At 45.6% G+C, this 57,671-nt stretch carries 47 protein-coding genes (2 of these 47 cut by a window edge); 18 read left to right on the plus strand and 29 right to left on the minus strand.

The features are described from left to right. On the minus strand, nucleotides 1-460 hold the 5' portion of the coding sequence (gene phhA / locus MSG38_RS09105) for a phenylalanine 4-monooxygenase (RefSeq protein ID WP_248401662.1). Its footprint begins 335 nt before the window's first position; 460 of the gene's 795 nt are visible here — the first part of the coding sequence; its start codon is at nucleotides 458-460; the stop codon falls past the left edge of the window. A gap of 199 nt (nucleotides 461-659) precedes the next feature. Here phhA and MSG38_RS09110 point away from each other — a divergent pair, with 199 nt between their 5' ends. Further along, a complete protein-coding gene (locus MSG38_RS09110; RefSeq protein ID WP_248401663.1) occupies nucleotides 660-2,711 on the plus strand; it encodes an acetoacetate--CoA ligase in 2,052 nt (683 codons plus the stop codon). Between the two features lie 523 nt (nucleotides 2,712-3,234). Then, nucleotides 3,235-4,164, plus strand: coding sequence for a carbamate kinase (locus MSG38_RS09115; RefSeq protein ID WP_012601290.1), 930 nt, complete (start codon nucleotides 3,235-3,237; stop codon nucleotides 4,162-4,164). Nucleotides 4,165-4,398: 234 nt separating this feature from the next. On the opposite strand, the gene maiA is transcribed toward MSG38_RS09115, so the two are convergent. The 4 genes from maiA to hppD are packed head-to-tail and all read right to left on the minus strand — an operon-like array spanning nucleotide 4,399 to nucleotide 8,368. Continuing rightward, nucleotides 4,399-5,103 (minus strand): maleylacetoacetate isomerase, encoded by a 705-nt coding sequence (maiA, locus tag MSG38_RS09120; RefSeq protein WP_102457778.1) that lies wholly within the window; start codon nucleotides 5,101-5,103, stop codon nucleotides 4,399-4,401. A 21-nt stretch (nucleotides 5,104-5,124) separates the two neighbouring features. Then, complete coding sequence (locus MSG38_RS09125) at nucleotides 5,125-6,162, minus strand: fumarylacetoacetate hydrolase family protein (protein ID WP_248401664.1); 1,038 nt, start codon at nucleotides 6,160-6,162, stop codon at nucleotides 5,125-5,127. A gap of 9 nt (nucleotides 6,163-6,171) precedes the next feature. Continuing rightward, nucleotides 6,172-7,302: a homogentisate 1,2-dioxygenase gene (locus MSG38_RS09130; protein ID WP_248401665.1), complete on the minus strand. Its 1,131-nt coding sequence runs from the start codon at nucleotides 7,300-7,302 to the stop codon at nucleotides 6,172-6,174. Continuing rightward, nucleotides 7,295-8,368, minus strand: coding sequence for a 4-hydroxyphenylpyruvate dioxygenase (hppD, locus tag MSG38_RS09135; RefSeq protein WP_017067769.1), 1,074 nt, complete (start codon nucleotides 8,366-8,368; stop codon nucleotides 7,295-7,297). Before hppD ends, MSG38_RS09130 begins: the two co-directional genes overlap by 8 nt. 103 nt (nucleotides 8,369-8,471) lie before the next feature. On the opposite strand from hppD, the gene MSG38_RS09140 reads away from it, so the two are divergent. After that, a complete protein-coding gene (locus MSG38_RS09140; protein ID WP_248401666.1) occupies nucleotides 8,472-8,654 on the plus strand; it encodes a hypothetical protein in 183 nt (60 codons plus the stop codon). Between the two features lie 94 nt (nucleotides 8,655-8,748). On the opposite strand, the gene MSG38_RS09145 is transcribed toward MSG38_RS09140, so the two are convergent. From MSG38_RS09145 to MSG38_RS09170, 6 genes are all read right to left on the minus strand, one after another. Continuing rightward, nucleotides 8,749-9,408, minus strand: coding sequence for an HAD family hydrolase (locus MSG38_RS09145; protein WP_248401667.1), 660 nt, complete (start codon nucleotides 9,406-9,408; stop codon nucleotides 8,749-8,751). Nucleotide 9,409: 1 nt separating this feature from the next. Beyond that, nucleotides 9,410-10,429 carry an ABC transporter ATP-binding protein gene (locus MSG38_RS09150; RefSeq protein WP_122081402.1) on the minus strand — a complete coding sequence of 340 codons (1,020 nt, stop codon included), beginning with the start codon at nucleotides 10,427-10,429 and terminating at the stop codon, nucleotides 9,410-9,412. Further along, nucleotides 10,429-11,214 carry an ABC transporter permease gene (locus tag MSG38_RS09155; protein WP_004732591.1) on the minus strand — a complete coding sequence of 262 codons (786 nt, stop codon included), beginning with the start codon at nucleotides 11,212-11,214 and terminating at the stop codon, nucleotides 10,429-10,431. The genes MSG38_RS09150 and MSG38_RS09155 overlap by 1 nt, the downstream gene beginning before the upstream one ends. Next, nucleotides 11,214-12,107: an ABC transporter permease subunit gene (locus MSG38_RS09160; protein WP_017061233.1), complete on the minus strand. Its 894-nt coding sequence runs from the start codon at nucleotides 12,105-12,107 to the stop codon at nucleotides 11,214-11,216. Before MSG38_RS09160 ends, MSG38_RS09155 begins: the two co-directional genes overlap by 1 nt. Continuing rightward, complete coding sequence (locus MSG38_RS09165) at nucleotides 12,104-12,982, minus strand: alkaline phosphatase family protein (RefSeq protein ID WP_102489499.1); 879 nt, start codon at nucleotides 12,980-12,982, stop codon at nucleotides 12,104-12,106. The genes MSG38_RS09160 and MSG38_RS09165 overlap by 4 nt, the downstream gene beginning before the upstream one ends. 61 nt (nucleotides 12,983-13,043) lie before the next feature. Continuing rightward, nucleotides 13,044-14,126, minus strand: coding sequence for an ABC transporter substrate-binding protein (locus MSG38_RS09170; RefSeq protein ID WP_248401668.1), 1,083 nt, complete (start codon nucleotides 14,124-14,126; stop codon nucleotides 13,044-13,046). A gap of 211 nt (nucleotides 14,127-14,337) precedes the next feature. Here MSG38_RS09170 and MSG38_RS09175 point away from each other — a divergent pair, with 211 nt between their 5' ends. Next, nucleotides 14,338-15,066 (plus strand): UTRA domain-containing protein, encoded by a 729-nt coding sequence (locus tag MSG38_RS09175; RefSeq protein ID WP_050620242.1) that lies wholly within the window; start codon nucleotides 14,338-14,340, stop codon nucleotides 15,064-15,066. A 136-nt stretch (nucleotides 15,067-15,202) separates the two neighbouring features. Here MSG38_RS09175 and MSG38_RS09180 read toward each other — a convergent pair whose 3' ends face one another. The 4 genes from MSG38_RS09180 to MSG38_RS09195 form a co-directional block, all read right to left on the minus strand. Next, nucleotides 15,203-16,057, minus strand: a complete 855-nt coding sequence (locus MSG38_RS09180) for an amino acid ABC transporter ATP-binding protein (protein ID WP_282450362.1) — start codon at nucleotides 16,055-16,057, stop codon at nucleotides 15,203-15,205. Next, complete coding sequence (locus MSG38_RS09185; protein ID WP_050653103.1) at nucleotides 16,050-16,715, minus strand: ABC transporter permease subunit; 666 nt, start codon at nucleotides 16,713-16,715, stop codon at nucleotides 16,050-16,052. The genes MSG38_RS09180 and MSG38_RS09185 overlap by 8 nt, the downstream gene beginning before the upstream one ends. A gap of 134 nt (nucleotides 16,716-16,849) precedes the next feature. After that, nucleotides 16,850-17,491 carry an amino acid ABC transporter permease gene (locus MSG38_RS09190; RefSeq protein WP_248401669.1) on the minus strand — a complete coding sequence of 214 codons (642 nt, stop codon included), beginning with the start codon at nucleotides 17,489-17,491 and terminating at the stop codon, nucleotides 16,850-16,852. 131 nt (nucleotides 17,492-17,622) lie between these two features. Beyond that, entirely contained in the window at nucleotides 17,623-18,489 is an 867-nt protein-coding gene (locus MSG38_RS09195) for a transporter substrate-binding domain-containing protein (protein WP_248401670.1), read from the minus strand. A 239-nt stretch (nucleotides 18,490-18,728) separates the two neighbouring features. Between MSG38_RS09195 and MSG38_RS09200 the strand changes: the two genes are divergently transcribed. Further along, nucleotides 18,729-20,243 carry a PLP-dependent aminotransferase family protein gene (locus tag MSG38_RS09200; protein ID WP_248401671.1) on the plus strand — a complete coding sequence of 505 codons (1,515 nt, stop codon included), beginning with the start codon at nucleotides 18,729-18,731 and terminating at the stop codon, nucleotides 20,241-20,243. Between the two features lie 167 nt (nucleotides 20,244-20,410). Here the strand turns inward: MSG38_RS09200 and MSG38_RS09205 are convergent, their stop codons facing one another. Continuing rightward, the gene (locus tag MSG38_RS09205) at nucleotides 20,411-21,727 is read right to left on the minus strand and encodes an aspartate aminotransferase family protein (RefSeq protein ID WP_248401732.1); all 1,317 of its coding nucleotides are present in this window, start codon (nucleotides 21,725-21,727) and stop codon (nucleotides 20,411-20,413) included. Nucleotides 21,728-22,089: 362 nt separating this feature from the next. Between MSG38_RS09205 and MSG38_RS09210 the strand changes: the two genes are divergently transcribed. After that, nucleotides 22,090-22,785: a sulfite exporter TauE/SafE family protein gene (locus MSG38_RS09210; RefSeq protein WP_050712455.1), complete on the plus strand. Its 696-nt coding sequence runs from the start codon at nucleotides 22,090-22,092 to the stop codon at nucleotides 22,783-22,785. 12 nt (nucleotides 22,786-22,797) lie between these two features. Further along, nucleotides 22,798-23,550 (plus strand): SDR family NAD(P)-dependent oxidoreductase, encoded by a 753-nt coding sequence (locus tag MSG38_RS09215; protein WP_248401672.1) that lies wholly within the window; start codon nucleotides 22,798-22,800, stop codon nucleotides 23,548-23,550. A gap of 146 nt (nucleotides 23,551-23,696) precedes the next feature. Here MSG38_RS09215 and MSG38_RS09220 read toward each other — a convergent pair whose 3' ends face one another. Further along, nucleotides 23,697-26,129 (minus strand): response regulator, encoded by a 2,433-nt coding sequence (locus MSG38_RS09220; protein WP_248401673.1) that lies wholly within the window; start codon nucleotides 26,127-26,129, stop codon nucleotides 23,697-23,699. An 88-nt stretch (nucleotides 26,130-26,217) separates the two neighbouring features. On the opposite strand from MSG38_RS09220, the gene MSG38_RS09225 reads away from it, so the two are divergent. Next, nucleotides 26,218-26,976: a transporter substrate-binding domain-containing protein gene (locus tag MSG38_RS09225; RefSeq protein WP_050632634.1), complete on the plus strand. Its 759-nt coding sequence runs from the start codon at nucleotides 26,218-26,220 to the stop codon at nucleotides 26,974-26,976. Between the two features lie 175 nt (nucleotides 26,977-27,151). Here the strand turns inward: MSG38_RS09225 and MSG38_RS09230 are convergent, their stop codons facing one another. Continuing rightward, nucleotides 27,152-27,712, minus strand: a complete 561-nt coding sequence (locus MSG38_RS09230; protein ID WP_048610177.1) for an NADAR family protein — start codon at nucleotides 27,710-27,712, stop codon at nucleotides 27,152-27,154. Nucleotides 27,713-27,901: 189 nt separating this feature from the next. After that, nucleotides 27,902-28,096: a hypothetical protein gene (locus MSG38_RS09235; protein ID WP_017061218.1), complete on the minus strand. Its 195-nt coding sequence runs from the start codon at nucleotides 28,094-28,096 to the stop codon at nucleotides 27,902-27,904. A gap of 362 nt (nucleotides 28,097-28,458) precedes the next feature. On the opposite strand from MSG38_RS09235, the gene MSG38_RS09240 reads away from it, so the two are divergent. Genes MSG38_RS09240 through MSG38_RS09250 form a run of 3 tightly spaced genes read left to right on the plus strand, consistent with a single transcriptional unit; the run spans nucleotide 28,459 to nucleotide 30,740 of the window. After that, the gene (locus MSG38_RS09240; protein ID WP_048610179.1) at nucleotides 28,459-29,283 is read left to right on the plus strand and encodes an ABC transporter ATP-binding protein; all 825 of its coding nucleotides are present in this window, start codon (nucleotides 28,459-28,461) and stop codon (nucleotides 29,281-29,283) included. Between the two features lie 9 nt (nucleotides 29,284-29,292). Next, nucleotides 29,293-30,225, plus strand: a complete 933-nt coding sequence (locus MSG38_RS09245) for an ATP-binding cassette domain-containing protein (RefSeq protein ID WP_248401674.1) — start codon at nucleotides 29,293-29,295, stop codon at nucleotides 30,223-30,225. Next, entirely contained in the window at nucleotides 30,222-30,740 is a 519-nt protein-coding gene (locus MSG38_RS09250) for a transcriptional regulator (RefSeq protein WP_248401675.1), read from the plus strand. Before MSG38_RS09245 ends, MSG38_RS09250 begins: the two co-directional genes overlap by 4 nt. A gap of 380 nt (nucleotides 30,741-31,120) precedes the next feature. Here the strand turns inward: MSG38_RS09250 and MSG38_RS09255 are convergent, their stop codons facing one another. After that, nucleotides 31,121-33,100: a replication initiator protein RctB domain-containing protein gene (locus tag MSG38_RS09255; RefSeq protein WP_248401676.1), complete on the minus strand. Its 1,980-nt coding sequence runs from the start codon at nucleotides 33,098-33,100 to the stop codon at nucleotides 31,121-31,123. Between the two features lie 1,261 nt (nucleotides 33,101-34,361). Between MSG38_RS09255 and MSG38_RS09260 the strand changes: the two genes are divergently transcribed. The 4 genes from MSG38_RS09260 to MSG38_RS09275 all read left to right on the plus strand — a co-directional run bounded on the left by MSG38_RS09260 (nucleotide 34,362) and on the right by MSG38_RS09275 (nucleotide 40,837). Beyond that, nucleotides 34,362-35,579, plus strand: a complete 1,218-nt coding sequence (locus tag MSG38_RS09260; protein ID WP_017061213.1) for a ParA family protein — start codon at nucleotides 34,362-34,364, stop codon at nucleotides 35,577-35,579. Nucleotides 35,580-35,584: 5 nt separating this feature from the next. Next, entirely contained in the window at nucleotides 35,585-36,559 is a 975-nt protein-coding gene (locus MSG38_RS09265; RefSeq protein ID WP_017065141.1) for a ParB/RepB/Spo0J family partition protein, read from the plus strand. A gap of 93 nt (nucleotides 36,560-36,652) precedes the next feature. After that, complete coding sequence (locus MSG38_RS09270; RefSeq protein ID WP_248401677.1) at nucleotides 36,653-38,746, plus strand: GNAT family N-acetyltransferase; 2,094 nt, start codon at nucleotides 36,653-36,655, stop codon at nucleotides 38,744-38,746. 420 nt (nucleotides 38,747-39,166) lie between these two features. Continuing rightward, nucleotides 39,167-40,837: a FapA family protein gene (locus MSG38_RS09275; RefSeq protein ID WP_248401678.1), complete on the plus strand. Its 1,671-nt coding sequence runs from the start codon at nucleotides 39,167-39,169 to the stop codon at nucleotides 40,835-40,837. 122 nt (nucleotides 40,838-40,959) lie between these two features. Here MSG38_RS09275 and MSG38_RS09280 read toward each other — a convergent pair whose 3' ends face one another. From MSG38_RS09280 to MSG38_RS09305, 6 genes are all read right to left on the minus strand, one after another. Continuing rightward, nucleotides 40,960-43,074: a type I secretion system permease/ATPase gene (locus MSG38_RS09280; RefSeq protein ID WP_017061209.1), complete on the minus strand. Its 2,115-nt coding sequence runs from the start codon at nucleotides 43,072-43,074 to the stop codon at nucleotides 40,960-40,962. Between the two features lie 18 nt (nucleotides 43,075-43,092). Continuing rightward, nucleotides 43,093-45,003 (minus strand): LapD/MoxY N-terminal periplasmic domain-containing protein, encoded by a 1,911-nt coding sequence (locus MSG38_RS09285; RefSeq protein WP_248401679.1) that lies wholly within the window; start codon nucleotides 45,001-45,003, stop codon nucleotides 43,093-43,095. Nucleotides 45,004-45,008: 5 nt separating this feature from the next. Continuing rightward, on the minus strand, nucleotides 45,009-45,677 hold the full coding sequence (locus MSG38_RS09290) for a transglutaminase-like cysteine peptidase (RefSeq protein ID WP_019823329.1): 669 nt from the start codon (nucleotides 45,675-45,677) through the stop codon (nucleotides 45,009-45,011). Nucleotides 45,678-45,736: 59 nt separating this feature from the next. After that, complete coding sequence (locus tag MSG38_RS09295; protein ID WP_048610191.1) at nucleotides 45,737-47,128, minus strand: HlyD family type I secretion periplasmic adaptor subunit; 1,392 nt, start codon at nucleotides 47,126-47,128, stop codon at nucleotides 45,737-45,739. Nucleotides 47,129-47,240: 112 nt separating this feature from the next. Continuing rightward, nucleotides 47,241-48,527: a response regulator gene (locus MSG38_RS09300; RefSeq protein ID WP_248401733.1), complete on the minus strand. Its 1,287-nt coding sequence runs from the start codon at nucleotides 48,525-48,527 to the stop codon at nucleotides 47,241-47,243. Nucleotides 48,528-48,595: 68 nt separating this feature from the next. Next, a complete protein-coding gene (locus MSG38_RS09305; RefSeq protein WP_248401680.1) occupies nucleotides 48,596-50,518 on the minus strand; it encodes an ATP-binding protein in 1,923 nt (640 codons plus the stop codon). 167 nt (nucleotides 50,519-50,685) lie between these two features. Here MSG38_RS09305 and pdxH point away from each other — a divergent pair, with 167 nt between their 5' ends. Further along, a complete protein-coding gene (gene pdxH / locus MSG38_RS09310) occupies nucleotides 50,686-51,321 on the plus strand; it encodes a pyridoxamine 5'-phosphate oxidase (protein WP_017061203.1) in 636 nt (211 codons plus the stop codon). 102 nt (nucleotides 51,322-51,423) lie between these two features. On the opposite strand, the gene MSG38_RS09315 is transcribed toward pdxH, so the two are convergent. The 3 genes from MSG38_RS09315 to MSG38_RS09325 all read right to left on the minus strand — a co-directional run bounded on the left by MSG38_RS09315 (nucleotide 51,424) and on the right by MSG38_RS09325 (nucleotide 55,747). Next, entirely contained in the window at nucleotides 51,424-52,206 is a 783-nt protein-coding gene (locus MSG38_RS09315; RefSeq protein ID WP_032547136.1) for a helix-turn-helix transcriptional regulator, read from the minus strand. Nucleotides 52,207-52,570: 364 nt separating this feature from the next. Then, nucleotides 52,571-54,400 carry a formylglycine-generating enzyme family protein gene (locus MSG38_RS09320; protein ID WP_048610152.1) on the minus strand — a complete coding sequence of 610 codons (1,830 nt, stop codon included), beginning with the start codon at nucleotides 54,398-54,400 and terminating at the stop codon, nucleotides 52,571-52,573. 243 nt (nucleotides 54,401-54,643) lie between these two features. Continuing rightward, nucleotides 54,644-55,747 (minus strand): PEGA domain-containing protein, encoded by a 1,104-nt coding sequence (locus tag MSG38_RS09325; protein ID WP_048610150.1) that lies wholly within the window; start codon nucleotides 55,745-55,747, stop codon nucleotides 54,644-54,646. A gap of 483 nt (nucleotides 55,748-56,230) precedes the next feature. On the opposite strand from MSG38_RS09325, the gene MSG38_RS09330 reads away from it, so the two are divergent. Both MSG38_RS09330 and putA read left to right on the plus strand, forming a co-directional pair. Further along, nucleotides 56,231-57,055: an AraC family transcriptional regulator gene (locus MSG38_RS09330; RefSeq protein WP_019823315.1), complete on the plus strand. Its 825-nt coding sequence runs from the start codon at nucleotides 56,231-56,233 to the stop codon at nucleotides 57,053-57,055. Between the two features lie 181 nt (nucleotides 57,056-57,236). After that, nucleotides 57,237-57,671, plus strand: the start of a protein-coding gene (gene putA / locus MSG38_RS09335) for a bifunctional proline dehydrogenase/L-glutamate gamma-semialdehyde dehydrogenase PutA (RefSeq protein WP_248401681.1). 2,703 nt of this gene lie beyond the right edge of the window; 435 of the gene's 3,138 nt are visible here — the first part of the coding sequence; its start codon is at nucleotides 57,237-57,239; the stop codon falls past the right edge of the window.

Here is a 57,671-nt window from a genome sequence, read left to right on the forward strand (position 1 = left end):
ACGCGCGCTGTTTAGGTGTGGCTGCTTGGCCTAGTTTTCCGTAGTGCTCGGTGAATGTCGCAAAATCGGCATTGGTGAGCATGGCACAATGGCCGAAAATTTCATGAAAGAAATCAGGTTCTTGTAAGTAATCGAACTCATCTCGCGTTCTCAGAAATGTCGCCACTGGGAATTTCTTATTGGCGAGCAAATCAAAGAAACGGTCGAAATCGATCAACGCAGGCACAGGCTGTACCTGCCAACCTGTTGTTTCCATTAGCACTTTGTTTATCTCTGGAAGCTGGGGAACTCTGTCTAATGGCAAATCGAGCAGGGTCAAACCGTGCAAATAGGCATCGCATGCGCGGTCGTTAATGACGTCTAGTTGCCTTTTCACTAAGTCGTGCCAAATGGCGTCTTCTTCGAGGCTCCACTCAACCCATCCCTCTTGGCTCACGGGCTTAGAATGATATTGAGTCATTACACACCTCCTTTCGAATGTCTCCCTTTAAGCCTATCTCCACTCCTTATATCCGCCAATTTGCGCGATTTTTCGAAACAAGCGATCGTGTAACATTTTATTTACACAGTTCCGTCGCACCCTTATTTTGCTGATCTTTTGACTTTGTAAAACCTAAATACCAGACTGAAAACGTTAACTTTTTGTTAAAGGTAAAGGAATGCACGAAAACAATAAGCCAGTTTGGCAGCCCAGCGAACAGCGCATCGCACACGCCAACGTAACCCAATTCATTGATAGCCTTGATCAGCAGGGCGTACTCGGGCGGGAATTACAAAACTATGCGGATCTCCATCAATGTTCTGTGGAACATCCAGAGTCGTTTTGGCAGAACGTATGGCAGTTTTGTGGAATGGTCGGCTCGCAAGACTGTATTAACAGGGTAGAAAGCGAGCACATAAAAACTCAAGGTGAGAGTCGCTGGCAGCAGCCGAAATCGAATCGCGATGCGGTGTGGTTTCCGAATGCACAAGTGAATTACGCCGAAAACTTGCTGCATTCATCAAAAACGTTGCCAAACGAGCTTGCGATTTGGTTTGAGAATGAGCGTGGCGAACAGCAAAGCTACACATGGCAAACCTTGGTTGAGGAAGCATCTAGCGTTCAACAATGGCTTATTGATATTGGTGTTCAACAAGGAGATGTGGTTGCTGCTTATACGCCCTATCTTCCTCAAACCGTGATTGCGATGTTGGCAACCACTAGCTTGGGGGCGATTTGGACATCGACTTCGCCTGATTTTGGTGTCGAGAGCGTGATTGAGCGCTTTGGCCAAGTGAAACCTAAGGTGCTTTTCACCTGTGACGGTTACACCTTCAATGGCAAGACGTTCGATATGACGGATAAAAACCGTGAAATCATCGAGCACTTAAACGAATTAAAACAGGTGTGTGAGATCGGTTATTTGAAACCGAACAATGATTTAGATAAGAGCGATTTAGAAAGGAACGATTTAAAGAAGAACAAAATTGAACATGATGTGTCGATCCAAAGCTGGCAAAGCATCATTAATCACTATCAGCCAAAACCTCTTCAATTTACTCGTGTCGGCTTCAATGAACCGTTGTTCGTGCTCTATTCCTCCGGTACTACCGGAAAGCCAAAGTGTATTGTCCATTCTGTTGGTGGCACTACCATCAATCACCTAAAAGAGCATCAGCTTCATTGCGATATTAAACCAAGAGATCGCGTGTTCTACTACACCACTTGTGGTTGGATGATGTGGAACTGGCATGTATCTGCACTCGCCAGTGGGGCTTGTTTGGTGATCTTTGATGGCAGCCCAGTGTATCCGCAACCTAACGTTCTGTGGGATTTAGCGCAGCGAGCTGATATATCGACATTTGGCACTTCAGCCAAGTATCTAGAAGCGATTGAGAAGGCAGAGCTCTCGCCTATCGACAGTCACAACCTTCCTAAATTAAGAACACTGTGCTCGACAGGTTCTGTACTCTACCCAGAGCAGTTCGATTACGTCTACAAACACATCAAGCAAGACCTGCATTTAGCGTCCATTTCTGGCGGCACGGATATTTGTGGCTGCTTTGTTTTAGGCAACCCTATCTCGCCAGTGTATCGCGGTGAATGCCAACAGGCCGGGCTCGGCGTCGACATCAAAGTGTTCAATTCGTCTGGTCACAAAGTCAATCACGAACGTGGCGAACTGGTGTGTACAAACTCCCTACCCAACTTCCCTGTTGGCTTCTGGAATGACACCGGAGAGCGCTACCACAGTACTTATTGGGACAAGTTCGATAATGTGTGGCATCACGGTGATGAAGTCGCACAAAGCGTGCATGACGGCTATCTGTTCTACGGTCGAGGCGACACCACACTCAACCCCGGTGGCGTGCGAATTGGTACTGCCGAAATCTACCAACAAGTGAACACCATTGACGGCATCATCGACTCGATAGCAGTCGGTAAAGACATCGACCGCAACGAGCAGATATGGCTGTTTGTTCAGTTACAACAAGGTGTGGCTCTAGATGATAAGTTACTGACAGCCATCAAGAGTAAACTTAAATCCTCTTGTTCACCGAGGCATGTACCAAGCCAGATATTTGCGATCAGCGACGTGCCAAAAACACGCTCTGGCAAACTGGTGGAGCTGGCAGTGAAACAGGTGATCAATGGCAAGAGTGTAGAAAACCTTGGTGCCATTGCTAACGCCGAGGTTTTAGAAGAGATAAAGCGCGCCGTTTCGCTTTAGCGATTAGGCCTAGAACGTAGCAAGCTATCTCCACTTTTCACTTGGCTGTCAGATAACATCTGGAGTAAAGGCAGCCGATTGAAAACCGAATCGAAGCCACTATTAAAGCTCATGAACCCTCTCATCAGTTTGGCCCCGTACCTTTTCTAAAGATCTAAATGCGATCTGAACGTCATATTTAGAACAAAATTTGAAAATTAATCATTTTATAGCCAGAGATAATATTCACTAAAGACGAATCATTTATACGAAAAAAGAGTCCACCACTGGATTGTATCCAAGCTTATGGATATTTAATCGAATTGCAATAACTCCCATTTCCACAGCTCCATTTCTAGTGAAATAATAATTTGATAGCTATCACATTTAGGACGGTTATTTTCCCATACTATCTCGAAATGTTAATTACTTAATAGTAATTAAAAACCTAGTCATTGTTATTAATAAGCTTGAATTTAATTAGAAACAAGCGGTTAATCCCTACGTAAAATAAAATCATTATTAAATGATCGGAGACATTATCATGCGCATAGTATTAGCTTTAGGCGGTAACGCTCTTTTAGCAAGAGGCCAAGCATTAACGGCTGAGAACCAACGTGAAAATATAATCAAATCAGCGGCGAGTATTGCTGCAATCGCACGCGAGCATGAGATTGTTATCGTTCATGGTAATGGCCCACAAGTAGGCTTGTTGATGGAACAAAACGCGGCTTATAGCGAATATTCGCCAGAGACGACCCCATACCCAATGGATGTACTCGGCTCTCAAACCTGTGGCATGGTGGGCTACATGTTACAACAAGAGCTAAGAAACATTGACCCTGAATTAGACGTAGCGACGCTAGTCACGCAAACTGAAGTATGCAAAAAAGACCCTGCGTTTGCTAACCCGACTAAATTTGTTGGCCCTGTATATACAGAGCAACGAGCCAAAGAGTTAATGGCTCAAAGCACAATGCAATTTAAAGCTGATGGCGAGTACTACCGTCGCGTTGTGCCTTCTCCTATGCCAAAAAGCATTGTTGAAATTCAGCAAATTGAAACTCTTCTAGATACAGAAAACCTTGTTATCGCTTGTGGCGGCGGCGGTGTTCCCGTGAGTATTGAACAGGGTAAGAGTACTGGCGTAGAGTGCGTGATTGACAAAGATCTTACGGCTGAATTACTGGCTGAAAAAATCCATGCTGACCTATTTATTATCTTAACCGATGGTTCAATTTTCCGTAACTATGGTAAAGAAGACCAAGCAGAAATGAAGCAAGCAACGCCTGCTGGTTTAGCAGAGTTTTCATTCCCTGCTGGTTCTATGGGGCCAAAAATTGATGCCGTTTGTAAATTCGTTGAAGCTGGCTTGGGTAATGCGGCGATTGGTTCATTATTTGATTTAGATAAAATAATTACCAATGAAGCTGGCACTCTGATAACGAAAGGCGAAGGTATTGTTTATTACTAATATTATCGAGTGATAAACAATACTAATATAAATTATATTACAAGCCTCTTATTTAATTATAATGAGGCTTATTTTATTAGGAGCGTTTAATGCTAGATGAGATAAATATTCATAATTTTGGAAATTAAACCCGAAAAGAATGAATACATAATGTCTTTAAATATACCAAAGCGTAATTATAACGAGACTTCATCCAAATAACATTTCCAGTTCATAAAAAACAATTTAATACGTTCACATCGGTGCATTCGCATCCGCTTGGTTCTCTGGCATCGCATCAATAAAATCGGGTAACTGGTTACACGCTTCGACAATCGAATTAATTAGCGGATAAGGTGACATATCAACGCCAAAGCGCAGCGCGTTATACACCTGCGGCACCAAGCAGATATCGACAATGCATGGTGAATCCGTGAGGCTATACATCGAGTCGCCATGTGCTTTTCGGTGTTTGGCCAGCTTCTCTTCTAACGCTGAAAACCCTTGGCTCATCCAGTAACGAAGCCAATCCATTTTCGCCTCTTGCTCGCACGACAATTCTCGCTCCAAATACTGCAACACGCGTAGGTTATTGAGAGGATGGATTTCCATGGCAATATCCTGAGCCATTGCCAACGCTTGATAACGCAGCGGCACTTGCTCTGGAATCAGCGAGGTGTCTGGGCTGCTCTCACACATGTAGTGTTCATCGAGATATTGAAGAATAACCAACGACTGATTGAGTTGAACTTCACCATCCACCAGCACAGGCACTAGTTCACTGGCATTGAGATCGCGATATTGTGGGTCATGTTGCTCGCCGCCATTACGCACCAAATGCACCGATTTAGACTCATAATTGAGCTGTTTTAGGTTCAATCCAATACGCACACGATAGGCTGCAGACGAGCGCCAGTAACCGTAAAGTATAATGTTCTTGTTCACGATGCTCTCGCTCATACAGAAATCCTATTATGTGGATTATAGCGCTCGATACTGGCTCACTTTTTGGTCTATCGCGCCAAAAATAGAATGACCTGCAGCATCAAACATCTCAAGCTTGATCGAGTCGCCAAACGACATGAATTGAGTCGAAGGCTTACCATCACGGATGGTCTCAATCATACGAACTTCAGCTATGCATGAATAACCCACGCCGCCCTCGGCAATTGAGGTGCCGTGGTCAGTGCCTTGCTTATTCGATACCGTGCCTGAACCTATGATCGCGCCTGCCGATAATGGTCGAGTTTTCGCTGCATGCACAACTAGTTCGGCAAAATTGAAAGTCATATCGACGCCCGCATTCGGACAACCAAAAGGTTGGTCGTTGTAGGTCGATATCAACGGTAAATGCACCTTGCTGCCTTTCCATTGTTCACCTAGCTCATCAGGTGTAACGGCAACCGGAGAGAACGCCGAAGACGGTTTAGACTGGAAGAAACCAAAACCCTTAGCGAGTTCAGCCGGAATCAAACCACGCAGCGACACATCATTCACCAACATCAGCAAGCGAATCGAATCGTGCGCTTGTTTAGCACTGGCACCCATAGGCACATCACCGGTCACAATCGCGACCTCACCTTCGAAATCGATGCCCCACTCGTCGCTGGCAAATTCGATGTTGTCACGAGGACCGATAAACGCGTCTGAGCCGCCTTGATACATGAGTGGATCGACCCAGAAGCTTTCTGGCATTTCAGCACCACGCGCTTTACGCACCAGTTCAACGTGGTTTACATACGCGCTGCCATCAGCCCATTGATATGCGCGTGGTAGAGGTGATTCACAGTACTGAGGTGCAAACACTTCACTGCCAGTCACATGCCCGTTGTTTAACGAGGTGTATAACTCTTCTAACTGAGAAGCCACGCTGTCCCAGTTATCCAATGCTACCTGCATGGTTGGCGCCAGATGCATCGCATGGAAGATTTCGGTGGCAGCCACACACTGTTTGAGATCTTTACTCACGACCATCAATAGACCATCGCGAGTGCCATTTTTCTTGGTTGCTAATTTCATCCTTGTCCCTTATTTCTCTTGCCAACTGTAGACATATTCTTTGTTTTCAACGCTATCGAGTTCATCAGAGAACTGCAGCGCATGGCGAGTATCGATCATCACCGCCACTTCATCGGTAAACTTCTTCTTGTGTGCCTGACCCGCCTTGAAGGCTTTAGGGTGAGGTCCATGAGTGAAGCCTGCTGGATGGAAGGTCACCATGCCCGCTTCAATATTGTCTCGACTGAAAAAGTCACCAGCGTGATAGAACAGCACTTCGTCGTAGTCATCATTGTTGTGGTAGAACGGCACTTTCAATGCACCTGGGTCGCTCTCAATCGGGCGTGGTACAAAGGTGCACACTACAAAGCCTGCGCCAACAAACGTCGTATGCGCAGAAGGTGGCAAGTGGTAGCGATGTGACATCAGCGGTCTGATATCTCGCCAATTCACTTTCACCACCGCTAAGTCGCCATGCCAACCAATCGCATCCAATGGATTGAACGGATAGGTGATCACGCTGACTTTGTCGTGGCGCTTCACCTGAACCTGAGTCTGGTTTTCTGAATACTGAGCGCGGAATTGATCATTGATTGAAGGGATGTCTAGCACAGCAGGATCAAACACCGCGTGATTGCCTACCATGCCTTTCTCTGGCAAGGAGTAAGCCGCGTCTGTGTTCTCTATCATCAAGATGAACATCGGCTCACTTGGCTCTATGCGCCAATTGGTCGAGCGCGGGATCATCACGTAATCCCCTTCACTCACCGCTAGATGACCATAGTCACAATAGAGATCAGCACTGCCTTGGTGAATGAACAGCAGCTCATCACCGTCAGAGTTACGCACCAAGAAATCCATCTTATCATCCATGCGCCATACACGGATTTTACAGTCCGCGTTATGCAAAAGATGGGGCACAGCCCAAGGGGTTATCTGGCTAGCTTTCTCCACCAGCGTAAAATCAAAAGCGCGAGGACGCAGATCGCCCTCCCACTCCGACCAACCAGTTGGGGCATGTTGATGATGAAAGTGAGCCGCAGGGCCGAAGAAACCACTCCGGCCCGCCTCTCGCTCATAAATTGCCTCTTCGGGAAAATCGGCGTGCGCTTGTTTAGAACACACACCCTCCCGATGAGGAAACGAGATCCATTTATGCATCGTCTAATACTCCTCGACGAATCTGGTCCTCTTCAATCGATTCAAACAGCGCCTTGAAGTTGCCTTCACCAAAGCCTTCGTTGCCTTTACGCTGAATGATTTCAAAGAACACAGGACCAATTACCGTCTGTGTGAAAATTTGCAGCAAGATGCCGTCTTTGGTCGGCGCGCCATCAATCAGAACGCGTAGGTCGCGCAGCAGATCGGTGTCTTCACCGTGGCCCTTCACACGCTCGTCGACTTTCTCGTAATAGGTATCTGGAGTTGGCATAAAGTCCATGCCGCGATCACGCAGGGTTTTCACCGTTTTGTAGATGTCATCCGTTGCGAGCGCGATGTGTTGGATACCTTCACCGTTGTATTCGCGAATGAACTCTTCGATTTGTGATTTGTCGTCTGAAGACTCATTGATAGGGATGCGGATCTTGCCACATGGTGAGGTCATAGCGCGGCTCACAAGGCCAGTCAGTTTACCTTCAATATCGAAGTAGCGAATCTCGCGGAAGTTACCGATGCGCTCATAAAACCCAGACCATACATCCATATTGCCTTGTTTCACGTTGTGCGTGAGGTGGTCGATTTCATACAAGCCCACATTGGCTTCAGCCATGCGCTGTTCCGCATCGTCATAGAATCGGAAATCGACGTCATAGATGCTCTGCTTGCCATAACGATCCACAAAATAGAGCAGGCTTTCACCGATGCCGTAAATGGCAGGAATGCTAAGTTCCATCGGCCCTATTTCTGTCTTGTACTCTTCACCGCCACCCTTGAATGCTTGCTCCATTGCCGCCGTTGCTTCATTGACACGAAACGCCATGCCACATACCGATGGCCCATGCACTTTAGCGAACGCTTCCGCTTGGCTGTGAGGCTGTTCATTGACGATAAAGTTGATGTCACCTTGTCGATACAGCCAAGCTTCTTTTGAACGGTGCTTGGCGATCTCAGCAAAACCAAGTGACACAAACAGCGCTTTAAGTTGCTCAATTCCCTTGTGGTCAACGGCCGTGTATTCAACAAACTCGAATCCATCCGTGCCAAGCGGGTTGTATGTATCCACCATGAACTTTCTCCTTGTACCTATTGGTTTTGTATTACGTTTTTTGTGAAATGGTTGTGTATTTTTTGTCCTTAATTAAATTTGGCCCACAAGCCGAGATAATGGAATGGGTGGAGGAAAATGGGCAATTACGATGAAACTCTGTCAATTTGTAAAATATTTGTTACACACAAACCATCAAGACAAGAAAGTGAGTGTTATCAAGGGATTGAAAGATGGTGGTTTGATTTACAGCAGAGTAATAGATGTTATTGAATTGTTACATATGTACTTTTGTCAGCTAAGGTGATAAATCGAATATTAGACTGATGATGCAAAAAAGCCGCTGTAGTCAGCGGCTTGATGAGTTCTAGAAAGAACCTAATTCGAATATAAGGTTCGCGTTAATCCCAGTCGAGGATCGACCAGTTCGGTTGATCAGCTAACGCTTTTAAACGCGGGCATGGATTCACCAAGTAAGTAAAATCAGCGTGTTCACACAAAGGTAAGTCGTTGATTGAATCGGTATAAAAGTGGATGTCTGAGTAGTTGGTTTCTTGATTGTCTAACCACTCTTTTAAACGCGTCACTTTGCCTTCACGATAGCTTGGTACGCCTGATATTTGAGAAGTAAAACGGCCTTGGTTTTCAATCAAATCAATACCGAGTGCATTCTCGATACCAATCTTACGACCCACCGCTTCCACTAAGAAAGTCACGCTGGCAGAGATGATCAACATGTCGATATCATCATTCTCAAGCAGCTCAATCAAGGGTTTCGACTGCTTGAACTGTCTAGGCAAAATATGCTGTTCGACACACTCTTCAACCAATGCTGTAACTTGCTCTGTTGGCATATCGGCTAAAGGCTGCATGGAAAACGTGAGGTAATCTTCCATATTCAGTTTACCTTCCGAATACAGGCCCATTAAGCGCTTATCTTCTTCAATAAAGTTGGGCGCAGTGGCAATGCCCTTTTCAACCAAGAACTCATTCCAAAGCATTGCTGCATCGGCATTGATCAGCGTTTCGTCCATATCAAATACATACAAAGGTTTGAACATCTTAGGCTCTCACAGGTTGAATTTCGTTAAGGTTAAACAGGAGTTCAAGTTGGCTGCCGTTTGCCAACAGTCGTTCAGAAGAACGGTTAAGTAAGTCGACGGTTAATTCACATTCATCGACGTCCACTTGATAGCGAATCACGTTACCCAAAAGCTGGTGGTTACGAATGGTGCCCGTTTTCGGCGCGGAGATATGCTCGCCATACTGTCGGCCTTGCTCTTTAACGTAGATAGATTCAGGACGAATCGCCACCTTCCACTCGGTTTCAATGTTGAAAAGTTGCTTGGCCTTGTTCGCTTGCACCAGATTGTAGTGCCCCATGAACCCAGCAACAAACTCATTGGCAGGTTGAGTGTAGATCTCTTCGGGTGTGCCTGCTTGGACGATCTCACCTTTATTCATCAAGAAGATGCGGTCAGACATGATCATCGCTTCTTCTTGATCATGAGTCACGAAGATCGTGGTCAGGTTCATCTCTTTCTGAATATCTCGGATCTGTTGGCGTAGGTGCTTTCGGATCTTCGCATCCAGCGCCGAAAGCGGTTCATCGAGCAATAGAATACGCGGCTTGACCACCAAGGCTCTTGCCAAAGCGACACGTTGACGCTGACCGCCCGATAACTGATGCGGGTAAAACTTCTCTTTGCCTGTTAAGTCCACCAGCCCAATCACTTTCGCGACTTCGCGCTTAATCTCATCAGCAGCAAGCTTTTTCATCTTAAGGCCAAACGCAATGTTGCCTTCAACCGTCATGTTCGGGAACAACGCATAAGATTGAAACACCATACCGATGCCACGCTCTTGCGGCACTTGGTGAGTAATCTCCTCACCATTCACCCAGATTTCGCCACCATCGACCGGATTCAAACCAGCCAAGCTACGTAGCAAGGTCGATTTACCACAACCACTTGGGCCAAGCAGCGTGATGAATTCCCCCTTCTCGATTGAGAATTCAATGTCTTCAAATACTGTATTGTCACCAAAGCGCTTGGTGAGGTTTTTCGCATTTACATAGCTCATTATTTGGTACCTTGGCTGAAACGACTTGCCAACCAAGTCAGTAAGAAAATAAACAGGAAGTACGTCATCACAAGGGCTGACGTGAAGTGACCACTGGTTTGACGCATGTTGTATAGGTAAATTTGCAGCGTCTCGTAACGTGTACCCACCAAGATGTTGGCGAACACGAACTCGCCCAATAGGAACGAGAACGACAAGAACAGCGATGCCATTAAGCCTTTCTTAAGGTTTGGCAGAATAATCAATAAGAACGCCTTGGTGGTGCTTGCGCCGAGCAGATGAGCTGCGTCCATCAAGTCATGCAGGTTAATAGCTTCAAAGCTGTTGGCAATCGCGCGATACATGAATGGCAGCGCGATGGTGAAGTAGGTACCAATCAGAATCCACGGCGTACCTATCAGTGAGATTTCGCTATCGGCATACAGCTGAAGTAAGCCCACCGACGACACCACTGGCGGCACTGCGAACGGTAATAAGATCAGGATATTCATCACCTTGTCGAGTTTCGGGAAATAGTAAAACACCACGAAAATCGCAGGCAGAACCAACACCACACTCAATGACAGCGCCGCCACACAGATAAACAGTGAACGGCCAAAGGCTTGTAAGAAGCGAGGATCCGTCAACAGGTTGATGTACCAATCCAAAGTAAAACCGTCAGGCAAGATCGTCGCGCCCCAACGCGAAGAGATCGAGTAGATGAAGGTCGCCAAGATCGGGATCATCATGATGCCAACGATCGAATAGACCACGGTTTTATGAAAGCGTGTATTTACGGTGTTCATTACTTTCTCTTCCCTGCGTAGCTTTTGCTGATCAGCCATTGGTTAATCACGGTGATGAACGCCAGCATCGCCATCAGAATCACGGAAATTGCCGCTGCTAGGTTTGGTTCGAGGAACAAATCGCCTGATACCAAGCTCGCGATCCGAATCGTAATCACGTTGTAGTTACCCGATGTCAACGCATACACGCTCGCATACGCGCCAATCGCATTAGCAATCAAGATGATGAAGGTGCCGAACAAGGCAGGAGATAACACAGGCAGCGCGATTTTGGTCCAATACTGCCAAGTTTTCGCGCCAAGCAATGCCGAAGCTGCTTGCCAGTCGTCACTCAAGGCATCGAACGCTGGATACAGCAATAAAACCGCCAATGGGATCTGGAAGTAGATGTAAATCGCAAGCAAGCCCCACTTGCCATACAGGTCGAAATCACCCAGCAATCCATACTGTTTGAGCAATAAGGTGATAGCACCGTTGGTGCCCAAGATGATGATGAAGGCGAATGACAGAGGCACACCTGAGAAGTTGCTGCTCATGTTGGTAAACGCAATCACCGCATCGCGGATTTTAGAATCAACGCGGCGCAGTGAAGAAACGAGCAGAGTCGCAATCGCTAAGCCAACAATACTCGACCAAATCGACAGCCATAAACTGTTGCCAAAAGCCTGCATCATGAAGGCAGAATCGAATATCTCAGAGTAGTTTTCGAGAGAGAGCTCATCATCGTAGAAGAAGCTGTTGATCAGCACCCAAACCATAGGTGCCAGTTGGAACAGATAGAAAAACAGTGCGAAAGGCGCAAGCCACAAGGCGGGCTTGAAGCGTTGAAACAAAGATTTGGTTTTGGGTTGAAGCGCAGAGCCATCGCTCTGCGTGATTACAGAACTGCTCATAAGGCCAACAATTCCTGAGTGTAAGATTTATCGTGTTCAAGGTTGAGTAGCTGACACACGCTGCCGCAGATGTCGGTCTGTTTCACTGAACATTCTTGGTGTGTGAACTTATCGCCAATCACAAAGAATGGCACTTCGCGCTCTTCAGGCAGAATGCCACCGTGAGACAAGTCATTGTTCATGCCGTGGTCACTGGTGATGATCACTTGATAACCATCGTCTACCCATTTCTCAAGGTAGTTCGACAGGTAGATATCCGCGCCACGAGCACTGTTGCGGTATTGGCGAGAGTCCAGCCCGTGCTTGTGCCCCATGTCGTCAATGTTCATTGGGTGAATCAGCAAAAAATCCGGTTGATGAGTGACCCGCAGGTGCTCTGCATCCAAGAACAAGGCTTCATCTGGGTAGTGGTCCCAGTGGTAGAAACAACCGTGTTGAATGTTCATGGTTTCATCGTTGGTGAAACGGTCACGCACAGCATCAAATGGCGCTCGGTTATAAAGCTCACTCACCCAATGATATGCCGCTGCAGCCGTCACTTTACCCTGCGATTTCGCCAAGCTAAAGATCGACTCATGATTCGATAAACGCACGATTTGGTTGTTAACGATGCCACTCTCGACAGGGCGAACACCGGTCAGGATGCACTCATACAGTGGACGTGACATAGACGGCAGCTCGCACTGCACAGGGTAAAGCGTGGCGCGCAGCTTATTTTTTTGCGTGCTCTGCGAAGTGCTCTGTTCATTGTGCGAATCGCCCTGTTTTGTCTGCATATCACTTAGTTCTAGAAGACCGTTCAGGTAGCCCATGCAATCACGGGCTACCTGATAGTTCAGTCCATCTAGAACAACAAGGATAACCTTATTGCTCATGGTCTATTCTCTATTGCTTGTTTCTATAAGCCACCCGTTACAGGTGGCGTGTTAAGCGGGGTTATTGCTGGTGAATCAATACGCTTTCTTGCCATTGACGTGGTAGACGACGTGCTGATTTTTCCCATGCTGAGAAGTCAGATACTGGGTGCACGTTGCTGTATTCATCGTTCGAGATCAGCTTGTCTTGTACTGATTGAGGTAGCGAAACGCTGCTACGGATTGGGCGCGCGTAACCTTCTGCTAGGTTGATTTGTCCTTGGTCGCTGAAGATATATTCACGAGCCAACTTCGCCGCGTTCGGGTTTTTCGCGTATTTGTTGATGATGGTGGTGTAACCAGAGATCACTGAACCATCTTGTGGAATGCTTACCGTAAAGCGCTCACGGTCGATCTTGTCGCGGTAATTCAGTGCGTTGAAATCCCACATGATTGCCACTTCCACTTCGCCTTTTTCAAGGTTAGCGATACTTGGATCTGTGTAAGACAGGCGGCCTTGCTTCGCTAGTTCACCAAAGAATTTAATCGCTGGTTTTAGGTTCGACTCGTCACCACCGTTAGCAAATGCAGCCGCTAGAATTGCGTTGTTTGCTTGTGCGGCAACGCCTACATCACCAACAGTAACTTTGTAGTCGCCTTCTAGTAGATCGCTCCAAGATTTTGGGGCATCTTCAACAAGGTTATTGTTTGAAATGAACGAGATAGTACCTGTGTAAGCCAGAGCCCAGTGACCATCTTTGTCTTTCGCCCAATCTGGAATGTCATCCCAAGTCGTTGGCTTGTATGGCTGCGTTACGTCTTTCTGCACAGCGACACGTGCAAAGGCGAAACCAACATCACCGATATCTGCAGTTGCGTTTCTTTTCTCTGCTTCAAATTTCGAGATCTCTTGAGCCGAGCTCATGTCTGTATCCTGATGCTTCAAACCGTAGTTTGCTTTCAGGTCAGCCCATGTGCCTTTCCAGTTTGCCCAACTGTCTGGCATACCCACACTGTAAACCGCACCCTCTTTTTGAGCGGCTTCAATCAGTGACTCAAGATCAGCATCCTTCGCCATCGCTGGCATTGAAAGTGTTGCCGTTATTAACGTTGCGCCAATCAGTTTAGATGGCGATACAGTTGAACGGCTAAGCAAAGTTTTCATTGTCTCTATCCCTCTGGACTAGGTCAGTAAGTTCGTTTTGTATGCTATCGCCGGAGTGTGACGCTTTCGCGCAAGTTATTTGACAGTTAGGATGCATTTCCGTGGCAGTTATATTTCACTCATATGACAGCAAGCCTTTGTTTACTGTCACATTCCTGTTAACTCCGTGGTTTACCTTATTGAGCACACGAACTTATGGACTAGATCAGTAATGAGAACATTGGCTACAGGGCAATCAGGGACACAGCTAGGCAGAATTAAGGCGAGCATTAGAGAACAGCTTCAATCAGGCATCTTCACCGAGGGGCAAAAGCTGCCATCCGAAAGAGAGCTCAGCGAGCTGTTTTCAACCACACGAATTACGCTCAAAGATGCGTTGGTATCATTAGAAACCGAGGGCCTGATATACCGAGAAGAGCGCCGAGGTTGGTATGTGTCACCCGAACGTGTTCGCTATAACCCATTGTCACGTTCTCACTTTCATCAAATGATTCGTGAACAACACCGCATAGCAGAAACCAGACTGCTCAGCACCCGCACAGAGATGGCGGCAGGCGATTACGCCAAAGCATTAGAGATAGAGCAGATAACGCCAATACACGTGATTGAGCGCTTGCGTTTTATTGATGGCAGAGCTGTGCTGTTTGTTGAAAATGTACTGAAAGCGCCCTTGTTTGATGGTGTCTTGTCGGAAAACCTCACCATGTCACTAACAGGCATCTACCGAGAAAAATACGGCTACGAGACCCAACGCTCGCGCTTTGATGTGATTCCCACTTCTGCACCTGCCCATGTCGCCAAGGCGTTGAATTTGGCAGAGGGGCAGCCTGTTTTGAAGATCTGCCGAGTGAACTACAAACAAGATGGCGAGTTGATGGACTGCGAATTGGAGTACTGGCGACCAGACTCTGTGGTCATTCATATTGATAGTATTGGTTAGCGCCACATGGCCATTTGTATAGTTTTAGGTTTAAGTTTGGGCTTAGGAAGAAAAAACCAGCACAGACAAAAACTCCGACGGATTTAGTCGGAGTTTTTTAACGATCGAACCTTGATTCATGAGCAAGCTATCTAACTCATGAATCAAGCTTGAGGAACTGTCTAACCCTTGGTGAGTCTGGGTTAGTGAAAAACTTCTCTGGGTTGGATTTCTCAATCAAGATGCCTTTTTCAAGAAATACCACCTGATCCGACACCTGACGCGCGAATTCCATTTCATGTGTCACAACTACCATGGTGTAGCCCTCTTGCGACAATTTCTTCATCACCAATAACACCTCTTCGACCAATTCAGGATCGAGTGCAGACGTTGGCTCATCAAACAGCAATACATCCGGCTCCATCGCGAGAGCTCTGGCAATAGCGACACGTTGCTTTTGCCCACCCGATAACATACTCGGGTAATTCTCTAGTTTGTGCGACATCCCAACCTTATCGAGTTGCTTACGAGCCATCTCTTCGGCGTCTGATTTCGCTATCTTCTTAACGTGAACGAGCGCTTCCATGACGTTTTGCAACACGGTGAGATGTGGCCACAAGTTGAAGCTTTGGAAAACCATACCAAGGCGCTCTCTAAGTTTCGCCAGCTCTTTATATTTGAGTGGTGTACCCGTTTCAGAGTTGATACCAATGCGTTCATCACCCATGAAGATCGTGCCGCGTTCTGGCTGCTCTAGCCAATTCATACAACGTAATAACGTCGATTTCCCCGAACCTGACGAACCGAGAATACTCACCACATCGCCTTTGTTGATGTTGAGGTTGATATCTCGCAGTACTTCGATGCCATCAAACTGTTTCGACAGATTTTCAACCTTGATGATCGTCTCTCGTTCTTCCAATAGTGGCTCGCACTCAATCACTTCCAAACTCACGCTCGAAGAAGGGTTAATCGGTGCTTCCGTTTCAATAATCTCTGATTGTTTAAGCATGGCTAAGCCCTCTAAGTTCAACTTTGGTTTGGATTCGTTTGGTGATGGTTTCAAGTGCAATACTCACAGCCCAGTAGAGCGCGATAGCAATGATGAACGCATTCAATGGGATGAAGTACGTGGATTGAATACTGTTGGCTGCCGCGGTAATTTCTGCGACGGTGATGATGCTAAGAAACGCAGTGTCTTTTAAGCAGATGATGAGTTGGTTCGTGATCAGCGGAACCGACTTAAACAACACGTTAGGGGTGATGACTCGGGTAAAGGTTTTTAATTTAGAGAAGCCATAAGCGTGCGCCGCTTCGATGTAACCTGGCTCTAACCCCTTACGAACACCTCGGAAAATCTCACAAAAATAGGTTCCGTGATAGAGACTTAGCGCGATGATTCCCGCTGTAATCGCATCGAGTCGAATACCAACCTGCGGCAGCCCGTAATAGAGCAGGTACGCTAAGATAAGAAACGGCAAGGTGCGCATCATGCCTATCAAACTATTGATGGTGTACTTCACACCAAGTTTTGAGTTTTCGAGGCAATACAACAAACTGATGCCAATGATGAAACTCAAGATTGAAGACGAAACAAAAAGATAAAATGTGGTCACAAACCCTGAAGCAAACAGCTCTTTTTGTTGCCAGATAATATTCCATTCTTCCATATTTACTCCTTAAACTTACCCGCTCAATAACGCATCACAAGCAGGTAAATGGTGTTTCTGACCAAGTAGCCATGACGGCTAAACTGTGGCTGTTGTTGATAGCTGTGACTGAGATAGATTACTGCTAGCCACACTTACTGCTGCAGATAAGTGGCTCGGTTTTCAGCCACCGCTTGCAACTTCACCAACACGCCAATAATCAACATGTATATGGCACCGGCACATAGAATCGGCCCAAGTGGTTCATAGGTAACCGCAGAGATTCGATTGGTGACACGAGTTAGGTCGACGATACCGATCACCGCAATCGCTGGGCTTCCTTTGATTAAGAACGACATCTCATTGACTAGCGCAGGTAGGCTCATGATCACCATTTGTGGGAACATGATGCGGCGGAAGTAAGTGATGCGTCTCATACCAATGGCTTCAGCCGCTTCCATTTGTCCTTTTGAAAAGTTAAGAAACGCGTTGCGCCAAATCTCTGCATTGAATGCCGATGTATTGAGTGTGAGCGCTAAAATGGCAGAAACGTGTTTATCTAAATTGATGCCAAATGACGGAAAAGAAAGGAAAATAAACAGAGCCAACGTCACCAAAGGCGTTGCTCGTGCCCAACTGACATAGATGCCCAACATTTGATCCACAAACGGGATTTTCATCATTCTAACCAAGGCAATTATTAAGCCGATGACGACACCTAATACAATCGATACTGCCGATATCCATGCCGTTGCCCACGCGCCCTGTAGCAACTGTTCCCAAGCGTAATAATCCATAAACGACCTCTTTGATCAGCGACTTCTTTCGATAGATTGTGCGCCAATGACTCATGGGTTAAACCGCTTTAAACCCAATGGCATGGACACAAACAGTCGCTAACTGTTTGTGTCGGCGCATGCTTATTCATCTATTGAACGGCTGTTAGCTTGCGATACTGCTCAACCGAAGTAATGGCTTCTGAAGGGAGTTGGTCGAACGATTCACCGAACCACTTCTTCTGCAGCTCTGCCATTTTTCCTGTTTGCTCAAGGTGTAGGAAGAATTCCGTTAGGTAAGCCAAAAGCTCAGGATTATCTTTAGGAACTGGCCAGCTCACGAAACCTGGGCCAGAGACTGCTTCGCCTTTTTTGAATACCTTTGACTTGGACTTCACTACCTCGTTAACCGAAACCACACTGTTGATCACATAGTCGATACGGCCAATTGCCAAGTCGGAATACGCTTCTGGATAAGATTGATACTGAACGACTTTGCCCAAAGATTTGCCTTGTGCTTCTAGCATCTCTTCTAGCTCAGGAAGTCGCTCTAGCAAGGCACTGCCCGCTTGTAGACCCACCGTTTTACCATCTAAATCTGCGACAGTATTGATGTCGTCATCACCCGCTCGGGTTAAGAAGTAGTGCTGTGCTGAAGCAATCGGTGGAGTAAAGTCAAAGGCCTTTAAACGGGTGTCGGTAATGATAGCTCCGGTTAACGCCACATCGTATTGGCCAGCGGATACTGACGCGAGTAACCCTGTCCAAGGTAAGATCTCTTGTTCAATATCGAACTTCGAATATTCACGCAGTTCATCAAGCAGATCTTTATTAATCCCAGCCGGATTACCACGATCGATGTAGTTGAATGGCGAATAGTTATCTTCTGTCGCCACTTTCATAAAACCTTGCTTTTCGATGGCTGCAAGCTCGGATGCTTGAGCGATACCAAAACAACCCAGTACGACTGTTGCTGCCGCTGTTGAAACCCATGCCTTCATCGTCATTCCCTGTTTCATACGCTTTCCTTATCGAGATTATTTGCCTGCCTTTACTTTATGAACGGAATGCCTCGAAGACGTAGAGCCAATTTAATTTTCGGGTTGGGACAGAGCTATTTTTAGGTTAGAGCAGAGCACCTTTCTCATTAGATACCGTTCAAAAGCCAGTTCTTAAAACATCCATATGAACTCTGGCTCACTTCTTGCTCTTTTATACAAATAGGACCGAGGTTTACTGAGAATAAGGACTGTATCTCATGGCGATAAATCACAATTGTTTCATCGAGTTTGATTCCAAAAGAAGCCTACAAGAACAAGTACGTAGCTATTTGGTGACGGCGATATTGAATGGTATTTTTCCTGCGGAACAAGCGCTTCCGTCTTGTCGCAAGCTCTCTAGCCAATTGGGCGTCTCACGCAATACGGTCTCGTTGGTGTACGACAGTTTGCTCGATGATGGTTATCTCATCAGCAAGCCTCGCAGTGGTTATTACCTGTCAGAAAAGTATCAAAATCCGAGCGAAGAAATCGATGCGAACTTGGATCATTTTGAATCAACAGACAACGACAATGCACCGGATTGGAGCAAGCGAGTAAAACTGCAATTGAGCCAATACCCTCGCATCGTTAAACCCTCGCATTGGAGCTGCTATCAGTACCCCTTTATTTTTGGCCAACCCTCTATCAATGACTTTCCATTAGCGCAATGGCGAGAAGCCACAAGAAAAGTCACCTCAGATCCACATGACCATCGCTGGCTGTGTGACAAGGTCGATAAAGACGTCGACATGCTGGTCGAACAGATACGCACAAGGGTGCTTCCTCAGCGCGGTATTCATGCCCAAAGTGATGAGATCCTCATAACCTTAGGTTCGCAGAATGCGCTGTATTTGATTTCGACTTTGCTCATGAACCATCAGAGCCGAGTCGGAGTCGAGAACCCCGGCTACAAAGAAGCGAATCACATTTTTAATCTCTCTGGCGCGCAGTTACACCCGCATCAAGTGGATGAACAAGGATTGAGATTCAATGAGCACTCTTCACTGTGTGATCACTTCTATGTCACACCTAGCCACCAAGCCCCAACGGGCGTCACCATGAGTGACGAGCGTCGAGCTCAGTTACTGGAAATGGCCAAAACCAATGATGCGGTGATTATCGAAGATGACTATGACGCCGAGTGCAACGTGGAGTGGAATCCTAAACCCGCGCTGAAAGCCAGTGACAAGGAAGGACGTGTCATCTACGTCAGCAGCTTCTCTAAGCTATTAGCACCCGGCTTGAGATTAGGCTACATCGTGGCACCTGAAGAGTTGATCTACGACCTTAGAATACTGCGTCGCTTGATGTACCGACACGCACCAAGTCGCGTTCAGATGGAAGTAGCGCACTTTATTAAACAAGGTTACTACGACAGCTTTGTAAGGCGCTTTAGAGAAAACACGCGCCAGCGCTGGAAGCTGATCAACGATGCCGTCTTGAAATACCTACCGGATTGTAAACGACTGGCTCAAAGCGAGCAGGCCAACTCTCTGTGGCTACAAACGCCCAGCCACATCAATAGCCAACGTTTAGCATCACGAGCCGCACAGAAAGGAATACTGATTGAAACCGGGTATTCACACTTCATGACTAATACCGAGACGGAATCGGGCTGTGAAGCATTGTCAGAATATGACCCCAACTCCTATTTTCGATTGGGCTTTCACGCCATCGACAAAGATCTGATCGCACCCGGTATCAAAGAGCTGTCAGAGGTGATGAAGATCTAGCATCACTTAAGAGCGGTTTGAGCAGAGTGATTTAGTGAATAAACGTAAAAAGAGCATCAATCGATGCTCTTTTGTCGTTTCTGAAGGTTAGGTTTGGCACGTTGAAAAGAACGGGGAATCCTTTGCCAAAGTGCCTTTGATGCTGTGCTGGCTATCTTATTGAAGAATTAAGAAGCGAGTTCAAACAACACTTCATCAATGATCTTAACGCCTTTCTTTATCTCGCTTGGCTGAATAACCAAAGGTGGCGCAACGTGAATGCGGTTATTCACAATGAAGGTCAACAGGCCTCGCTTGGTCAATTGCGCTTTCAATTGCCCCATTTTTTCATTGCTTAAAGGTGTCTTGCTTTCACGATCTTCCACCAGCTCTACAGCCCAGAACATCCCTTTACCGCGCACATCACCAATCATAGGGTGCAACTCTTGAAGGCTCAGTAGGAGCGGCCCTAGAACGCTGTTACCGACGTTATCAGCATGTGTGACAATGCCCTCTTGCTCCATCACATCGAGCGTTGCAACGATAGAAGCCATCGCCAAAGGGTGACCAGAGTACGTTAAGCCGCCCATAAAGAAGTTTGATTTAAAGTGCTCAACGATCGGTTCGCTGACCACCACGCCACCAGCCGGCACATAACCCGAGTTCACCCCTTTCGCGAAAGTAATCAGATCTGGCACTACATTAAAGTGCTCAAACGCAAACCACTTACCCGTGCGGCCAAAGCCGACCATCACCTCATCAAAGATCAGTTGAATGCCATGTTTGGTTGCCAACTCACGCACACCAACAAGGTAGTCTTTAGGCGGAATGAGAAAGCCAGCGGTTCCCGGAATCGTCTCTAGAATAATCGCCGCAATCGCCGTTGGTCCTTCGCATTCAATCACTCGCTCTAAATGCTGCAGGGCACGCTCACTCTCTTCTGCCTCAGTCGCCGCATTGAACTCGCTTCGATAGAGAAATGGATTGAAGAAGTGAACGTGCCCACGGCTATACTCGTTTGGAATTCGACGAAAATCCCCCGTCGCAGCAATAGCAGTACCTGTATTGCCATGGTAAGAACGGTAAGCAGATAGCACCTTGTCGCGCCCTGTGAATTGTCGCGCCATGCGAATCGCATTTTCGTTGGCGTCTGCCCCTGCATTGGTAAAGAACACCTTCTTAAACGTGCTTGGCGCTTTCGACAAGATGCGCTTGGCCGCCAAACCGCGAGTGAGGTTTGCGGTCGCAGGGGCAACAGTTACCAATGAGTCCGCTTGATCTTTAATGGCTTTGATCACTTGTGGATGCTGATGACCAATGTTGGTGTTAACCAGTTGGCTACTAAAATCAAGGTACTCTTTACCTTCGTAGTCCCACATTTTGCATCCTTGCCCACCCGCAATGGCGATAGGCTCCGCTGCTTCTTGAATCGACCAAGAATGAAATACGCTCTTGTCGAGGTCGATAATATCTTGGTTCACAAGCTGTTCTGTTGATACTTCCATTTTATCGTCTCCATTAACAACACTAGATTCACAGCCGCTCGTGCTTGGCTCGCCTTCGAGAATGAAAGACACAAAACACGACATTGAAAAGGCTGCGCTATCGGATGGAATAATCTTCATCCCAAACGGGGCGGAGCTCATAGTGTCAGTTTCAACAAAACCGTGGGCCAGTGGATCAGCCCAAACCTCCTCCCCGATCCAACCAACAGCCTGACCCAATCCAATCGTCGATCTGGCTCTATTCAAAGTTCTTAGGTGTGAATAGATTGAAAGGCAGACGAGACAAGTCTCATCGAACGCTAATTAACGCAGCAGCAATATCAAAAGCAAAGAGGTGAGCAAGAGTGGAATTAGGGTTGGCGATGACATTGATTCTGTTTGCAGGGGTAGTTCGAGGCTATTCAGGGTTTGGGTTTGCGATTATCGCAGCGCTGTCTCTCAGCTTTATTGTTCCACCATTGCAAGCGGTAACCATCGCTATCCTGTTGGACTTTTTAAGTACCTTTCCTCTGCTCAAGAGAAGTAAAACCACCATCAATATCCGGCTTATTGCACCACTGTGTATTGGCATGTTGGTTGCGGTGCCTTTCTCGCTGTATTTCATTAGCACGATATCGGAATCAAGCTTGAAGGCCTTTATCGCGATGATGTCTTTGGTCGCTGGCACGTTGATTATTTTGGACTTACGCCTCACTTGGTTGCACCAACGACACGCGTTTTGGGCGGGAGCAATTTCGGGGTTTAGCATGACCACCGCCTCTTCAGGAGGGCCGCCATTAGTGACGTATTTGATGAACCTAACCATTAAAACCAGTGAACAGAGAGCCACCGCGATCGTGTTTTTTCTGCTGAGTTCAGCAATTTCACTGGTTGGCTTCATATGGATTGGCGCATTTAACCAAGGATCGTTCATCACAGGTTTATGGCTATTACCGGCAGCTTTGATTGGCAATGTACTGGGGCAAAAACTGTATCTATCAGTACCGAACTTGTCTGCAAAAACAACGACCGCGCCGATTTTGATCGGCATGGCACTACTTATGTTAATTTCAAATTAGAAGGATGTATTTATGGATAAGATAGCGTTCATCACAGGGGCAACCTCTGGTTTCGGCAAAGCGGCGGCAAAACGTTTTGCAGAGGATAACTGGTCGTTAGTGTTGTCTGGTCGTCGAATCGAAAGGCTACTCGACCTAAAGGAAGAATTAACGGTGCCTGTGCATGTAATTCAACTCGACGTTCGAGACGCAGACGCCGTAAAACAAGCCATTGAGTCACTACCCGCTGAGTTCTCATCGATTACCGCATTGGTCAATAATGCAGGATTAGCCTTGGCACCAGAAGGCGCGCCCGATGTCGACTTAAAAGACTGGCACACAATGATCGACACCAATGTCACTGGCTTGGTTAATGTTACTCACGCGCTGCTGCCGACGTTAATTAAAAAAGGCGCAGGAAGCTCAATCATCAATGTTGGATCAATCGCCGGACAATGGCCTTATCCAGGCAGCCATGTGTATGGTGCCAGCAAAGCATTCGTAAAGCAGTTCAGTTACAACCTACGTTGCGACCTACAAGGCACAGGGGTACGAGTGACTGACCTTTCCCCTGGCATCGCAGAAACGGAATTTACTCTAGTAAGAACCAAAGGCAACCAGACGGCTTCAGACAATCTTTACCAAGGCACCACACCATTGTCAGCAGAGGATATTGCCGAGCAGATGTTTTATCTCGCAACCTTACCAGAGCACATCAACATTAACCGAGTCGAAGTGATGCCGACCCGACAAGCGTGGTCTGCATTCGCAATCGATAGAGACTAAGTTCAAACCCACACAAACAAAAAAGGTGGTCTTTTCAGACCACCTTTATCATTTATTTCACACGATACTTAAGACATAACCGACGGCATAAAAGACGGTGTCTCACCCACTACTCTTTTAACGAAAGTAAGCTTAGAGATACTCAGCTAAACGATTTTCTGCTCGTGTTCCTTGCTTGATTCGGTCTCTTTCGACAAGAAACTGGCTACGATCTCTCTCAGTTTCCCCTGGTTAACAGGCTTAGGTAAAAACTCATCCATACCCACATCAAAACATAGGTGCTTGTCTCGCTGTACGACGTTGGCTGTCAGCGCAACGATTGGAATGTGCTTTGCAGACCCTTCTTCGAGCGCTCGGATCTGCTTGGTCGCTTCGAAGCCATCGAGAACCGGCATCTGACAATCCATAAAGATCATCTCGTATTCGTTGGCCTTGAATTTATCGACACCAATTTCACCGTTGTCGGCAATATCAACGTCAAAGCCAAGTTTCTTGAGCATCATCTTTGCGACTTGTTGATTCACTCTCGAATCTTCCACAACTAAGACTTTGCCACTAAAAGAGGCCTTAACCGCCGCAGGTTTTGACTCTGCTTGAACTGGAGCTTGTTTACCGGCTTGTGGGGCGTTTACAGAGACATTGGGATCCTCTTTAACAACCGCCGCAGGTTTGATTAGCGGCACAGGCTCATTGTCTTTAAACGCAACCTCGCCTCTGTTCGGATAAGTAAAGACTGAAGTATCAGCGGCTCTCGCGAGTACCTCACTGATCGTCCATTTAAGCTGATTATCTTGGTAAGGACGCGCAATGTAGGCAACAAAACCGACTTGTTTAGCACGAGCCTCATCTTGCTTTCTAGGGTCAGCAGAGATCATCACTAACTTGGGACACTCACCACCAAAGCGTTCAACTAAGCTTCTTGCCAGTTGAAAGCCATCAACGGACGGCATCACTTTATCTATCAGCACAAGATCATAAGGTGATGACTTAGCCACAGACTCTGAAACCAACTCTAACGCTTGGCTTGCCGTTTCACAGCACTCAGACTTAACACCAAAGGATTGAAGCTGTGTAGACGTTATACGCATGTTCAGCTGGCTATCATCCACAAGCAGAACCGAAACCTTATTGAAATCGATATTGCTTTCATCGGCTTCTAAACACGGGTCAAAGTCAGCCGTAAAAAAGAATGTGCTGCCCTTACCTTCAACACTGGTGAGTTCAAGCTTGCTGCCCATCAATGTCACGATCTTCTCGCATATTGTTAGACCAAGCCCTGTGCCTCCGTAAATACGTGTGGTACTGCCGTCGGCTTGTTGAAACTTATCGAACACCGATTTCTGTTTGTCTTCTGCAATACCGATACCGCTGTCGACAACCTCGAACTTCACTCTGAGTTTTTGTTCAGGCTCAACCACCTCTTCCAAACGAAGCGAGAGCGTGACGTGGCCGTGCTCGGTAAATTTAATTGCGTTGCCTACTAAGTTATTTAGGACTTGTCTTAGTTGAGTACCGTCGCCAATCACCATGGTTGGGATCTTAGGGTCGATCGCTAATTGGAATCGAAGCCCTTTCTGCTCCGCTTTCACTCGGAAGGTTGATTCAACGTCGGCCGCAATGCCCATCATTTTCATCGGCTCTTGCTGAAGCTCTAGTCGCCCCGCTTCGATCTTCGAGTAATCGAGAATGTCATTGATTAAGTCGAGCAAAGTAAGCGAAGAGGTATTGAGCATGTTGATATACTCTTTTTGCTCTTTCGGCATATCCATTTCAGAAAGCAAAGACGACAACCCGATAATCCCATTCATTGGAGTACGGATTTCGTGACTCATGTTGGCAAGGAATTCACTTTTATTACGGTTAGCCACCTCAGCAACGTCTTTGGCTTTTTCCAGATCTTGATATTGTTGACGAATACGTTCTACCGATCGGTTATAGCTACTCTCTAGAGTCGATATCTCATCTTTGTAAGTAGAGTGAGTTGGCGTTATAAAGCGCGGTTTGTTGTCTTCGACCTGTTGCTGGTTGATTTGGGAAGACATGGTCATCAAACGTTTTACGACAAGACGATAGACGATCGTTAAACATACCAGAGACAACAAGAAGATTTTAACGGCTTCGAAGGCGAGCAACAGTAACACTCGTTCTTCAAAGTCATCTAGGATCATGCTCAAGTCTGATTGCACTGTGAGCGTCGCCAACGGGAAGTCTGTGCCGCCCATCTGGTGCACCATTTCCCAAGACTGAGAATAAGATTGGCCTTCGGTCTTTTGACCTAACTCTAGAATTTTTTCATCGGGGCTTTCGATAAGAAGGTAACTGACCGAAGGGAGGCGAGAGATGCCTTCGGCTTGCACAAACAATTGCTCTCTATCTTCCACCCACAAACTGGCCGTTAAACCAGAAAGGTAGCCAGCCTTGACCTGCTCGATCTGAGAGCTGATAAAAGAAACTCGACTTTGGTACTCTACATACAACCCGAGACCTGTCACTATAACTGTGAATAAGGTACTGATCGCTATTATCATCCCGATCAACTGTCGGGAGAGTCCAACGTAGCGTTTTCCTTTTGTCACCATACACGAATTACCATTATTGTTATCCTAGCAAACTACAATTACTCAACTAGTATAATAGTAGTCATTCATCAAATAACTAGGGAAGGTTATGAAAAAACATCTTATCGTTGCATCCATAGTCAGTTTGTTTTCAAGCAGTTATGCTTCTGCAAGCGAACCTCTTCACTACTACATTATTGCGAGCCAAGCGCAACCTTTTCAGATCGAAACTGACGGGTCATCTCACAGAGGAATCGTTTCAGATATTGTGGAGGCCGTGTTTGATGACAGCCAATATGAGATCAACTACCACACCTACCCTTTTAATCGAATGATCGACAAGCTCGATGCTAGAGAGAACCCAAACTGGGTTACCTATGGCAGCCCTAGTTGGGGAAATATCCAATCTGTAAACCTATCTGAAGATCCGATTTACAATGTAAAACACGTGTTACTGAGTAGTGGTAAAAAGCCATTTGAGTTCAACACAATCGATGATCTAGACGGGAAAGCCGTGGTATTGCTGGTGGGATTTGAGTATCCGAACTTGGAACCTTATATCCAACAGGGCAAGCTCAACGAGATTCGAGTAAAAGATTACACTGCTGCGTTTCGTGTCCTGAACCGAGCACCTGGCGATACCGTGTTTGTGGAAATGGAATCACGAATCAAATACAACCTAAACGAGCAAAAACTGAGTATTGATGATTACCAAATGCAAGAGTTTGGTTCTGTAATCAATAACTACCCTATCCATTTGGCGTTTGACCCTGAGATGGATCCTAAGCTGCAAAGCTTCATCAACCAACGGCTAGACACAATGAAAGACGATGGACAGCTCGACGACATCGTACAGAGTTACTTGTAGCACCAGCGTAACGTAGAACTTAGCAACGGATAGCTTGGTTACACACTTTAACTATCATTGATGCCTGACTCTCTAAAACCGAAAAGGCCGCCCTGCTTAATACTAGATAGCAGGGCGGCCTTTTAAATGCGTCTTAGGGGTAATAATAGGTATGCCCGCTATCTGAATCGACGAATCAGTGCGAAGCAATCAAATGCAGTTGCTGAGTACGAAGCTGGTGACGCACTGCCATCAGAATCTTACCCAAATGGTTCTCGCCGGTTCCATCGCCACCATCGCCCCAAAAATGGTCTTTGTGGGAATGTTCTTTGATCACCGAATCTCCGGTATTGGTAAGAAACAGAGCAAACTGCGGATTCTGTCTGAATTTCTCGGTGACGATGAACTGCATCACTTCAACACGAATCTCATACCAATCCTCACGAACTTGGTCTTCGTAGTCACGACTTAAAGAGAACGCTTCAGCAGGTGTGCTCGCTTGCAGAATAGTATTGCGAAGTACTTCGCAGGAGAACTTCATGGCTTGATAATAGTGTTCGCTGGTTGCCCAAATTTGATCATCAACCTTGATGGGGCAAGCTGCAAAATTTGACAGGTATCCGTTTGGATCTTCAGGTTCATAAAATAGCACTTCTTTGGCTTGAGCCACAGAATTAGACATAGCCTTCTCCTTACCAACGACATCGCATATTTTTGCTTTAACTTTAAAATTAGTGGCGTTGAATATGACTGTCAAACAACTTAGTTCAAGAGTATGCCATGTGCGTGTTTTTCATCTGAAAAGCGTAATATCAAAAGGGTTAGGCTAAACGGAACAGTGAGCCAAAGAATCAAGGAGTTGATTAAACCTGGATAGGAACTATGAAAAAACACTTATAAATCAAAGGGTGGCGTTGTGCCACCCTTCTAAATGCAATGGGGATTATTAGTGAATAAGACCTAGCTCCCTCGCTTCTTCCAGACTCAAACCGCTTTCTCTAATTTCTCTTAGAGTCTCGATACGACGACGAGCTTCAGCAGACTTCATTTTCTTTTCTGGTTTGAAAGATACTTCTTCTTCAGCATCCCACTTGTTTGCAATATTTGTCATTTCATCATGGTTGATAGAATTAATGGACATGTTTTCCTCCGAAAAGCACCATGTAATGGACAGGTAATCTGTAGCAAATGCTTTTTCGCTTGTTAAGAAATTCTGTACTGAAGTGTGATGATTCCGACGCTTCACAAAGCTAATTAATAAATGCCTCATTTAAACTTTGCCAAAGCCATTTTCTGCAATTACATTTAAAAGATTCCCCATAAGAAATGTGGTTTGATCCAACTCTCATTTTCCCCGTTTTCAATGCTTCTCTTCTGCTGAAAATTCGTGAAATAACCCAAGATAAATTTCGAGGCACTTCATCCTTTTCGTGCTCGTCGCTTCCACTAAATCCAGCACATGTTAATGATAATAGTTATCAATATCATAACTGAGTATTTATCATGTCTGTGGGAAATTCAGATAAACCACTTCTCGAAGTGAAGAATCTATGTGTCGACTACATCACCGATGACGGTGATTTCAATGCAGTCAAATCCGTTAGCTTTAACATAGGCCAAGGCGAGATTTTCGGCTTAGCCGGAGAATCCGGTTGTGGCAAAAGCACCATCGCATTTGCCATTAACCGCCTGCATAAGCCGCCAGCTTTCATCTCGGGAGGACAGATACTGTTTGGTGGGCAAGATCTACTGAGCTTATCGGACAGCCATTTGAATACCTTGCGTTGGAGTGAGATCGCGATGGTGTTCCAAAGCGCCATGAATTCACTCAACCCCGTATTAACCATCGAAGAGCAGTTTGCTGATGTGCTGCGTCACCATAAAGGCATGACCAATGAACAGGCCAAAGATCGCGCCGAGAAACTGCTCGACCTTGTGAATATTCCACGCCATCGCCTAACAGAGTACCCGCATCAATTCAGTGGCGGCATGCGTCAGCGTTTGGTGATTGCCATTGCTCTCGCCCTTAACCCAAAGCTGATCATCATGGACGAGCCAACCACAGCGCTGGATGTGGTTGTACAGCGCGAAATATTGCAGCAGATACACCAACTCAGAGAGGAGTTTGGTTTCTCGATACTCTTCATCACCCATGACCTCGCACTAATGAGCCAGCTGTGCGATCGCATTGCCATCATGCGCCACGGCAAGATAGTTGAGGTCAATAACGCCCATGAGATTCGTAACAACCCACAACACTCCTACACCCAAAAGCTATGGAGTTCTTTCCCTAATATTCATGAACATGCTCACGCGACGGCGTGCTAGGAGAGCTCCATGTCACAACCTATTTTTCAAGTAAAAAACCTCGTTAAAGAATTCACTGTTGGTGGTGGATTTGGCAAAGAAGAGATCTTTAGAGCACTGCATGGTGTCAGTTTTGACTTACATGCAGGCAAAACACTGGCACTGGTTGGTGAATCTGGCTGCGGGAAAAGCACCTGCGCACGATTGATGACCAAGGTTTACCCTGCGACAGAGGGAGAGATACTGTTCAAAGGCAGAGACATCTCTACGCTGAAAAGCCGTAAAGATATCTTAGATTATCGCAGCCGTGTGCAAATGGTTTTTCAAGACCCCTTTGGTTCACTCAATCCCACTCACACCATTGAGCACCATTTAACGCGCCCACTTAAGATCCATAAACAGGTAGCCACTAAACAGGCTCTCACAGAGCGCCTCAAAGAGTTGTTAACGCTGGTGGAGTTACCCATCGAAACTCTCGCCAAATACCCGCACGAGCTCAGTGGAGGCCAAAGACAGAGGGTTAACCTAGCCAGAGCACTGGCCGTTGGCGCTGAGGTTATTCTTGCTGACGAACCCACCTCGATGTTGGACGTCTCGATTCGACTTGGCGTGTTGAACCTGATGCAAAAAATGAAGAAAGAGTTGGGGATTGGCTTTTTGTACATAACCCACGATCTTGCCACAGCACATTACATTGCAGAAGAGACAGCGGTGATGTACAAAGGACAGATCGTCGAATGGGGATCAACCCAGTCGATCTTAACCAATCCACAACACCCGTACACTAAGCTGTTGATCTCTGCCGTCCCTGATCCCGATCTGCCATTTGGCGAACTCGTCAAAAATGAGCCAAACTATTCAATAGACGCTGATCGTATTCGAGAGCAGAACAGTGAAATACAGCATGAAATCAAACAAGTTTCTGATAATCACTTTGTAAAACAGTGGGATAACGTTGCATGAATGAACTAGGCACTTGGTTAGAGCGGATCGGAGATTGGTACAAAGACCGAAAGCATGATCAAGTGGACCGGTTAGAACCTTTGATCTTAACGCCTCCAGATGCGCTCTGGGGGCCATTGATCACGGATGAGCAGAGTAAAGGCATCGCATGTTGGCTAGACGGATGCCTGAGAATCTTTACTTTCTATCGCCACCTCGCGGATTCATCGAACTCGGAGTTGGCTTCGCAAGAGGCCAGCAGCTCAAGCCATCAAGATAAAGCCTACCAATACCTGATGTTTGCCTACAGTAAGCTGCAAGCGGTGTCATGCGACCCAAAATCAGAAGCTGGCTTGCAAGAATGGTGTACACAGCGGCTACAACACTTGTGTGTATTGGCTTTGGAGTTTACGAACCAACAGCAAGAACCACGTTGGAAAGCAGAATCAGAGAAATTGATCGAATCACATGTACGATTTATGGCAACCCATCCCCGAAACGATGATCAAGGCAGCATTCAACGCCATCTCCACTGATCAAGCCCTTCTCGATCAAACATCAAATCAAAATCTCATCAGAGCTAGATCCGTAGAAAGCATGATCTAGCCTTGATCATGCTTCGGCGTTTAATTATGTAAGCTATTGAATTTTAATGATTGACTGAATTTAAGGCAAAAAAAAGCGAGTCCCTTAGGAACTCGCAAAAATCTATTCAGTATGATGTAACAAAATATGAGCCAATCTATTAATCATAAGAAAGGACAAAGGTTGTCTATTCGGGATAAATAATAATCAACTAGATGCGTTACTTTGTCATCACTTTGTCAGCGTTAGGTACGATTTTAATCAGCACCTAATGTGTTCAAAACTATCCATTCAGCGACGATAAAACAGGCTTATCGCAATAGGATAATTACTAGTGGCCAGTCGCCATTTCATCGAGCGCAAGGAACACGTTTTCGTCTAAATGACCTTCATGAACTTGTTTACACACTTTGCGACGCACCGCTAAACCAGAGATCAAACGTTCAATGGACAGATGTCGATTGCTGGTGCTATCTCGGTCGTTGTATAGCTCAATCAAGCGACTCAGTGTTTCGTATGGGATAACGTCCTCCCCTACTCTCAACCAATCAAGCTTCTCAATGAGCTCTGAGCACTCTTCTTTGATTGAGGCATGTGAGTGCCCTGTCATAGCGGATAAAGCCGTTATGCTGCGTTCTAGAGCCTCTGCAGAGGTATATTTAGAGAGAGTAATCATGATCTCGTCAGCGTTAATCTCAACAGAGTGTTTGCGCTGCTTAACTCGACGTCCCAATTTGCCTCTTGGCGACGGTGCTTTACGCTGAATTGGCTCAAACTCACCGTCGATAATCTCAGACAGCTCTTCCAGCTTCTGCTTAGACACCATTTCGTTACGAAGTGGGTTCGGCAGCGTTGGTGCCATATTACGCTTACCTGCGTTAGTGGTACGCGCTCTTGAGTAACGTAAGACTTCTTCCACATTACATTTGATATCTACCTGATAATCGGTCGTTTTCCCTTTTTCGATCAACGCGGTGATCGTCAAGTGATAACCCCAAAGATTAACCAGGAAGGTATCTTCTTGATCTCCGACTTCACCCAGCTTTCTGAGCTCGCGGATCAGATCCATCGAGAAACGACGCCAATCGATGTTACGCGCCAATTTCTGGTTGAGCTCACTGAGCAACATGCTATCTGAATGGCGACGTGCCATGCGGCTTCTAAAGTACGAATACATTTGGAAGACCAGGGTATGTTGCTTCAGGATTTCTGGCGGAAATAGGAAGAAATAGTCACGCGTCAGCAGCTCTTCGTAGAACGAAGGTTCCCAAACCAGGATGTATAGGTTCGGTTTAATGCGAATTTCGCCGTCAGAGCCCTCTGTAGGCGCTTCTTCCGATGCGGTAATGGTTCTAGCTAAGAATCGGAAACGATCACTCTTAAAGCCTTCTGGCATATTCTCACTAAGCCAACGGCCTGTAAGCTCGTGCAGTTGGAAATCCGTGAATTCGATACGATCAATACTGTCGCGGATCGAATCACGTGCAGGGCCGCTATCTTTTTTGCCACGTAAAGACAAAATATCAGTGATGTAGAGTGGTGTTTTGTTCGGCGTGTGTTTCGCGTCTAGATGGTAATCATCTTGGTGATGATCATGATATTGAACGGTGAGCGTGAATAACGCGAATAGCGTCATCAGATCGTCAACGGTCATGATATTTTTAGAAGACCGTGTCTCGATCACAGCTCGAGTGCCAGAGATCGAAACCATGGATTTCTGGTAGCTCTTACGAGTTCTTGGTGGCGCTAACGCTTGATCAATAATCCCCGCCCAATTGGTTGGCGAAACAATGAATTGATCCGCTTCATCTTTCATCGTTGGTGGGGTATTCAACCCATGTTCATTTAGTAAGCGCTTGTTTACTTTGGTTTGAGCTAGGGCTTTAGAGCGCTTTTGCTTTTCATTTTGCTTCACGCTTTCTGTCACTAAGCTGGTGGCACCCAATACCGATATCAATTGGTTTGGGTTCACAAAGCGATGCAACATGGTTTTACCAGCAAGGCCTTCTTCAAAGCGAACGGGGATTTGTTTGAACAATCCGATATTGACTGCTGCTCTCAGCCTTTGCTGTAAGGCCGCGCGAGTGACCTGACCATCGGTTGATTCAATAATCTCAGTGGTGGAAACGTACCCGTCTTTGCTGCTAAACCCACGAAGTGAAATTAGGTTAAGAAGCTCAACTATGCTTTTGGTGACACCTTTGAAGTGTTGATATTGTTCTATCCATTCAACGGCTGTTTCAGATACCTCAAATAAATGACCATCTTTGTGGCTTCGTGCCTTAATTAACAATTTCTCTTCTGGTTTCATTTTTGATCCGTATCACACTAACCGTAATTTCACTATAGTTCCTGAATGATAAAGAAAGAATGATCATAAATAAAGAGAATTTATTGGCTTTTAAATAACTGATCTTTTTGATTAATATGATCTTAAATGATTAAGTGATCTAATGATCTGGACGTAACTTTGCTTTTAAGTAGCTGAATTTAAAGTATTAAAATAAATCGCCTTGGAAAGCATGATCATAAAGGTTCCGAAACTATGATCATTAAACTTAAGAAAGCATGATCACAGAACATCAGAACGATGATCATTAAGTCATTGTAAGCATGATCATTATTGGTTCGAAAGCATGATCATTATACTTATACAGCTTATCCACAGATCGGAATTCAACATCGGTTTCTAAGTCGCTTTTGACTTGTCTATGTGGACACTTGTGGTGGCCAATCTATCGGAACAATGATCAAGAGAGCATACTTTTTTATCGTTCCTACCTTACTGAGTGCAAAATTTAGTCTCTATTCGCTGGAAATGGATTGCTTTGATGTATTTAGCGCTGGCGGGTCTTAACTAGGAAGCATGATCATGAAATTGTCATGTTTGTGTATTCTCGGTCTGTGTCGATTGAATTTTCAATCATTGAGCCCTTATAGGCGTTGAATCCCCATTCCAAAAGCATTTGTCCGTAACTTAGCTCATAAATTACATGCTTCCGGAACTATGTTTACTTGATCATTTTTCCGTAAGTTGATCATTTCCAATGTGCAGTTGCTCGGATCAATATTGCTCAGTTTACGCCTTGATCATGCTTCATAATTTGGCGTTATTAATTATCTTACACTGGATGTGTTCCATGATCATTCTTCCGGTTAGGCTCCAATCCTCTGCTGTTTTTTGACACCCCATCTTCTCTTCTTTTTTGAATCTTTTTGTTCATTGAGTGTTTTTTAATTTTGATTGTATTGAAAATCTATAAATTCGAATGCAAATCACACCAACCGTAATCTACGGTTGTATTTCAATCGTTCCGAAGGTTTTTCTCTGAAATTCCATTTACATTGTAAATAAGTGATGCTGTAACATTTTAAATGTAGACTGGAAATAACATGGTTATGCATGATAAAAACGGTGATTTTTGTGTTTGTCTAAGGCGATGTTTCATCAAATTGTAAAAACTCGGTCTATTTTATGTGATTTTACTCATAAATGTATGTTCATGTTTTTGTTGTGTTTGTTGTTAATCGCTGTACAATTTGTACTTAGTTAATCATTACGGAAACTGGCAATGAAAAGAGAACAAACGATTGATAAGCTCTATCAGCTGGCCGAACAAACTCAACAAGTTCAGGCTGACCGAATTGAGATTATTTTGGAAGAGCGAAGTGATGAACATTTCCCTCCAATGTCTAAAGCTATGATGGAGACTCGTTCTGGTTTAACGCGTCGTAAACTCGATGAAGCGATCACTAAACTTGAAGCTGATGGCCATCAGTTTACAAAGAACAACGCCAATCATTACTCGATTTCATTGACAGAAGCTCACATGTTGATGGACGCGGCAGAAGTGCCGAAGTTCCATGAACGTAAGCAGCACGCTGACAATAAGCCATGGATTATCAACGTACAAAACCAGAAGGGTGGTACGGGTAAATCAATGACAGCAGTTCACTTAGCCGCTTGTTTGTCTCTAAATTTAGATAAGCGCTACCGTATCTGTCTGATTGACTTGGACCCACAGGGCTCTTTGCGTCTGTTCCTAAATCCACAAATTAGTGGGGCAGAGCACGACAGCATCTATTCTGCCGTCGATATCATGTTGGACAACGTGCCTGAAGGCCAAGATGTCGATCTAGAGTTTCTTCGTAAGAACGTACTATTGCCAACTCAGTATCCAAACCTGAAGACAATTTCGGCATTCCCAGAAGATGCGATGTTTAACGCTGAAGCGTGGCAAAGCCTTTCACAAGATCAGTCACTTGATATTGTTCGTCTGTTAAAAGAGAAGCTTATCGACAAAATCGCCGATGATTTCGATGTGATTATGATTGATACCGGCCCGCACGTTGACCCTCTAGTATGGAATGCAATGTACGCGTCGAACGCACTTCTGATTCCATGTGCTGCTAAGCGTTTGGATTGGGCTTCAACGGTTAACTTCTTCCAGCACTTACCTACGGTTTACGAAATGTTCCCGGATGACTGGAAAGGGCTCGAATTTGTTCGTCTAATGCCAACCATGTTTGAAGACGACAACAAGAAACAAGTGTCAGTTCTGACTGAAATGAACTACCTGTTGAATGACCAAGTAATGATGGCAACCATTCCAAGAAGCCGTGCTTTTGAAACCTGTGCCGACACTTACAGCACGGTTTTCGATCTAACGGTGAGCGACTTTGAGGGCGGCAAGAAAACTCTAGCTGTTGCTCAAGACGCAGTACAAAAAAGTGCCCTAGAATTAGAGCGCGTATTACATAGCAACTGGCCTTCACTTAATCAGGGATAACAACAATGGCAATTAAAACATCTGACTTAAATGCAAAGCTATTTGGTAAAGCAAACAAACGTCGCGTAGCAACACCACAAGAAGCGCAAACCGCGGCAAAAGAACAGGCTCAAGTGATCGAGCTTTCTGTTGCTGGCGAAGATCTGGTTTCATTTGAATTGGTTCGAATTCCTGCGGCTGAAGTGGCAACTCGAACGGTTGTTTTTGAAGAGAACGCTCGTGAGCAATCTTTCTTAAACGAACACGCGCTTTCTGATGTTCTTACAACATTGAAAGAACGTGGTCAGCAATACCCAGCGGTTGGTCGTAAGAACAAAGACGGTAAGATTGAAGTTCTTGATGGTAGCCGTCGTCGTATGTCATGTATTTTGGCTGACAAAGAGTTCCTAATCTATGTAGCTGAAAACATTAACGGCGAACACGCTAAGTTCCTATCAGACGTAGCTAACGCTCATAAACCGCTTTCTCTTTACGAGAAGGGCAAAGAGATGCAAGCGAAGCTGGATAAAGGCGAAGCTGAAGACCAGAAAGCACTGGCGAAAATGTTCCAGTGCAGTGAAGCTTTGGTGAGTGGTGCATTGAAAGCAGCTGCTCTACCACTTGAATTGCTACAAGCTTACCCAAATGTGAGCGACCTTGGTCGTCCAACCATTGTTAAACTGCACAAACAATTTGGTGGATTGACGAGTGAACAGCAGCAAACACTGCTGACTAAGTGTGATGCTTCTGAAGGTTTCGTATGGCAGCGTAGCGAAGCTCAAGGCGTAACTCGTCTAACCAAAGACGTGACAGAAACTTTGGAAGGTTGGATTCTTGAATTGGCGCCAGCGCCAGCGAAGAAAGCTTCTCCAAAAGTTGAGCTTATTAAGGGCCGCGCATCATACAGCCGTAAGGGTTCAAACTTGGCGTTGAACCTTAAGAAAGTTGATGATGCAACAATGGAAGAAATCCTCGCCTTCGTTCAATCGAAGCTCGACTAAGTCGACGACTTTTCATTACTCCTCTAAAGCCGCTTTATGCGGCTTTTTATTTGGCTGTGATAAACTGTGTTTAGATGAATCTGGACGCTAACTATGACAAACCCAACCAACACTTTTCTGCATACACTTTCTAATATTGCTCAACATAACGATCACCGTTACGGCGTGGTCTTTGATGGCGATTTTGATTGGCAAAACTCAGCTGTTTTTACCTTCCTTCAAGATTCAAACATTCCGAGCATCTTCCAGATTGGCGGTACGCCATTTGAAGGTGTGATTCATGCTCCAGTAAAAAAAGGCCAACAACTGCTTGGTCGTGAGTGCCAAGTTCTTGTTTGTGATTTTAGAGAGCAGTTTGATGCGAATGGTTTTAGTGCCGCGCTGGGTTCGTTAGTTGGTGGTGGGCTGTTGTTGGTGTTGCCTCCAAAAGTTGATGCCTCTGAAGATAGCGAGAGCTTTGGTCAACGTTGGTTAAAACGTCATTTTGATAAACTGATTTCTGTTTCACAACACAATGAAGCCGGCGATGCAGTTCAAGCAACTCACGCTCTTCCTCAGATGCAAAGCGCCCAAAACGGATTGGATAAATTTGAACAGCAAAACACGGCTGTTGAATTAGTTAAAAAGGTAGTGTCTGGACATCGTAAACGTCCTTTGATTCTCACTGCGGATAGAGGGCGTGGTAAAAGCTCGACATTGGGTATTGCCGCTGCGCAGCTGTTAGTTGAGCGTCACGGGTTTAATATTATTGTTACCGCGCCTTCAGTGAAAGCGGTAGAGCCGGTATTTTCTCATGCTAGCCAAGGGTTAGAATCTTGCGAAGTGGTAAATGCTACTCACATTCGTCATCAAGGTGGAAGTTTAAGATTTGTTGCGCCAGATGAATTACTTAAATCTAAGCCTGATTGCGATCTGTTATTTGTTGATGAAGCAGCTGCAATTCCAATTCCGATGCTTAAATCCATGGTCGACATCTATCACCGTATGATCTTTTCAACCACGGTACATGGTTACGAAGGCAGTGGACGAGGGTTCGGTATTAAGTTTGAATCTTGGCTTTCTGAGCATCGTCCGGGGTGGAAAGGCTTTAAGCTCGAACAACCGATTCGTTGGAATAACAACGATCCGCTAGAATCTTGGTTGTTTGATTGCTTCCTACTTGGTAATGACGTATCACTCATTGAATCGACGGTTGATGAACTCGATGGTTTTTCTGCCGAGGCAATCAACCAATTAAACTTGGTCGAGTTATCAAAAGCAGAATGCTTGGCTAATCCTGAGCAGCTACAGCAATGTTTTTCTCTTCTTGTGGATGCGCACTATCAGACCTCACCTAATGACTTAATGCAGTTTCTCAACAATCCAGCAATCCGTTTGTACGCCGCTTGGCAGCAAGATGAATGTTTAGGTTGTATGTTAGTGACGGAAGAGGGGGGGTTGGATAGCGAGTTGATTGCTCAAATTCAACTTGGAAAACGTAGGCCTCAAGGTCACCTTGCTCCTGTATTACTGGCAAACCAACTTGGTTGTACTCCGGCGGCGACCAGTCGGTGCCTTCGAGTTATGCGCATTGCTGTTTCAGCACGTCATCAAGGTTTGGGTATTGGCCGTTGGATGTTGGCTCAGTTATCACAGCAAACCAGCCAAGCTGATTATCTGGCAACAAGCTTTGGCGCGACCAGCGAATTGATTTCTTTTTGGCGTGGTAGTGAATTCGAAGCTGTACACATCGGCCACCAGCGAGATCAGGCCAGCGGCTGTCACTCGGTTCTGATGGTTAAGGCGCTTAAATCAAACTCTCAAAGCTGGATTAACTTAGTTCAAAATCACTTCGAGTGTAGCTACTGTTTTCTTGTTTCAGGTTCTTTGGTTTCACTTGAAACCGATATGGTGCGCGCACTGCTGCCAAAGAGTGCCCACACCGTTAGCGAGTTTGAAACTCAGTTAGTTAGAAATTACGTGAACGGTGGCAACAGTTATGATGCGATCAGCTTCAGCGTACTGAACTTGATTCTACTCAGTAACGATCGAAACATAGGTATTTCTGATTTACTCATCGCAAAGGTTGTTCAGCAGAAAGAGTGGGGGACTTGTGTTGAACAGTTTAATCTTGTTGGTCGCAAACAAGCAGAGATTCAGTTTCGTAAAGATGTCGATGCATTGCTAGCAAATTTACACTGTAAATAGACAGGCCATCAATAAAATAGACCGACCGCTACAAATTAGATTTACAGTGTAAATTAGAATATTGGATTTACACTGTAAACTGAAGCTCCATATTGAAATCCGTTTTTACCCTGGTTATCTGTTACATCACTTCTGTTTCATCTCTCCATGACAGCCTTTAATCTTTTAAAGCTATTCGCCTTTACTATCTTGCACCAATATCGAATCGACATTCAATCACACGAAATATTCTGAAAAAATTTTCCTATGTATTTGTAAAGGCGAAGCAGATCATAAAATGTGTAAGTCTTATTTATGAGTCATGTTTGCAGAATCGAAAGTAAGTGATGTGACGCTGATTATTCTAATAATGTGATACTCAGCGCAGAATGAATTATATAGACTGAATAACAACTGAGTCATTAGGGATACTCAATTCGAATGTGGGATAACATCGTTACATTGTCGGAAGACAAGCAACAAGTGATGGCATGTCTGCCAACCGGGACTGTGGTTGACGCAAGCTTTGATAACAAGACGCTGCCACCAACCTTGGAAGCTTTGAATGCATCAAACTATTTTCTTTTCGAAGAAGAGGTTTTGCGTTTCGTTACTCTTGCTAAAGAAGGTAAGGGTGAAGCTTATGAAGGAATCTTGATTGCTGAAGCTCGAAATGCCACTGTTGCGGTCGAACTGTCTGATGATGAGATGTTGGCGAGTCTCGTGGTCACTGGTCCCTACAATGGACACCCACTGCGTGGCAGCGACATCATCCATTGTTTATCTCAAGCTCAAATAACAAAAGGAATAAATAAGTTAGCGCTCAGAAAAGTTCTGATGATGAGTAGCAAACTTAAGCCCGGCGAAAAGTTTACTCAACCCGTCGCTAAAGGGACACAACCAGTAAAAGGTAAAGACGCTAAGTTTGCCGCTTTGGTTGAAGATATTACTCGTCAAGTCTTGAAGCCTCGCAGTAAAGACGAAGGCAAGATTGATATGCGAGACTTGGGACAAACCATTACCGTTGGTCAAAATGATCACTTAATGAAACGTACCCCCGCTACCAAAGGTGTCGCTGGCTTTACCGTTCAAGGCCGAATTATCCCACCGCTTCCTGGACAAGACAGTTTAATCAAGCCTGGAAAGGGCACCTACATCTCCCCTGAAGATCCCAATTTACTACTCGCCTCACACCCTGGATTGCCCATCATTAAAGATCGAACCATCGAAGTGGATGACGCCTTATGTGTCAGCAACGTCGATGTCTCAACTGGGCATGTTAAATTTAAAGGTAATGTTTTTGTCTCTGGCAACATTGAGCCGGGTATGATCGTCAAGGCGACCGGAAGTGTTACGGTTGGTGGCTTTATCGAATCGGCCGAAGTGCAAGCCCAGGGGGATATCAAAGTCGCGAAAGGGATTATCGGGCACACGACCAAAGAGGGTGCGCCAAAAAGTTGTAAGGTATTCAGTAAAGGCTCTATCACAGCAAGCTACGCACAGAATGCCGAGCTACAAACGGCCAACGACCTTCGACTTGGTGTGCACAGTATGAGTAATGACATTCGCTGTGGTAACAACCTTATCGTGATGGACAGCTTGAAAAAACACGGCACGCTCAGCGGTGGTGAAGCCAAAGTCGGCGGGAAAGTAGAATGTGTCTTCTTAGGCGTTGAGGGAGATACCGCAACCAAGGTACATGGTTTTGCGCGCTACGATGGCTACCGCCAAAAGATAGCCGAGCTGAAGGAAACTTATAAACACACTCAAGAGCAAACCATGGGTGTGATTCGCCAAGAGTTAGAATTTAAGAAGCGCCCGAAAGCAGAGAGAAGCGAAGAGCAAGCTCTAGAAATTGAGCAGCAACGAGAGAAGAACAACCTCGCAATTGAAAACACAAAGTCGCAGTTAGATACACTCGAAGCGGAGTTTGAAACCAACCTTGCTGAATGTACGGTAGAGGTACACGAAAAAGTGTATACCCGAGTGACGATTCAATTTGGTGATGAGACAGTCACAACCAAGCGAACCCACGGCGGAAGTGTTTTCTCATTCAACCAATACGAGATCCAATGTTCATTCAAGATGGAGCAAGAGGATATTGCTTTGTAGGCTTTGTGTTGAACATAAGTGATGTATGGCTGAGGTGACGATACTGACAAATATAAAAAGGGGAGCTGATGCTCCCCTTTTGGTTTCTACTGATAATGATTTATTTAGGTGGCTTGAGCTCTCTAGCTAACAGCTCTCACTCGGCCTTGTTTAAGGTCTGAAAGAACCTGCGCTTTTGGACCATCTGCAATGATGCAGCCTTTCTCCATTACGATCACTCGATCGACAATGTCCAACATCGACGTTTTGTGTGTAATCAGAATCAACGTCTCGCTTGGTAGCAATTGGTTAAGTTGGTGCTTGATGTGCATTTCAGAACGGTTATCCATAGCACTGGTCGGCTCATCCATCAACAACACTGGCGGACGGCCCAGGAAGGCTCTAGCAATGGCAATTGACTGACGTTGACCACCAGACAGTAAAGCACCACCTTCACCCACCTGGCGTTCTAAACCTGCAGGATCTTGCTGAGTAAACGCGGTTACGCCTGCACGGTTTGCCGCATCCATCACGTCACGGTCATCCACCAAAGGGCGACCTAAAGTAATGTTGTCTCTTACTGAACCGTAGAACAGGTTACTGTCTTGCGGAACACAGCCTATATTGCGTCGTACGTCGACATGATGCAGTTGCTCCATATCGGTGTCATCAATGCGTACATGGCCTTCTGTGGGCTTGTAGAGGCCCATAATCAGACGTTCTAGTGTGGTTTTACCTGAACCAATACGACCAATGATTGCTACTTTCTCTCCTGGGCTAATATTGAGGGTCAAGTCTCTGATAGAAGCCACTGGTGAATCAGGGTAGTGGAACGTCACTTTATCTAGCGCGATATGACCCTGAATAATCGGACGGTGGATGTAGCGTTTACCTTCTTCTTGTTCATCCGGCATCGACATTACTTGCTCAATCAGAGTCATTGATGACTTCGCTTGGTTGTAGCGAGTCGAAAGCAAAGATAGTTGAACAAGCGGGCCAATCGCTCGGCCGCTCAGCATGGTTGCAGCAATCAAGCCACCCATCGTAAGTTCACCTTCCGCGATCAGGTACACACCAAATATGATCATACCTACGTTAGTACTTTGCTGAACAAAGCCGGCGGTGTTTTGGATGCTGTCTGTGATGCGTCGGCTTTTGATATTCCAATTCGCCATGTGAGCAACGGCTTCTTCCCAACGGAATTGGAATTGGCTTTGCGCGCTGAATAGCTTAACCGTTTCTAACCCTGCCAAACTTTCAATCAAGTTTGCATACTTCTGCGAAGCAAGACGAGAGCCTTCTTCAATGGTGCGGCGCAGTGGGCCTTGGATTAGCAATGCATAGACGATCAAAATGACCACGCCAGCAACGGGAACGAATACAAGGTTTCCAGCCATTAGCCAAATTAGCGCTAAGAACATCAGTGCGAACGGTAAGTCGATTAACGAGCCAATGGTTGCAGAGGTAAAGAACTCTCGAATGGATTCGAACTCTTGCAAGTTTTTAGCGAAAGCACCGACAGAAGCAGGCTTCGCTTCCATACGAATCCCCAGTACTTTACTGAATAACTTGGAGGAAATGAGAATATCGGATTTCTTACCAGCAACATCAATGAAGTAGCTGCGCATCAATTTGAGCAGCAAATCGAATAGGAATACGACGAAGATACCACTCGCTAGCACCCACAAGGTTTCAAAGGCAAGGTTGGGAACTACTTTGTCGTACACCAAGCGTGTGAACATGGGCGCGGCTATCGCGAAGATGTTGATCAGAATGGAGGCGATCAACACATCTCGGTAGATGTTTTTAGATTCCCAAATCGTGCTCCAAAACCAATGCCCTTTACGTGTTTTTAGAACCTCTGGTGAACGTTCATCATAGCGAAACTGTTTCTTTACCAAGAAGTAGCGGCCGATGAATTGTTCTTTCAGCTCTTCGACAGGAATGATGATTGGCACCATTCCGCTTTCCGCTGTAATGATTTCCGCTTCTTGCTTCTCTAAATCAATGCTGTTGAGAACGCACGCCTCGCCTTGTTTAAGCAGTAAGACAGCAGGCAGTATCAGGTGAGGAATCTTTTCTAAGTCGGAGCGGTTTTCTTTTGCCACTAATCCTGCTCGTTCAGCAGAACGAGGGAATAGGAAAGGGGTTAGCTTACCATCGGATAGTGGTAGCCCATTGATCAACGCTTCGGGCGAGTTAGCTAACCCGTAATACCGGCTAACGTAGATCAGTGAGTTCAATAGTGGATCTTGCATGTGATATAACCCTTACAACTATTTATCAACAATGAAGCCTTGGAACACTTCTACGTAGTTATCAGACAGGATATCTAGCTGAGTCTGAGTTTCTATTCGAGACGCGATGGTGGTGACACCTAGGTTGTGAGCGGTTCTAGAGATCGACGTTAAGGTGAACTTCTGTTTTTCGTCATCAAGGTTATGTGTGAACAGGTAATCTAGCTTCACATAGCTTGGACGGTATTCGTTGATGTAATCCAGTGATTGGAAGTTACGTCCGTAGTTATCGACACCAAACACCGCTTCAGCGTTGCGAATGGTGTTACATAATAGTGCCGTGTAGTGCGGAACGTTGATGAAGCAGTTTTCTGGAATCTCAAAGTGCAACAGGTGAGCGATTGAAGCATTCTGTTCAAGCGTCTTACCTATCCAACGGATGAAGCTTGGTTGAGAAATACTGCTTGGTGAAATATTAATAGCGACAGGACTGGTTACTTCATTTTCATTGAGCTTTTCAATCATCTTCTCGATAACGTATTGGTCGAGAATGTGGCTCATTTCAAGCTGTTCTAGCGCGTATAAGTACTGATTGGCACCATAACGCACACCATCTTTTTCAATCGCAGAGAATACTTCTTGGTGATACGTTTTACCAAAGGCATTGTTTGCAGCTTGCAGACGGAAGGTAATGAGGTCGTTGATGATCGCTTCTTCAACCAACATGCGCCATTGTTGTTTGCCCATCACAGCGCCGTGATCGTCTGCAGTTACGTAGCCGTAAGCAAGTTCTCGATTCGCCTTGGCACTTGAAAGTGCGTTATCCACCAGCGACATGATTTCAGTACTGGTCTTACGCGTGTTGCTGTATGTCACACCAAGAGCAATGTGTGGGTTCGCAGTGCCTGTTGGGTCTGAACCTAGGCTCTGGATACAGTTTACGATGCTGCTCGCGACAAGTTTCAGTTCGCTCTCATCAATGTTTGGCATGATGAAACCAAATTCGTCACTAGAAATACGGGCGATGGTGATATCTGGTGATGAGATTGAAGCCTGTAGCTGTTCAGCCAGTTGATGAACCAAGGCATCACCTTCTTGATAGCCCTTTTCATCGTATTCTTCACTAATAAACTCCGCTTTAAGTACCGCTAAACCACCTAAGCTCGACTCTTCTAACCATTGTGTTAACTGAGACATGTAATAAGCACGGTTACCTAGTTGAGATACAGGGTCGATATACGCTCTTTCACGTAACTTCTGAGCTTCTTTCGCTTGGTTTTTAAATGCCAGTTCAACTTGAGTCGACATGTGGTTGATACCATCGACAACCAAGGTCAGATCTTTTGTCTTTGGACGAGCCAGAGGTTCGCCAAACTGATTCTTGGCGATCTGATCCATCTTTGTAATGATCAACGAGAGCGGGCGTAAAGCACGCTTAAGGATCCAAGAGATAGACACTAAACCGAGCAAGAAGATCGTGCCAAAGATGCTCAGTAAGCGGATGAATGCTTGCCAAAGTTGATCGTAGGCAGGACCGGGGTGACTTACTATCTCGACTTCGGCCAGTTGCATCCAGCCACTAGTGATCACGCGGCGGTCATGAACAGGCTCGAACAGGTTTAGGTTGGTAAACCACTCTGGTACGCCGGTAGGCTTTACAGGGTATGAGCGGAGAATGTCTTCACCGCTATCGAGAAAGATCAATCGAACGACTGAGTAAGAACTGCCATCAAACAGGGCGTTGATAACAGACTCCACTGCCACCTTGTCCTTTTCTTCGAGGTAAGGGGCGAGAGCCAGTCCAACAGTATTAATGGTATTACTTACCTCAGAGCGTTGCTGCTCCTCTAAGTATCCACGGGTGGTATTGAATTCGATCATAAAAACTGACGTCATCAGCAGTATGAACACCGCAACCATCCCGACCACAAGCTGTTTATATAAAGTCATTGTACCTACTCATCGTAATTGATAATGGGTTTGTTTAATTTTAGAGAGCGCTCACGTGAACGTAAGTCGTTCCATAAGCTCAATCTTGAAGATTTCCCTGCCAACTTGCCGCTGCCTGCTGCCGACTTGATCAACCAAAGGTTTTTACCGTTGAAACTGTAAATTGGTCGTAGATCTGGGCGTTTGGAACCACGTTTAATTTCAGGGTTTAAGTTGTCCAAAATTAGTGGCTCTGCACTCGGTGTTGAGTAGTAAGCTAACACCATGTGGAACTGGTTTAGTTCCAGTGCTTTTACGTACACTAATCGTAATTTCTTATCTGGGACGCCCAGTTCAAGCAAAGAGAAATATTTTGCGATAGTGAAGTCTTCACAATCACCGGCGTTGCTGCCTAAAAATTCCAGTGGTGTTGCCCAGTAGTCATTCTTTCCCCACAGTATGTTGTCATCGACAAAGTACATCTGGTTGAAGAACTGGTTCACCGACCTGAGCTTCTCTTTTTCACTTAATCCGTCGTATGACGTCATATTTGAGCGCCATGTTGCCACTCGCTTTCCGGCTCTATCGCCGTAGGTTTTGGTCACCGCATCTATCCACCGTTGGTCGCTCTTGTTGAGCGCCACAGAGGTAAAAGAGGTGAGGACCAGCAGCAATAGCGAAATCCGAGACTTCATAGCCTCTGCTCTTGTCTATTTGCTGTGTATTGAAAGGCGTTATCAAACATCAAACGTCCTTACTCTTTCAGTGCATTGTTTTGAGCGCTTAATAGTGGCTTCAACATGTACTCAAGCACGGTTCTTTTACCCGTGATGATATCGACAGAGGCGGTCATACCTGGAATGATTGGCAACTCTTCGTTTTGTCCAAAATTGTGTTTTTCGGTGCGCACGCGCACGATGTAAAAGCTGTTGCCTTCTTCATCTTGAGTGGTATCGGCACTGATGTGCTCTAGCACGCCTTCTAGACCACCGTATTTAGTGAAGTCATAGGCACTGAATTTAACGATGGCAGTCAATTCTGGGCGTAGGAACGCGATATCTTGCGGGGCGATTTTCGCTTCAACCAATAGAGAGTCTTCTGTCGGTACAATCTCAACGATGTCCATACCCGGTTGGATAACCCCGCCGACAGTATTAATACCCAATGTTTTAACGGTGCCAGTTACCGGAGAAACCACCACGGTACGGTTTACTCTGTCTTCAAGGCCAACGGCCGATTCGGTCATGGCAGAGAGCTTATCTTGCGCTTGATTGAGTTTTTCTTGTTGTTCGGAGCGGAAGTTCAGTGCGGCATCAATACGGCTGAGCATCGCTTCTTTGATGGCTGAACGTAGCAGAGGGATTTTTAGCTCGCTTGAGGTCATTTCTCGGCGAGTGTCGTTCACTTGTCTTTGCAGTTTAAGTAATTCAATTCGTGGTACCACCCCTTCATCGGCAAGCGGCTTGGTGATATCCAGTTCTTGGCGGGCGAATCGGTAACTCTGTCTTAAGTTATCGACACGCGCTTTAATTTCGATAAGGTCTTGTTGTTTTTGTTCAACTTGTTGATCAAAAACGGAAAGTTGGTTTTTTAGGTTATTGAGATCTTGACGATATTCTGCTTTTTGGCGATTAACCAGTTGAGGTTGTAGTTCGTAGAACTTAGGTGGGAAGGCGAGCTTGCCGTAATCAAGCAACACACTTTTTTTCCACTCTTCTACAGAAAACTCTTCGTCGATAACAACACTGGTTAATGAGGCTGAAAGCATCAATACATTGGCGGTTAAATTGGCAACTTGTTGTTCACGTTCGCGGAAGTCTGAGCGGAAGCGAGTGTCATCGATCAATAGTAGTTGTTGACCTTTTTGAACGCTTTGGCCTTCTCTAACTAAGATCTCTTTAACCAAGCCACCCTCAAGGTTTTGCACCACTTGGATCTGAGAGGAAGGGATGACTTTGCCTTGGCCAACGGTAACTTTGTCGATCTCTGCCCAGGCAGACCACCCAATAGCAGCAATAAAAAACAGAACGATCACCCACAACATAATACGCGCACTGGTGGGTGTATTGAGGAGCAGTGCCGCTGTTTTATCATCGACATACTCAAGCTCGGTCTCGTTCAATTTGCTGAAATTTTTCTGACTCATAACAGTCCTTGTTCGCTAAATAAAAGTGCAAGCCTATTGAGTGTATTCTTACTTCTGATAAATGTTAAGATTTTGTTCCTTTAAATCTTTGAATTTATATATTTTTTAAGACCTATCGGTTCTTGAAATCCGTTTTATCGAGTTGGTGCTTTCTTAGTTTGTCATACAGTGTTTTTCGCGATACCTGCAGCTCTTGTTGTACTTCTTTTAAACGGCCCTGGTGGCGATGTAGCGCCTCAATCAAGATAATTTGTTCAAAGCTATCGGTGCGTTGGTTTAACGACCGTTGTTGCTCTTCAATGCTCATATCGAGTTCATTTTGCTCATTAGTATCTCTGTCGAGCGACGGCTGCTTAATTTGAGTCAGCACTCTGAGTTCGGCATGTTGGCGAAGCTGACGAATGTTCTCCGTCCAATGCGTTGCAATGAGTCGCTGAATCTCTTTTTCTGTAATGACGGGTGGCGGCAGCTGATAGCGACTGGCTGCACCGCGAGCAAAGTGTTTAAACAAAGAGCCAATATCTTCCGTTCTTTGCGCCAAGGGTAGTAAATTGAATCGGCGCAGTTCACCTGTAATTGTAGTAGGAACTACTGTAGTTGCGATAATGATACAAGTTGCACTGGTCTTGCATGAGTTTTCACGAAGTAGGGTGGGTTTTAGATTCGCTAGCCACTGCCATTGATCTTGAGTTAATGCTTCTGTTTCATGGATATAGAGTGTTCCACCCTGATGTTTCAAGAACAGTTGCAAAATAAACTGATGGAATGTCGCTTCGTCATTGCGTGGCAAATTAAACGCAGCGACAGGGCAAAGCTCCGCGGTTTGATGACTGTGTAAATCATGGGTGTATTGTGCAGTGACCCTTTTCCCCGTCCCTAAATCACCAACAAACAATAGAAGTGGGTTGGTTTTGGTATCTAGGGTGATCAATTCTCGGCGTAATGCTTGCATCGATGGCGATTGACCAATCAGTTTTGGCCCCACCTGATTTTGCATTGCCAACTCTTTACGTAATAGGTTGTTCTCTTCAACCAGTGCGAGTTTATCTGCGGCTTTTTTAACGGCAGTGAGTAGGGCATCGACCACAAATGGCTTTTCCAGAAAATCGTAAGCGCCGGCTTTCATCGCAGATACCGCTGTTTGCACGTCACCATGCCCAGTCAGCACGATGACCTGAAAATGAGGATTTTGGCTCAGTAACTTTTGCGTTAATTGAATGCCATCCATTACCGGCATGTGAATATCGGTGATGACAATTCCGGCTTGCGTGGTATCTATTTTCTTTAATGCCTCAATAGCATTGGGAAAGCAGACGATATCGATGCCTTCAATGAGCATAGCTTGTTCTACGGAGTCTCGAATGGCGGGTTCATCGTCGACAAAATAGAGTTTAGGCATAGAGTGCAAAAGTCGAGTCCTTAGCTGTATGTGAAATTCGTTTTCTAATCAGCGATAACAACGGCGTGTTAGCCTTTATCGTTATATAACGGGATGCTTAGCGAGAATACCATGCCTGAAGGCTCTAACCGGTTCGCGCTGATCGTGCCGTGATACGCTTCAATAATCCGTTTCGATATTGAAAGCCCTAGCCCTAAACCTTCCGGTTTGGTGGTGAAAAACGGGTCGAATAGCTGTTCTAGTTTGTCATCCGGCATGCCAATTCCGTTATCCCAAATGATCAGCTGACAAGAGTTGTGATGCAGTTGCCATTCGATGCCTATCTGTGGGCTAGCCTGTTGGTCAACGCTTTCCAGGTTTTGTTGCTCCTGCAAGATTTTCTGTTCAAGAGCATGTTGTTGCAGCGCTTGAGTCGCGTTGTGAATCAGATTCACCAGTACTTGCTCGAGTTCGGTTGGATGAATCGCAATATTGATGTCATCTGGCACCGTGCTTAGCCTTAGCGTAATGCCTTGCTTGATCATCAGCGCACTGAGAATACTGGTGGCGTTGTTGACCGCTTGATGCAGGTTCGCCACATGATGTTCTTGTTTAGTGACCTTGCGAGTAAAGACTTTGAGTCGCGCGATGATGTCGGTGATGGTGTTGTTAAGGCCAATCATTTTCTCAAGATTGCTCTTCACTAAATCGGTTCGTTCCATTTCAAGCAGTTTTAAGCTGTTCTCACTGTAGGTTCGCAACGCTGCAAGCGGTTGGTTGATTTCGTGGTTAATGCTCGCTGACAGTTCACCGAGTACCGCTAATTTCGCGGTTTGTGTCAGCTCTTGTTCTGTCTGTTTCAACTTGGATTGCGACTCTTGGTATTGAAAAAGGGTTTGTTGCAGCTGTTGATTGGATTGCTTCAAGTAGTGGGTACGTTTATCTACGGTTTGCTCTAGGTTTTGGTTGAGTCGGGTCAACGCCACTTTCGCGAGATAAGTCTGGCGCCACGACCAAGCGATGAGCATCACCAAGCTGTAAATCACCACGAAGATGACATCGATCTGCAAGATTTTAATAAGTTCAGCTCTGGTCTCTTTTAGTGCGACAACTTGGTACTGGTTGTTGCTGATGGTAGCGGGGTAAAGATTAAAAGCACCAAGCTTGAATAACTGGTTGGCGGTGAGCTCTTTTCGGATTCCATTGGATTGAAGGTTGCTAGATTGATTGGCGTTGCCCGCTTCTGACTGAGAGCTTAAAGAGCGAAAGGCTTCGATGATCGAAATTTCGCTTTGACCGTATTGGCGTTGAAGTGCGATATCCGTTTGTTGTTGCTGAGTTAGTGGCAACAATGAATGGTAAAGCCATGGAGCTTGGCTTGATAGAAAGACCACTTGGTTAGAGTCGAGTACTACGATCTCAAAATCGTCGCTGGTTAGGATGTTTTCGAGATTTTCTAAGCTCACTTTTACGGTGATAACGCCAACAATTTCCTTGTCGATATACAGAGGTGAAGACAGAAAATAACCGCGTACGTTCGAACGAGCACCTAGCGCGACATATTGTGTCTTGTTACCTTGAATGGCAGAAGCAAAGTAGGGACGAAACGAGAAGTTCTCACCTACAAAGGTACGAGGCTTTTGGTAATTACTGGAAGCGACCACAGTACCGCTCGGGTCGTGAATATAGATGGTGTCGGCTTGGCTTTGATTCGACCATTCAAACAGCAATTGATTGAGCTGCGCAGCGGAAATCTTGTCTGCTTGTGGGGATGAGTCAAAATAAGAGAGCAAGCGCGGGTCATGGCTGAGCAAATCTGGGATTTGTTTGAATTTATCCAGTTCAGAATCGATTTGTAGATTGGCTTTATTCGCCGCTTCATCGAGTTGCTGAGTGACGATTTTTTCTTGGAATTGCACTGCCATAAAGTGGGTTGCAGTCAGCCCTGCAGCTCCCAATAACAATGAGAACAAAACAAAGGGCGTCATTAGGTTAGGCAGTATTTTGGTCACTCGGATCTCTGCTTGTCATCGGTTTGTATAAAGATTATCAATATGATGGAGAGAGTACCGAGATCTTGTTAACACAGAGCACCTTCTGTGAGACAAAACCATGGCTTAGACTTGTGTTTCAAAGGATTACGGCGCAAAATCACAAAAAAATTAAAAGGAGCAACCAAATGGAACTGACAGATATTCGTCGCGAATACGCTAAGGGTGGATTGAGACGTAAAGACTTGGCCGCAGACCCGATTGAGCAATTCAATCTATGGCTAGAGCAAGCCATTGAAGCGAAGTTGACGGACCCTACTGCCATGACAGTTGCTACGGTTGATGAAAATGGTCAGCCATTCCAACGAATTGTTCTGCTGAAGAATGTTGATAAAGACGGGTTCGTTTTTTACACCAACTTAGGTAGCCGTAAAGCGCACCAGCTTGAGCACAACAGCAAAATCAGTTTGCACTTTCCTTGGCATCCACTTGAGCGACAAGTTCATATTACGGGCACGGCTGAAAAGCTGACGGCTATGGAAAATATGAAGTACTTCTCGTCACGTCCAAAAGAGAGCCAATTGGCCGCGATTGCAAGTAAGCAGAGTAGCCGCATCTCAGCGCGTGGGATTTTAGAAGGTAAGTATCTAGAACTTAAACAGAAGTTTGCCAAAGGCGAGATTCCTGTGCCTTCTTTCTGGGGGGGCTTCCGTGTACGTGTGGATAGCATTGAGTTCTGGCAGGGTGGTGAACACCGCTTGCACGACCGTTTCTTGTTCTCTCGCCAAGACAATAGTTGGGATATTGATCGCCTAGCGCCTTAGGCTGCTTGATCGCTTAGCTGCTTAATAGATCCAAAAATGCCGTTGATTAGACTTATCAAATCAACGGCATTTTTTTGTCTGCATTTTCAGCTGATTAGTAAATCAATCACTGTGTAGAACAACAGATATCTGTTTTTTGAGCAGAGTTTCTGGGATCACAGAGCCTAATCCTGAATCCAATGCATACTCAATCAATTGGCTTTTGCTGCGTGCATCGAATTTCTGTTTCAATCTGGCGACATGACCTTCGACCGTTTTGATTGAAATGTTTAACGTCGACGCGATGTACTGTGGTTTCTTGCCGAAAAGCAGTAAGAATAGCACCTCTGATTCTCTTGAAGTCAGCCGTTTTTGCAGTTTAGACACGCGCGGCTCTGACCCCGCAAGCGATGCCTGATCGCCTTTTGTTCCTGTGGCCTGACAAACCCAATGACCAACCTCTAAGATCGCGGTATCGGTAAGCTCTTGGCCATAGAAGATGGTGCCTTGGACGTTGTCGTCATCATCAAGCCAAGGGGTTTTGGTAAAGATATGGGCGTGCCAGCGTCCGTCTGGATAGGGGTGAATATCGAGAATCTTAAGGGTACTGCGTGTATCCATCACATGTTTATCTTGAGCCCTGAAATCTTGTGCGCACTCCGTGGTTTGACTGGGCATGTCGAAGTCGGTCAAGCCTGTACAAGTCTCATTGGGTTTTAAGCCAATCAATTGGTTGTAAGCAAGGTTGGCGTACACGAAGACCGAGTCAGTATCTTTGCAGCCCCAGCAGCCTGGAAGTTGTTCGAATAAAGAACGATGTATGGAGTTGAGTGGATCTGGCAAGGTTTTATCTCGTAAGCTGAGGTATGGCAATGATATCAGTTTCTTATAGCGCTGCAATGGCAATTAGAGTACGAAAAATAAGGGGTGACTGACAGTTAAACGGACTGTTGATTAACTGTGTCAATCACGGAGAATCGATGGGCATAAAGGGTGATAATCAGGCAAAAAAAAGCCAGCCTGAAGAGGGGCTGGCTAAAGACAAGATATGCCTTGTCGACATGTAGAAGATTTTCAGTCTAATTTACGAGGGTCAGGTAAATTAAACTGAGGCATCAATTTGATACCCAGAGTGACTTACTACTCTATCGACGAATCTACTCCTAGGAGTGCTTATGCATAAGGGGGGAATTCCCCTATAAATGCTGCTCAATGTGATAATTGAGAACCTAGAGTAAATATTTGGGATTCTGAGCCTGTGATTGGGAGCCTACAGCTCTCGTACTACTCGGAATCCTAGATAGTTCGCTGCCGTTGAAGGCGGTACGTACAGTTCGTTAAACACCTTTGCCTCTTCAGGAGAGAAGCTCCACGCGCCACCCTTCGCTAGGCCTTTCTGAACGGTTGTCCACTCCCATACATTACCCACCATGTCGTAGAAGCCTGTTGGCGTTGGTAGGAATGACTTAACTGGAGATGTGCTAACGTTTGACCAAGGTGTACCCGCCCAACCTGTGTTGGCTTTGCCTGAACGGAATTCATTGCCCCACCAGAAGTTGGTGTCTTGGCCTGCTCTTGCTGCAGCTTCCCACTCTTGTGGTGTTGGCAAGCGGTAAGTGAAGCCGGTGTTTTTAGATAACCAACGTGTATACGCTTTGGCATCGTTTTGGCTAACACAAACTACCGGTGAGTTATCAGCTTGCTTAAAGCCTGGGTTCTGCCAGTCCTTGTCTGAAACGGTTGTGATCTCTGCATTGACGAATGTATCGCAGGTGTTCATCAGCTCAGCGTCTGTCTGGTAGCCTGTGTTTTTTACGAATGCTTTGAAGTCTTGAACACGGGTTGGTGTTGCGGCTAATGCAAACGGCTGTTTGATCGTCACTTGTTGTGCGTTGTTTTCACCCAGTAGGTAGCGACCCGAGCCGACAACAATCATTTCAGGGCTCTGAATGTCGTTACCCATCGGATCGGCAAACTTGGTGCCGACATTCAATGAATTTTGTTTGGCTTGCAATACAGCTCGTAGGTTGTGATCGCGGGCTATCTTGAGCTCTTGATGGAAAGAAAGGTAGCCTTCTTTTTCGATCGTGACCATGTGTTGGCCTGTCGGTAACATCACCTCAACCGGTGTACTGCCATAGTTCACGCCATTGATAGAAACATTGTCGTTGTATTGATTTGAACGCACCACTAAGTTAACCCAAGCAACTTCTTTTTGCTGGTCGTTGGCTTGTTGCTCGCTTTGTGTGAAACAGTTTGATGACTGAATACCAAGTAGACGACAAGGGGTGTTCTTATCTGGGCGAGTTTCTAGATTTGCTGCAATTACTGCTCGGTAACGGTTATCTTCAGAGAAGCCAGAGGATTTCACTTTGTGTTGCAGAACGTGAATGTTCAGCGAAGCAGACGCAAGGTGCTCTTTCACTGTTTTCGATTCAGTCGCGTTGTCCACCAGGCTGTGCTGGAACTGTTTTACCGCTTTTTGAAGTGCCAAGGTCACCGTTTGGTCTGAACACTGTGCTAGTGTCATATCGCTGCTGCAGCGGTTGGTAAAGCTAACAGTTTGCTCTTCCGTTTGAGTGATCTCGTTTCTTAGTCGCTCTGCTCTTGCTCTTAGCTTGTCTTGGTTCAGGTTTGCGATTGAAGCTTCTGCCGCGGATTTCTCGGCTTGGATAGCCTCAAGCTCCATCATCAAGCCTTGCTGCTTCTGCTCTGAGTCTGAAATCGCAAGCTTGCCCTCTTTTACGGTTTTCCAAGCGTCTTGGAAGCGGTTTTGAGCGGGCGAGATATCGAAATCGGGCTTATCAATCATACGCGTGTAATCTTGCTCTAGGCTGGCTTTTGCTTTTGCGAGTGTTTGCTCTGCGTGAGCTGATAACTCAGCTAGACGTGCCGTTTGCTGTGCCTGATTGTCGACTTCACTTTGTTTGTCAGTCAGTTTCTTCTCAACAGCCGTTAAGTCGGCATGCTTTTCGAAAAGTGAGCTTTCAATGTCGGTGACAGAAGACGCGATCGCTGGTGGTGTTGCCTCAGCAAAAACAGCTGGCGTCATTAAGCAGGGAGCAAGTGCAAATAATAGAGTAGGAAGACCTTGGCGCATGATGGGCTACTTCAATCGTAATTTAGGTTAATCGAATATTCTAAACGAGAACGCCATTTCGTCTGCAGCTACTGTTTATAACGATAAAACAAGGTTATAACGACCATACAAGTTTGTAACGATCATACAGTTTATAACTATCAACAAAATGGCGAGTGTTCATTTAGCTTTGTGAAATAGGCACGGCTATCTGATATAGAGCTAAGCGTTTTGTGTCGGCTCAGCTCTATGTAGAAAGGGTGTTTAGCTTTCTTTGCTAGGAAGAAGCTTAACCCAAATCGTGTCGCTGCCGTTGATGGTAACTGTGCGGTTATAAGATTCGTAACCTTGTTTTGAAATGGTTACTTGGTGACGACCACTTGGTAGCGCAACCTCAAGAGGGGTGCTGCCATACTTAATGCCGTTGATGGTTACTGAGTCGTTGTACTGATCAGAACGTACCGTCACGTTAGCCCATTGCTTGTCACTCTTCTTAACGACTGCGGCGTCACTGCCTGTTAAACAGTAGCGAGTAGAAACATTCAATAGGTTACATGCTGCAACTGCTTCAGGTTTTGCTTGAAGTTGAGCTTGCATCTGCATGAAGTAAGAGTTGTTACCAGAGAAGCCGCTCTTGATCGCTTGGCTGTCTTGAACATGGATATTCAGCTGAACGCCTTGCAAGTTTTGCTTCGCTAGTGTGCTTTCTGTGAGCTGCTCAAGTAATTGGCTCTTGAACGTTTGTACGGCTTTTTGATTGGTCAGGTATTTACCCTGTGCAGTACACTCACCCAGTGTCATTGTTGATGAACATGTGGTGGTGTAGCTGGTTTCAAGAACCGCACTTTCACGCAGTTCTGTTGCGATACGTTTTACGCGAGCTTCAACTTTTGACTCTCTCAAGTTTGCCAGCTCATTATTCAGGCGAGCTTGCTTTTGCTTGATTTGAGAAAGGTGAATTTCGCTCTCGTTGATCGCTTGTTCGTTATCTAGCTGAGACGATTGATTCTCTTTAACCGCAGCCCAAGCATCTTGGTAACTTTTCTGGAAAGAGACTAAATCCGTTTCTGGATCTTCAAGCAAGCGACTGTACTGTTTGTCGAGAACAGACTTGGCTCTGTTACGTTTTGCCTTAAGTTCTTCACCTTCGCGCAACAACTTACTGTTTTTGTTTTGTAGTTGTTTTAGGTTCTCAGTCGCCGATACTTTGGTTGCTGAAATACGCTCAATATCTGAGTTTTTCTCTGTTAGCTTTGCATCGATAGCTGAAACGGGATCGACTTGATTCAGTTCTTCAGCGGATACCGATGCAGATACCCAAAGTGGGGATAGCGCAAGTAAAAGCGCTGAAATTCGAAAGTTAGTCATAGGTCCCTGCAACTTGTAGATTGAAAATTGGCTCGTTAATAAAGTGTCTACTTCCTAGTTGTGAGTCACTAGTTATTAGCAATTAACACAGTACCCGTCTTTATACCGTTTTATTGCTATCCAATCTACTCAAAAGCCAAGTTTCGGTACTTCGGATACACTTTTTACAGGTTTATAGCCAATTATTTGAGCTATATAAGAAAATTTATTCATTATGTTGGCGTGAAGAAGCATTTATTGACCACATGGTTTTTCGTGCTTGTGTGATTGCTTGTGAAGCCTCTAAACTCGCCGGAACGATTGGTTTTACAATGCCCGTAGTTTGTACACTCTTGATCATCTTTCCGGAGGCATGATCAAGACGATCGTGGTAATGATCTTCTGTTTAAAGCGAGGAAATGACTCTCATGATCATTTACAAATTCATCTTATGCGGATTTCAGAGTATTATTCTTACTATGTCGATCTGAGTATTTTGCTGTCATGCCAAAACCTTTACCCTTTCCAAACCTAGACTTGTCCCCGCTAGGCCTTACTGGCCCTCGTCCTGCGGAGATCATTACTTTGCCTTCGCATATGGATTGTCACGATCACCACTATTCGCAGGTCGTGATTGGTTTAAAAGGTCAGGCAGAATTTGAAGTTTGCGGTAAAGGTAATCTTATCGGGCCGGGTCAAGGTTGTGTGGTAACGGCGAGCTCTGATCATGCTTTCGGTGGGGTGGTCGGTCAGTCGGATATCCTAGTGCTTAACATGCCAGTGCCAACCGATGATGACCCTCTAATGTTAGAGAAGATTAACCAGTTAGAATCATCGAACGTCTACTTTCAATTAGACGCGCAAATTCAAAAGCTTATCCATATGTTGGTGCAAGAAATGCAGGCGAGCCCGGATGATCTATTGTTAAGCCGTGCCTGTAATGACACGGTGATCGCTCTGATGCAAAGGCACATTTCGGCATTTGAAACCTCAATTAAAGACTCGCGTTTCGATCTTGAAGCATTGGATCGCTACATCGAACAACACCTCGCGAATAAGATCTCCGTCGCTCAGCTTGCGGGCAGCGTGTTCTTGGGAGAAAGCCAGTTCCATATGCTGTTCAAAGAGCAAATGGGCATTACCCCTCACCAGTATGTTCTAGGTAAGCGTATCGATCGTTCTCGCCGCTTAATTGAACAAGGTAATCTTAGCCTTGGTCAGGTCGCTGAGCTGGCGGGTTTCTCCGGTCAATCCTCTTTTACTCACACCTTTTCACGCCTTCAAGGCATGTCTCCATCCCAATACAAAAAGAAAATTTCTGTTAAATAGTGAAACAAAACGGCATATTATTTTAAAGTTTCATATGTGACGTTGTGTTTGTTTTGTTAATAAAGCGAGTTTTTAGCAAAAAACTCGGAGTTTTTGACAAGTAATCCTTATATACTCTAAATACACTGCAGCCATTGTAGAGATCCCGGGCTAATTCCGGGTGTGAGATTAAGGAAAACGCATGTTTACAGCTACTGATGTGTTAAAGCCAGAATTCAATGAGCAGTCGCTTACTGATCTATGGTCGCTTATCTCACCATTATATATGGTGGATGAAACCCAATGGCTAGAGCAACTTCTGCCGCTAGCTACCCCTTCTGAGTCAGAAAAGCAGCAAATTTCAGAGAAAACGACCTCATTGATCGAAGCTATCCGTGCGGATAAGACTTCTATCCAGATGATCGATGCACTGTTGCTTGAATACAGCTTAGATACTCAAGAGGGCATCTTGCTGATGTGTCTGGCGGAAGCCTTGATGCGTATTCCTGATTCAGCAACGGCTGATGCATTGATTCGCGACAAACTCAGCGTTGCGGATTGGAAATCTCACCTAAAGAATTCTGACTCAGTGTTTGTTAACGCATCCACTTGGGGATTAATGCTAACGGGTAAGGTA

It is taken from the genome of Vibrio sp. 1CM24A (genome assembly GCF_023161725.1).
Lineage (GTDB): Bacteria > Pseudomonadota > Gammaproteobacteria > Enterobacterales > Vibrionaceae > Vibrio > Vibrio coralliirubri.

What these genes read in the sequence shown, in the direction of transcription:
- MSG38_RS09110 (WP_248401663.1), top strand. Translation starts at nt 660, where the DNA reads ATGCACGAAAACAATAAGCCAGTTTGGCAGCCCAGCGAACAGCGCATC.
- MSG38_RS09115 (WP_012601290.1), top strand. Translation starts at nt 3,235, where the DNA reads ATGCGCATAGTATTAGCTTTAGGCGGTAACGCTCTTTTAGCAAGAGGC.
- maiA (WP_102457778.1), bottom strand. Translation starts at nt 5,103, where the DNA reads ATGAGCGAGAGCATCGTGAACAAGAACATTATACTTTACGGTTACTGG.
- MSG38_RS09125 (WP_248401664.1), bottom strand. Translation starts at nt 6,162, where the DNA reads ATGAAATTAGCAACCAAGAAAAATGGCACTCGCGATGGTCTATTGATG.
- MSG38_RS09130 (WP_248401665.1), bottom strand. Translation starts at nt 7,302, where the DNA reads ATGCATAAATGGATCTCGTTTCCTCATCGGGAGGGTGTGTGTTCTAAA.
- hppD (WP_017067769.1), bottom strand. Translation starts at nt 8,368, where the DNA reads ATGGTGGATACATACAACCCGCTTGGCACGGATGGATTCGAGTTTGTT.
- MSG38_RS09140 (WP_248401666.1), top strand. Translation starts at nt 8,472, where the DNA reads ATGGGTGGAGGAAAATGGGCAATTACGATGAAACTCTGTCAATTTGTA.
- MSG38_RS09145 (WP_248401667.1), bottom strand. Translation starts at nt 9,408, where the DNA reads ATGTTCAAACCTTTGTATGTATTTGATATGGACGAAACGCTGATCAAT.
- MSG38_RS09150 (WP_122081402.1), bottom strand. Translation starts at nt 10,429, where the DNA reads ATGAGCTATGTAAATGCGAAAAACCTCACCAAGCGCTTTGGTGACAAT.
- MSG38_RS09155 (WP_004732591.1), bottom strand. Translation starts at nt 11,214, where the DNA reads ATGAACACCGTAAATACACGCTTTCATAAAACCGTGGTCTATTCGATC.
- MSG38_RS09160 (WP_017061233.1), bottom strand. Translation starts at nt 12,107, where the DNA reads ATGAGCAGTTCTGTAATCACGCAGAGCGATGGCTCTGCGCTTCAACCC.
- MSG38_RS09165 (WP_102489499.1), bottom strand. Translation starts at nt 12,982, where the DNA reads ATGAGCAATAAGGTTATCCTTGTTGTTCTAGATGGACTGAACTATCAG.
- MSG38_RS09170 (WP_248401668.1), bottom strand. Translation starts at nt 14,126, where the DNA reads ATGAAAACTTTGCTTAGCCGTTCAACTGTATCGCCATCTAAACTGATT.
- MSG38_RS09175 (WP_050620242.1), top strand. Translation starts at nt 14,338, where the DNA reads ATGAGAACATTGGCTACAGGGCAATCAGGGACACAGCTAGGCAGAATT.
- MSG38_RS09180 (WP_282450362.1), bottom strand. Translation starts at nt 16,057, where the DNA reads ATGCTTAAACAATCAGAGATTATTGAAACGGAAGCACCGATTAACCCT.
- MSG38_RS09185 (WP_050653103.1), bottom strand. Translation starts at nt 16,715, where the DNA reads ATGGAAGAATGGAATATTATCTGGCAACAAAAAGAGCTGTTTGCTTCA.
- MSG38_RS09190 (WP_248401669.1), bottom strand. Translation starts at nt 17,491, where the DNA reads ATGGATTATTACGCTTGGGAACAGTTGCTACAGGGCGCGTGGGCAACG.
- MSG38_RS09195 (WP_248401670.1), bottom strand. Translation starts at nt 18,489, where the DNA reads ATGAAACAGGGAATGACGATGAAGGCATGGGTTTCAACAGCGGCAGCA.
- MSG38_RS09200 (WP_248401671.1), top strand. Translation starts at nt 18,729, where the DNA reads ATGGCGATAAATCACAATTGTTTCATCGAGTTTGATTCCAAAAGAAGC.
- MSG38_RS09205 (WP_248401732.1), bottom strand. Translation starts at nt 21,727, where the DNA reads ATGGAAGTATCAACAGAACAGCTTGTGAACCAAGATATTATCGACCTC.
- MSG38_RS09210 (WP_050712455.1), top strand. Translation starts at nt 22,090, where the DNA reads ATGACATTGATTCTGTTTGCAGGGGTAGTTCGAGGCTATTCAGGGTTT.
- MSG38_RS09215 (WP_248401672.1), top strand. Translation starts at nt 22,798, where the DNA reads ATGGATAAGATAGCGTTCATCACAGGGGCAACCTCTGGTTTCGGCAAA.
- MSG38_RS09220 (WP_248401673.1), bottom strand. Translation starts at nt 26,129, where the DNA reads ATGGTGACAAAAGGAAAACGCTACGTTGGACTCTCCCGACAGTTGATC.
- MSG38_RS09225 (WP_050632634.1), top strand. Translation starts at nt 26,218, where the DNA reads ATGAAAAAACATCTTATCGTTGCATCCATAGTCAGTTTGTTTTCAAGC.
- MSG38_RS09235 (WP_017061218.1), bottom strand. Translation starts at nt 28,096, where the DNA reads ATGTCCATTAATTCTATCAACCATGATGAAATGACAAATATTGCAAAC.
- MSG38_RS09240 (WP_048610179.1), top strand. Translation starts at nt 28,459, where the DNA reads ATGTCTGTGGGAAATTCAGATAAACCACTTCTCGAAGTGAAGAATCTA.
- MSG38_RS09245 (WP_248401674.1), top strand. Translation starts at nt 29,293, where the DNA reads ATGTCACAACCTATTTTTCAAGTAAAAAACCTCGTTAAAGAATTCACT.
- MSG38_RS09250 (WP_248401675.1), top strand. Translation starts at nt 30,222, where the DNA reads ATGAATGAACTAGGCACTTGGTTAGAGCGGATCGGAGATTGGTACAAA.
- MSG38_RS09255 (WP_248401676.1), bottom strand. Translation starts at nt 33,100, where the DNA reads ATGAAACCAGAAGAGAAATTGTTAATTAAGGCACGAAGCCACAAAGAT.
- MSG38_RS09260 (WP_017061213.1), top strand. Translation starts at nt 34,362, where the DNA reads ATGAAAAGAGAACAAACGATTGATAAGCTCTATCAGCTGGCCGAACAA.
- MSG38_RS09265 (WP_017065141.1), top strand. Translation starts at nt 35,585, where the DNA reads ATGGCAATTAAAACATCTGACTTAAATGCAAAGCTATTTGGTAAAGCA.
- MSG38_RS09270 (WP_248401677.1), top strand. Translation starts at nt 36,653, where the DNA reads ATGACAAACCCAACCAACACTTTTCTGCATACACTTTCTAATATTGCT.
- MSG38_RS09275 (WP_248401678.1), top strand. Translation starts at nt 39,167, where the DNA reads ATGTGGGATAACATCGTTACATTGTCGGAAGACAAGCAACAAGTGATG.
- MSG38_RS09280 (WP_017061209.1), bottom strand. Translation starts at nt 43,074, where the DNA reads ATGCAAGATCCACTATTGAACTCACTGATCTACGTTAGCCGGTATTAC.
- MSG38_RS09285 (WP_248401679.1), bottom strand. Translation starts at nt 45,003, where the DNA reads ATGACTTTATATAAACAGCTTGTGGTCGGGATGGTTGCGGTGTTCATA.
- MSG38_RS09290 (WP_019823329.1), bottom strand. Translation starts at nt 45,677, where the DNA reads ATGAAGTCTCGGATTTCGCTATTGCTGCTGGTCCTCACCTCTTTTACC.
- MSG38_RS09295 (WP_048610191.1), bottom strand. Translation starts at nt 47,128, where the DNA reads ATGAGTCAGAAAAATTTCAGCAAATTGAACGAGACCGAGCTTGAGTAT.
- MSG38_RS09300 (WP_248401733.1), bottom strand. Translation starts at nt 48,527, where the DNA reads ATGCCTAAACTCTATTTTGTCGACGATGAACCCGCCATTCGAGACTCC.
- pdxH (WP_017061203.1), top strand. Translation starts at nt 50,686, where the DNA reads ATGGAACTGACAGATATTCGTCGCGAATACGCTAAGGGTGGATTGAGA.
- MSG38_RS09320 (WP_048610152.1), bottom strand. Translation starts at nt 54,400, where the DNA reads ATGCGCCAAGGTCTTCCTACTCTATTATTTGCACTTGCTCCCTGCTTA.
- MSG38_RS09325 (WP_048610150.1), bottom strand. Translation starts at nt 55,747, where the DNA reads ATGACTAACTTTCGAATTTCAGCGCTTTTACTTGCGCTATCCCCACTT.
- MSG38_RS09330 (WP_019823315.1), top strand. Translation starts at nt 56,231, where the DNA reads ATGCCAAAACCTTTACCCTTTCCAAACCTAGACTTGTCCCCGCTAGGC.